Below are 56,436 nucleotides of genomic sequence, written 5' to 3' on the forward strand. Positions count from 1 at the left end.
CGACGATGTCTTCGAGCAGCCCGTGCAGCTCACGGGACTTGGCGCCGTCATCGAGGGAGGCGACGATCTCGAACGGCAGGCTGACCTTTTCCAGGTAGGCCTTCAACTGAGTTTTAAGATTGGCGTCGAGCATGTGTAAATCCCCAGGTGAATAATAGCTGTGCCCGGTTGGGCTTTAAGATGGGGATAACCTTAAACGAGAAAGGGCTATTCTCTAAATTGATAGAAATAGTCGCATTGATGCCCTGAGCCTATCGATCATGCCCTAAAGCAAAACCCCGGCCTACGCCGGGGTTTTGCTGAAAGCAGTCAGAACAACAGGATCAGAAGTCCAGGTTCGAAACTGCCAAGGCGTTGCTTTCGATGAAGTCGCGGCGTGGTTCAACCGCATCACCCATCAGCGTGTTGAAGATCTGGTCCGCTGCAATGGCGTCTTCGATCGTCACCCGCAACATGCGACGGACGCTCGGATCCATGGTGGTTTCCCACAGCTGGTCCGGGTTCATCTCGCCCAGCCCCTTGTAGCGCTGCACGCTGTGACGCTTGGTACCTTCGGTCATGAGCCAATCCAGCGCTTCCTTGAAGGTGGTCACCGCCTTCTTGCGCTCGCCGCGCTGTACATAGGCATCTTCTTCAAGCAGGCTGTTGAGCTTGTCGCCTAGAACCGTCACGGTGCGATAGTCATTACTGCCGAAGAAATCGCGGTTGAAGGTCACGTAGCTCGCCAGGCCGTGGGAAGTCATTTCGACCTCGGGTAGCCACAGGTGGCGCTCCTTGTCTTCACGCAGGCTGACGTTGTAAACCAGCCCGGACTTCTCCATGCTCTTCACCAGCGCGGTATAGCCTTCCAGCCAGCTGCGCATTGCGGCTTCGTCAGCAAGCTGCTCGACCGTGACTCGCGGCAGGTAGATGAAGTGCTCGGTCAGCTCGTGCGGATAGAGGCGCGACAGCCGATTGAGCGTCTTCATCACGGTGCGGTAATCGTTGACCAATCGCTCGAGCGCTTCGCCCGACAGCGCTGGCGCACCACTGGTGACATAGAGGCTGGCATCTTCCAAGGCCGACTGGGTCATGTATTCATCCATGGCCTCGTCGTCCTTGATGTACTGCTCCTGTTTGCCTCGCTTGACCTTGTACAGGGGCGGCTGTGCGATATACACATAGCCGCGCTCGATGAGCTCAGGCAGCTGACGGAAGAAGAAGGTCAGCAACAGGGTACGGATGTGGGAGCCGTCGACATCGGCGTCGGTCATGATGATGATGTTGTGGTAGCGCAGTTTGTCGATGTTGTATTCCTCACGCCCGATACCGCAGCCCAGGGCGGTGATCAGGGTGCCGACTTCTTGCGACGACAACATCTTGTCGAAACGGGCCTTCTCCACGTTGAGGATCTTGCCTTTGAGGGGCAGTATCGCCTGGGTCCTGCGGTTGCGGCCCTGCTTGGCAGAGCCGCCCGCGGAGTCACCCTCCACGATGTACAGTTCGGAGAGCGCTGGATCCTTCTCCTGACAGTCAGCCAATTTTCCAGGCAGACCGGCAATGTCCAGGGCGCCTTTGCGACGCGTCATCTCACGTGCCTTGCGCGCCGCTTCCCGCGCCCGCGCCGCGTCGATCATCTTGCCGACCACCGCCTTGGCTTCGTTCGGGTGCTCGAGCAGGAAGTCGGCAAAATGCTTACCCATTTCCTGTTCGACAGCCGTCTTGACCTCGGACGAAACGAGCTTGTCCTTGGTCTGGGAGCTGAACTTGGGATCTGGAACCTTGACCGAAATAATCGCAGTCAGACCTTCGCGCGCATCGTCGCCTGTGGTGGCGACTTTGAACTTCTTGGCCAGCCCTTCCTGCTCGATATAGCTGTTCAGGTTACGGGTCAATGCCGAGCGGAAGCCTGCCAGGTGGGTGCCGCCGTCGCGCTGAGGGATGTTGTTGGTGAAGCAGAGGATGTTCTCGTTGAAGCTGTCGTTCCACTGCAGCGCCACTTCCACACCCACTCCATCATCGCGTTGCATGCTGAAGTGGAAGACCTGATTGACCGCCGTCTTGTTGGTATTCAGGTATTCGACGAAAGCACGCAGGCCACCTTCATACTTGAACAGCTCTTCTTTGGCGCTGCGCTCATCACGCAAAACGATACCGACACCAGAGTTCAGGAACGACAGTTCGCGCAAGCGCTTGGCCAAGATATCCCAGCTGAAATGGATGTTCTGGAAGGTCTCAGCCGAAGGCTTGAAATGGATTTCGGTGCCCGACCCATCCGTCTCGCCAACGGGGGTAATAGGCGCTTGCGGCACGCCGTGACGGTAGGTCTGCTCCCAAACCTTGCCCTCGCGGCGGATGGTCATCTGCAGCTCTTCGGAGAGTGCGTTAACCACCGAAACACCCACGCCATGAAGGCCACCGGAGACCTTGTAGGAATTGTCGTCGAACTTACCGCCTGCGTGGAGGACGGTCATGATCACTTCCGCAGCCGAGACGCCCTCTTCCTTGTGGATGTCCACCGGAATCCCGCGGCCGTTATCGCGAACGGTAATGGACTCGTCCACGTGAATGGTGATGCTGATTTCGCTGCAGTGACCGGCCAGGGCCTCGTCGATGGAATTGTCGACGACCTCGAAGACCATATGGTGCAGTCCGGTACCGTCATCGGTGTCGCCGATGTACATACCGGGACGCTTGCGTACGGCGTCCAGCCCTTTGAGGACCTTGATGCTATTGGAGTCGTACGTGTGATTTTCGCTCATGCCTTCACTCCCGAGGGGTCCATGACCGGATGAATATGGCCATGTTCCACGTGAAACATCGAGACTGGAGTGTCGTTACCCCAGCCATCTTGCAATACGTTTGAATCTACGCAGGTAATGAAAACCTGGCATTCAAGCTGCTCTAGCAACTTGCACAACGCTGACCGATGCTGCTCATCCAACTCCGATGGCAGGTCATCGACCAGATATATACAGCGCCCGCGCTTGCGATCATTGACCAGATGGCCTTGGGCGATACGCAAAGCGCAGACGACTAGCTTCTGTTGCCCTCGGGACAAAATCTCGGCTGCGTTGTGACTACCGATTCGTAGCCTGAGATCCGCACGTTGCGGACCCGATTGCGTGTGCCCGAGCGCCCTATCCCTTTCGACCGAACCGGCGAGCACTTCGGCCAGTGATCGGTCTTTGTCCCAACCGCGGTAATAACTCAAGGTCAGTCCCTTGAGGTCGACCAGAGCGGCGAGCGTCTTTTCGAAAACCGGCTTCAATGCCTGAATATAAGCGCGGCGGTACTCGTCGATCTCCTCGCTGGCAGCACTCAGCTCACGGTTCCACGCGGCTTCGGACGCAGCGTCAAGTGTACCATGCCGCAACCATGAGTTCCTTTGCCTGAGGGCCAGATGGAGCCTCTGCCACGCCCCCAGGAAGCGATGTTCCACGTGGAACACACCCCAATCAAGAAACTGCCGCCTTAGCTTCGGCGCGCCTTCGAGTAATCGAAAGCTGTCGGGATTTATCAGCTGCAACGGCAAAGTATCAGCGAGTTCGGCCGCGCTGCGGATGTTCTGACCGTCTATTCGAATCCGCACGTCCCCGCTGCGCTCGCGCGCAACGCCCAGGGCAGCGCTCTGCCCATCAGCCAGATCGACCTGGCCAAAGACGGTACAGCTTGCTTGCTCGTGACTAATGACTGGGTTCAGGCGAAGGCTGCGAAACGAACGGGCCAACCCGAGAAGATGGATCGACTCGAGCAGGCTGGTTTTTCCGCTGCCGTTGTCGCCAAAGAGAATGTTGATACGAGGAGAAGGTGCGAGCGTCACCGGGTGCAAATTGCGCACCCCGGTGACGGTGACGCGGCTAAGCGACATTAAGCGAGGAGTTACAGACGCATCGGCATGACCACATACGCCGAATCGTCGTTATCGAACTCTTGAACCAGCGCACTGCTGTTGGAATCGGACAAGATCAGGCGTACCTGATCGGTCGTCATTACACCCAGTACATCCAACAGGTAGCTGACGTTGAAGCCGATTTCCAGTGCATCGCCGTTGTACTCCACGGCCACCTCTTCTTCAGCTTCTTCCTGCTCTGGGTTGTTCGCCTGGATCTTGAGAAGCCCGCTTTGCAACTGCAGGCGAATACCACGGTACTTTTCATTCGACAGAATCGCGGTGCGACTGAACGCTTCACGCAACAGCTGTCGATCACCAACCACTAGCTTGTCGCCACCACGCGGCAGGACGCGCTCGTAGTCCGGAAATTTGCCATCCACCAGCTTGGAGGTAAACGTGAACTCGCCGGTGGTGGCGCGGATGTGATGCTGGCCCAGGACGATGTTGACCTCGGCATCCTGATCGTTGAGCAAGCGCGCCAGCTCGAGAATACCCTTACGCGGTACGATCACCTGATGCCGATCGGCCTGTTCGATGCCGGCCTGCATGGAACACATCGCCAGACGGTGACCATCGGTGGCGACCGCGCGGAGCATGCCACTGGAGACTTCCAGCAACATCCCATTGAGATAGTAACGAACGTCCTGCTGCGCCATGGCGAAGCTGCTGCGCTCGATGAGCTTGCGCATGGTGCTCTGGGATACCGAGAAGTTCAGCGAGCCTGGGCCCTCTTCCACCGTTGGAAAGTCATTGGCAGGCAAGGTCGACAGGGTGAACCGGCTACGCCCGGACTTGACCAGCAGCTTCTGCTCGTCGAAGCGGATATCGATCAGCGCATCGCCCGGAAGGCTCTTGCAGATATCCATCAACTTTCGGGCCGGCACGGTGATTTCACCAGGCTCTGCCGCATCCTCGAGCGTGACTCGCCCAACCAGCTCGACCTCGAGGTCGGTACCGGTCAGCGACAGCTGCTGCCCCTGCACAGACAGCAGGACGTTGGACAGAACCGGCAGGGTCTGGCGTCGTTCGACGACGCCAGCAACCAACTGCAGGGGTTTCAACAAGGCTTCGCGCTGAATAGTGAAATGCATGGTCTGTCCCTTGCCTCTTGAATGGGTGCGCCTGGTCAGGTCGTCAAAGTACGCAACAGATTCTTGTAGTCTTCGCGGATATCCGCATCGGTCTCACGCAACTCGCCGATTTTACGGCATGCATGCAATACCGTGGTGTGGTCGCGTCCGCCAAACGCATCGCCTATCTCTGGCAGACTGTGGTTGGTCAGCTCCTTGGACAAGGCCATGGCCACCTGGCGGGGCCTGGCCACCGAACGCGAGCGACGCTTAGACAATAGATCGGAAATCTTGATCTTGTAGTACTCGGCGACCGTACGCTGGATATTGTCTACGCTGACGAGCTTGTCCTGCAGCGCCAGCAGATCCTTGAGCGACTCGCGAATCAACTCGATGGTGATGTCGCGCCCCATGAAGTGAGCATGAGCGATGACGCGCTTGAGCGCGCCCTCCAACTCACGCACGTTTGATCGGATCCGCTGAGCAATAAAGAATGCCGCGTCGTGCGGCAAATCGACTTTGGCCTGATCGGCCTTCTTCATCAGGATCGCCACGCGGGTTTCGAGCTCGGGCGGCTCGACCGCAACGGTCAAACCCCAGCCAAACCTCGATTTAAGGCGCTCTTCCAGGCCATCGATTTCCTTGGGGTAGCGATCACTGGTAAGGATGACCTGCTGCCCACCTTCAAGCAGGGCATTAAAGGTATGGAAGAATTCCTCCTGCGAGCGCTCTTTCTTGGCAAAAAACTGGATATCGTCGATCAGCAGCGCATCCACCGAGCGGTAGAAGCGCTTGAATTCGTTGATGGCATTGAGCTGAAGCGCCTTGACCATGTCAGCGACGAATCGCTCCGAGTGCAGGTAAACCACCTTGGCGTTGGGGTTCTTCTTCAACAGGTGGTTGCCGACGGCATGCATCAGGTGGGTCTTACCAAGGCCGACCCCACCATAAAGGAACAACGGGTTGTAGCCGTGCTTGGGATTGTCCGCCACCTGCCAGGCGGCAGCACGGGCAAGCTGGTTCGACTTGCCCTCGACGAAGTTTTCGAAGGTAAAGGTGCGATTCAGATAACTGGTGTGCTTGAGCGCACCCTCGACCTGAACCGTACGTTCGCTGCGCGCAAGCGGTGCTTCGACCGTATCGGAAGACGGTTGCGCAATGTCCGGAGCCGATAGCGGCTGCGCAGGCACCGGGGCGACCTTCGCTATCGCAGGCGCCACGGCCGCCTGAGCCCGGGCCGCCTGCGCAGATGGAAGGGCGCCTGCCGAGGTTCGCTTGCTACCGATCAGCAACGAGAGCGCCGGGACGATCCCGGTCGCGCGCTCGCTCAATAATTCCAGCAGTCGCGACAAGTACTTTTCGTTGACCCAATCAAGGACGAATCGATTAGGCGCGTAGACGCGCAGCTCATCGCCGTTGGCTTCAACCTGAAGAGGCCGGATCCAGGTGTTGAATTGCTGCGCTGGCAGCTCGTCGCGCAAAAGGTCTACGCACTGCTGCCAAAGTTCCACCGTCACGGAAGCTCCTATCGGGGCCGAAAAAAACAGTGGCCATTGTAGCTGGCGGCGGCCTGGTTATCCACAACTCAGACACCCAGCCGCCGAAGCTCGCTCCCTTTTTACCTACCGACGAACGCTGTTGATAACCGCGCTTCAAGGCTCTTGAAAAGCCTGTGCAGAACAAGCGCATAACCGTCGCTGTGGATAACACGCCATTCGATCCACAGCTTGCTCCCCGGATGTACACCGTCAGCACACCGCTAACCCGAGCGGTTATACATTCTGCCACGCCGCTCAACATACCGCCTCTAGGCGGTTATCCACAGAAACTCACCGCAGCATTTATAAACACTGATTCAGAAAAGCTTTAAATTCTTCTTATCTTATTCATGCAATGCGGTTTTCCTGCTGGTTGGAAATTGACCTGACCTTTGGGCTTCTCTACAATCGCCGGTCTCTTTGAGCGGGGGCCATTCCGGCCCGCAACAGAACATCCAGGTAACGCACCATGAAACGCACTTTCCAACCCAGCACCATCAAGCGCGCTCGCACCCACGGTTTCCGTGCCCGCATGGCCACCAAGAACGGCCGCGCCGTCCTGTCGCGTCGTCGCGCCAAGGGCCGTAAGCGCCTGACCGTCTGATTGACACGGCACAGGGAGTGAGTCGGGGCTTCGGCCGGGAAAAGCGTTTGCTGACCCCCCGCCAGTTCAAAGCAGTCTTCGACTCACCGTCCGGCAAGGTGCCGGGCAGGCAATTCCTCTTGCTAGCACGCCAGAACGAACTGGATTACCCAAGGCTTGGGCTGGTGATCGGCAAGAAAAGCGTCAAGCTATCGGTCGAGCGCAACCGTGCCAAACGGCAGATGCGCGAATCCTTCAGACACCATCAACACGATCTCGCCGGCTGGGATATCGTGATCGTGGCGCGCAAGGGACTCGGTGATTTGGACAACCCTGAGCTGGCACGTCAGCTGGGCAAAGCCTGGAACAGGCTCGGACGTCTCAAGCCCTCCCCCGAGGTCGCACAGCAAGCGGCCAAGCTTCCCCATGCGTAAACTGGCGCTCGCCTCGATCCAGGTTTATCGCTATGCCATCAGCCCCTTGATGGCCAGCCACTGTCGCTTCTACCCCAGCTGCTCCTGCTACGCCTACGAAGCCATCGAACACCATGGCCTCTTGCGAGGCGGTTGGTTGAGCCTGCGTAGGCTCGGTCGCTGTCATCCCTGGAATGCGGGCGGCTACGACCCGGTTCCCCCAAACACTTCTTCCAATTCTTCTTCGATGGCCGAGTAACCATGGATATCAAACGCTCGATCCTGCTTGTCGCCCTGGCAGTCGTCGCCTACCTGCTGGTGCTCCAGTGGAACCAGGACTACGGCCAGGCGCCGATGCCTGCTGAAACCGTCCAACGCCAGGCCCCTGCTGCCGCGCTGCCGGACACGCCGTCCGTCGCTGAAGGCAGTCACGACGACGTCCCAAGCGTCACCGGTAGCGAACCGGTCAGCGCCCTGCCCGCCGAACAGCCCAGCAATCAGCTGATTCGCGTACGTACCGACGTATTGGAACTGGCCATCGATCCGCGCGGCGGCGACATCGTCGAGCTGATGCTTCCGCAATATCCGCGCCGCCAGGACCGTCCTGACGTGCCCTTCCAGCTGTTCGAACGCAGCGGCGAGCGCACCTATGAAGCGCAGAGCGGCCTCATCGGTGATGGTCCTGACCAAGCCAGCGGTCGTCCGTTGTACCGCAGCGAGCGCAGCGAATATCAGATGAGCGAAGGCCAGAACGAACTGGTGGTCGACCTCAGCTACAGCGCCAACGGCGTCAACTACACCAAGCGCTTCAGCTTCACCCGTGGCGAGTACGACCTGGGCGTGAGCTACCTGATCGACAACCAGAGCGAGCAGCCCTGGACCGGCCATCTGTTTGCCCAGCTCAAGCGCGACAACAGCGGCGATCCTTCCTCGAGCACCGCGACAGGCACCGCGACCTACCTGGGCGCTGCGATGTGGACGGCCGACGAGCCCTATCGCAAGATTTCTCGCGGCAACATGGATGATAAGCGGGTCAAGGAAACCGTGCAGGGCGGCTGGATCGCCTGGCTGCAGCATTACTTCGTTACCGCCTGGGTTCCTGAGCCTGAAAGCACCAACGTGGTGCAGACCCGCAAGGATAGCCAGGGCAATTACATCATCGGTTTCACCGGTCCGGCGATCAGCGTTGCTCCCGGCACCCAGGGCGAAACCAGTGCCCGCCTGTATGCCGGCCCGAAGCTCCAGGACAAGCTCGAGGAGCTCTCCCCTGGCCTGCGTCTGACGGTCGACTACGGCATTCTCTGGTTCCTCGCCCAGCCGATTTTCTGGCTGCTCGAGAATATTCACGCCCTGCTCGGCAACTGGGGTTGGTCGATCATCGTACTGACCGTCATCATCAAGCTCGCCTTCTTCCCCCTTTCTGCGGCCAGCTATCGCTCGATGGCGCGTATGCGGGCGGTGTCGCCGAAGATGCAGGCGCTCAAAGAGCAGTACGGTGACGACCGCCAGAAGATGTCCCAGGCAATGATGGAGCTGTACAAGAAAGAGAAGATCAACCCGCTTGGGGGTTGCTTGCCGATCCTGGTGCAGATGCCGGTGTTCCTGGCGCTCTACTGGACGCTGCTGGAAAGCGTCGAGATGCGCCAGGCGCCCTGGATGTTCTGGATTACCGACCTGTCGATCAAGGATCCGTTCTTCATCCTGCCGATCATCATGGGCGCGACCATGTTCATCCAACAGCAACTCAACCCGACGCCGCCCGATCCGATGCAGGCAAGGGTGATGAAGCTGATGCCGATCATCTTCACCTTCTTCTTCCTTTGGTTCCCGGCGGGTCTGGTGCTGTACTGGGTGGTCAACAACATCCTGTCCATCGCACAGCAGTGGTACATTACCCGCAAGATCGAGGCGGCTGCCAAAACAGCCTGACCGTAGTGACTCGTGACGCAAACGCCCCTTGATTGGGGCGTTTTGCTATTTGCCCGGAGGCGCCATGACCCCTGTACAGGACACCATCGCTGCCATCGCTACCGCTCCTGGCCGAGGCGGCGTCGGTATCGTCCGCGTCTCTGGTGCACGCGCCAAGGCCGTGGCCATCACCCTCACCGGCCGCGAGCCGACACCCCGCCATGCCCATTACGGCCCCTTCCATGCCGATGACGGTGAAGTCATCGACGAGGGGCTGATGCTGTTCTTTCCCGGACCCCATTCGTTCACCGGGGAAGACGTTCTGGAGCTGCAGGGCCACGGCGGTCCGGTGGTCCTCGATCTGCTGCTGCGACGCTGCGTTGAACTCGGGGTACGGCTGGCCCGTCCCGGTGAGTTCAGTGAACGGGCCTTTCTCAACGACAAGCTCGACCTGGCACAGGCCGAGGCTATCGCCGACCTGATCGAAGCCAGCTCCGAGCAGGCGGCACGCAACGCCCTGCGTTCGCTTCAGGGAGACTTTTCGCGGCGGGTGAACCAGCTGACCGAGCAGCTGATCCAGCTGCGCATCTACGTCGAGGCGGCCATCGATTTTCCGGAGGAGGAGATCGATTTCCTCGCCGATGGCAAGGTCTTGCAGCTGCTCGAAGCGGTGCGTCAGGCCTTGGCCGAGGTACAGCGGGAAGCCGGGCAGGGCGCTCTGCTGCGCGAAGGCATGACGGTGGTAATTGCGGGACGACCCAATGCCGGTAAATCCAGCCTGCTCAACGCGCTGGCCGGACGCGAGGCGGCCATCGTCACGGACATCGCCGGCACCACGCGCGATGTGCTGCGCGAACATATCCACATCGACGGCATGCCGCTGCATGTCGTCGACACCGCCGGGCTGCGCGAGGCTCAGGATCAGGTCGAACGAATCGGCGTAGAGCGGGCTCTGAAAGCGATCGGGGAAGCGGACCGGGTGTTGTTGGTGGTGGATGCCACGGCGCCGGAGGCTGCCGATCCGTTCGCCCTCTGGCCGGAGTTTCTCCAGCAAAGACCGGCTCCCGAGCGGATAACCCTGATTCGCAACAAGGCCGACCTTTCCGGCGAACCGGTTCAGCTCGCTACCAGCGCGGATGGTCACGTCACCCTCAGCCTTTCGGCGCGCTCCTGTGCCGGACTGGAACTGTTACGCGACCACCTCAAAGCCTGCATGGGCTACCAGCAGACGGGAGAAGGCGGCTTCAGCGCCCGTCGGAGACACCTGGACGCGTTGCGCCAGGCACAGGACCACCTGGATCACGGTCATGCCCAGCTTACCCAGGCGGGCGCGGGCGAACTGCTAGCCGAAGACCTGCGCATGGCCCAGCAAGCGCTGGGTGAGATTACCGGAGCCTTCGGTTCCGACGACCTGCTGGGCCGCATCTTCTCGAGCTTCTGCATCGGCAAATAGCCGACCTGCAACCTCTTCGCTTCGACCGCCTCCGAACCAGGAGGCTTCCCCTACGTGCGGCCTGAAGCCTGTGGACAAACCTCCCTGTGCTCCTGGGATAACCCTTGGCTGAAGCATGGAATAAATCTGTCTGTGCATAAACACCTGTTTAATCCACAGGTGATCTGCAGCTAATCTACAGAGCCAACCCAGGCAACGCACAGACTCATACAGTGCTCGACGTGACGGATAACTAGGCCTATACGAGGTTATCCACAGAAAAGCGAGCCCTCATATACAATCACATAAATAAAGCTCTTATATTTCTTTTCTATCTTTCTATGCTTGACGTTAATCGCTAGCTGATCATTTTTTGCCCAAGAGTCTTCTTTCGCCTGGGCTAAAACCCTATACTTGCGCGTTTCCCAAAACCATCTGGAACAGGCACGAGGTGCGTGGTGGACTTCCCTTCCCGTTTTGACGTGATCGTCATCGGTGGCGGCCATGCCGGTACCGAAGCTGCGCTGGCGGCTGCACGCATGGGCGTGAAGACCCTGCTGCTGACGCACAATGTGGAAACCCTTGGCCAGATGAGCTGCAATCCCGCAATCGGCGGGATCGGCAAAAGCCATCTGGTCAAGGAAATCGACGCCCTTGGCGGCGCCATGGCCGAGGCGACCGACCGCGGCGGCATCCAGTTTCGTGTGCTCAACAGCCGCAAGGGTCCCGCCGTGCGCGCGACGCGTGCGCAGGCGGATCGCGTGCTGTACAAGGCGGCTATCCGCGAGACGCTGGAAAATCAGGCCAACCTGTGGATATTCCAGCAGGCTGCAGACGATCTGATCGTCGAACAGGATCAGGTCAAAGGCGTCGTCACCCAGATGGGGCTTCGTTTTCTTGCCGAGAACGTGGTGCTGACCACTGGGACTTTCCTCGGCGGACTTATCCACATCGGGCTGGAAAACTATTCCGGCGGCCGTGCCGGCGATCCGCCTTCGATCGCCCTGGCGCGGCGTTTGCGCGAGCTGCCGTTGCGGGTGGGTCGCCTGAAGACCGGCACGCCCCCGCGCATCGATGGCCGTAGCGTGGATTTTTCTCAAATGACTGAGCAGCCGGGCGATACGCCGTTGCCGGTGATGTCCTTCCTTGGCTCGCAACAGCAGCATCCACGTCAGGTCAGCTGCTGGATCACCCACACCAACAGCCGAACCCATGACATCATCTCAGCCAACCTCGATCGCTCGCCGATGTACTCCGGCGTGATCGAGGGCGTAGGCCCGCGTTACTGTCCGTCAATCGAGGACAAGATCCATCGCTTCGTCGACAAGGACAGCCACCAGGTGTTCATAGAGCCTGAAGGCCTGACCACCCATGAGCTGTACCCCAACGGTATCTCCACCTCGTTGCCGTTCGACGTGCAGTTGCAGATCGTCCGAAGCATTCGCGGCATGGAGAATGCCCACATCGTGCGGCCCGGCTATGCCATCGAGTACGACTACTTCGATCCGCGCGACCTGAAGTACAGCCTCGAGACCAAGGTGATCGGTGGGTTGTTCTTCGCCGGGCAGATCAACGGCACCACCGGTTACGAGGAAGCGGGCGCCCAAGGGCTGCTGGCCGGTGCCAATGCGGCGCTGCGTGCCAAGGGACAGGACAGCTGGCACCCGCGCCGTGACGAGGCCTACCTCGGTGTGCTGGTGGACGACCTGATCACGCTCGGCACTCAGGAACCCTACCGCATGTTCACTTCGCGTGCCGAATACCGGCTGATCCTTCGCGAGGACAACGCTGACTTGCGCTTGACCGAGAAAGGCCGTGAGCTCGGTCTGGTCGACGATGCCCGCTGGGCGGCTTTTTCGGCCAAACGCGAGGGCGTCGAACGTGAAGAACAGCGCCTCAAGAGCACCTGGGTTCGTCCTGGAACCGAGCAAGGTGACGCGATTGTCGCGCGTTTCGGTACACCGCTGACTCACGAGTACAACCTGCTCAACCTGCTCAGCCGACCGGAAATCGATTACCTTGGCCTGGCCGAGATTACCGGGCACGGAGGTGTCGACCCGCAGGTCGCCGAGCAGGTCGAGATCAAGACCAAATACGCCGGATACATCGAGCGTCAGCAGGATGAGATTGCGCGGCTGAGGGCCAGCGAGAATACCGTTCTGCCGCAGGATCTGGATTTCGCGACCATTTCCGGGTTGTCCAAGGAAATCCAGCACAAGCTCGCGGCAAGCCGCCCACAGACATTGGGACAGGCTTCGCGTATACCAGGCGTGACCACGGCTGCGATTTCGCTGCTGCTGATTCACCTGAAGAAGCGCGGCGCCGGCCGTCAGCTGGAGCAGAGCGCCTGATGCAAGTCGTTAGCGATCGACATGCCGAGGAATTGCGCGCCGGCGCCGAGCAGCTGCGCATCGAGCTGAGCGACGCGCAGCAGCGACGACTGCTTGGCTACCTCGCGCTACTGGTCAAATGGAACAAGGCCTACAACCTGACTGCGGTGCGAGACCCGGACGAGATGGTTTCTCGGCATCTGCTCGACAGCCTGAGCGTCGTCCCTCACGTCGCGCCATTGGGTGACAGCTGGCTGGATGTGGGAAGCGGTGGCGGTATGCCCGGCATTCCGCTGGCGATCCTATTTCCGGAGCGGCGGTTCACCCTGCTTGACTCAAACGGCAAGAAGACCCGCTTTCTCACCCAGGTCAAACTCGAACTCGGGCTCGATAATCTGGAAGTTATCCACAGTCGGGTCGAAGCCTATTCACCACCCCAGCCCTTTTCCGGCATCTGCTCGCGAGCGTTCAGCTCGTTGCAGGATTTCGCCAACTGGACCCGTCACCTGGGTAACCAGGGCACCCGCTGGCTGGCGATGAAAGGCGTACAGCCTGATGACGAGCTTCAAGCGCTACCGGCGGACTTCCGTCTCGAACGCTGCGAGTTGCTGCGGGTTCCCGGTTGCCAAGGACAGCGCCATCTGCTGATACTGCGGCGCATTTCATGACCCCGGACAGACGCTGATCATGGCTAAAGTATTTGCCATCGCCAACCAGAAGGGTGGTGTCGCCAAGACCACCACCTGCATCAACCTCGCGGCGTCGCTCGTCGCGACGCGGCGGCGGGTGCTGTTGATCGACCTGGATCCACAGGGCAACGCCACGACCGGCAGCGGTGTGGATAAGTTGAACCTGGAACATTCGATCTACGACGTGCTCATCGGCGAATGCAGCCTCGTCGATGCCATGCAGTTCTCCGAACATGGCGGTTACCAGCTGCTGCCCGCCAACCGTGATCTGACCGCCGCCGAAGTCGCGCTGCTCGATCTGCCCGCCAAGGAACATCGCTTGCGCGAGGCGCTGGCGCCGGTGCGCGAAAACTACGATTACATCCTGATCGATTGTCCGCCCTCGCTGTCGATGCTCACCATCAACGCCCTGGTGGCATCCGACGGGGTGATCATCCCGATGCAGTGCGAATACTACGCACTCGAAGGGCTCACCGACCTGGTCAACTCGATCCAGCGCATCGGTCAGGCACTTAATCCGAGCCTGAAGATCGAAGGCCTGCTGCGCACCATGTACGACCCGCGGAGCAGCCTGACCAACGATGTGTCCGAGCAGTTGCAGGCGCATTTCGGCGATCGCCTCTACGAGACGGTGATCCCGCGCAACGTGCGCCTGGCCGAAGCGCCCAGCCACGGTATGCCGGCACTGGTCTACGACAAACAATCACGCGGCGCGCTGGCGTACCTGGCGCTGGCCAGCGAATTGTCCCGGCGTCAGCGTCGGGGCGCTCGCAGCGCCACGGTGCCTGCGTCTAACGCATAAGGAATTCTATGGCGACCAAAAAACGTGGCCTCGGACGCGGTCTGGATGCGCTGCTCGGCGGCGCCACCGTCACCGCCCTGCAGGAAGAGGCGGTGCAGGCCGATAGCCGCGAGCTGCAGCACCTACCGCTGGATCTGATCCAGCGGGGCAAGTATCAGCCCCGCCGCGACATGGACCCGGGCGCATTGGAGGAACTGGCGCAATCGATCAAGGCCCAGGGTGTCATGCAGCCAATCGTGGTGCGCTCGATCGGTGGCGACCGCTTCGAGATCATCGCAGGCGAACGACGCTGGAGGGCCAGCCAGCTGGCGGGTCTGGAAAAGATCCCGGCGATGGTCCGCGAGGTACCGGACGAAGCCGCGATCGCCATGGCGCTGATCGAGAACATTCAGCGCGAGGACCTTAATCCGGTCGAGGAAGCCATCGCCCTGCAGCGTCTGCAGCAGGAATTTCAGCTTACCCAGCAGCAGGTCGCCGATGCGGTGGGCAAATCGCGGGTTACCGTGAGCAATCTGCTGCGCCTGATTGCTCTACCCGAGGAGATCAAGATCCTGTTGTCGCATGGTGATCTGGAGATGGGGCATGCCCGCGCGTTGCTCGGTTTGCCGGCCGACCAGCAGGTCGAAGGCGCGCGGCATGTTGTCGCACGAGGGCTCACGGTTAGGCAGACCGAGGCGCTCGTCAGGCAGTGGCTCAACAGCAAGGAAAAGCCCAAGGCAGAGCCGAAAAGCGATCCGGATATCACTCGGCTCGAGCAGCGGCTGGCAGAGCGTCTAGGCTCTCCGGTGCAGATCAAGCATGGTCAGAAGGGCAAGGGGCAGCTGGTTATCCGTTACAATTCCCTGGATGAGCTGCAGGGTGTGCTTGCACACATTCGTTGAAACAAAATGTTTTGTAGCTGCGGTCGGAAACAGCTCCCCGACGGTTGAACCGCACCGGGTGCGCTCCTATACTCGCCGCGCTTTTTTGATAGCGAGCAACTATTGCGTTGATGCAGACGCATGGGCAAAACGGGTCGCGAGTGAACATACGTAATCGAACTCCGATCCATCGCCTACCGGTTTTTCGCGTGCTGCGTATCCAGGCGCTGGTGGTGGTTGTCTCGGCGGTACTGTGCGGTGTTTTCTTTGGTATTACCGCAGGCTATTCGGGGTTACTCGGAGGGCTCATCGCCCTGCTGGCAAACCTCTATTTCGCCCACAAGGCCTTTCGCTTTTTTGGCGCGCGTTCAACCAGGGCCATCATCCAGTCCTTCTGGTCGGGTGAGATGGGCAAGCAGATTCTGGCAGCAGCGCTTTTTGCGCTGGTGTTCGTGGGGGTGAAACCGCTTGAGCCGATTGCCTTGTTCGCCGGCTATCTGCTGGTACTAGGCACCGGGGCGAGTGCGCTCCTGCTGATGAAAAACAATCCGAAGCATTGAGCACTGAGGCGTTTATGGCGAGTAGTCCAGCTGAATACATCCAGCATCACCTGCAGAATCTGACCTTCGGTAAGCTGCCCGAGGGCTACGTTCGCGCAGACAACACCGTACTCGACCAGTCCACCTGGACCATTGCCCAGACCGCCGTCGAAGCGCGCGACATGGGCTTCATGGCATTGCATCTGGACACCCTGGGCTGGTCGGCCTTCATGGGTCTGATCTTCATCGGCCTGTTCAGCCTCGCGGCCAAGGGCGCCACCGCAGGTGTACCGGGTCGCCTGCAGAACTTGGTGGAGATGTGCGTCGAGTTCGTCGAAGGCGTAGTCAAAGACACCTTCCACGGCCGTAACCCGGTCATCGCGCCGCTGGCCCTGACCATCTTCGTCTGGGTGTTCCTGATGAACAGCCTGAAGTGGATTCCGGTCGACTACATTCCGGGCCTGGCCCATGCGCTGGGGCTGCCCTACTTCAAGATCGTTCCGACCGCCGACCCGAACGGTACCTTCGGTCTGTCGCTGGGCGTATTCGTTCTGATTCTGTTCTACAGCTTCAAGGTCAAGGGTTTTGGCGGTTTCACCAAGGAACTGGCGTTCACCCCGTTCAACCACTGGTCGCTGATTCCGTTCAACCTGTTCCTCGAAATCCTCGGTCTGCTGACCAAGCCGCTGAGCCTCGCTCTGCGTCTGTTCGGCAACATGTACGCCGGTGAGGTGGTATTCATCCTCATCGCGCTGCTGCCGTTCTACGTGCAGTGGACGTTGAATGTACCCTGGGCGATCTTCCATATTTTGGTGATTCCGCTGCAGGCGTTCATTTTCATGGTACTGACCGTGGTGTATCTGAGCTCGGCACACGAAGACCACAGTCACGCCGAACTCACGCCGTAACGGATGACCGGTTCAACAACACGTTAATCACCCCACATAGAAAAAACCTTAACCTTTGATTCAGGAGCTTTACATGGAACTCGTCTACATCGCCGCCTCCATCATGATCGGTCTGGGTGCCCTGGGCACCGGTATCGGCTTCGCTCTGCTGGGTGGCAAACTGCTGGAATCCACCGCTCGTCAACCCGAGCTGGCTCCCCAGCTGCAAACCAAGACCTTCCTGATGGCCGGTCTGCTCGACGCCGTACCGATGATCGGCGTGGGTATCGCGATGTACCTCATCTTCGTTGTCGCTGGCTAAGCCCTTTCCCGGTTTCAGGCGGGGTCCGGCTGACGGGCCCTGCCGCCAAGGAATGACAAACGCGTCGAACGAGATAGCACGAGGTAAATCGCTGTGAACATTAACTTGACGCTGTTCGGTCAGACGTTCGCCTTCGCTATTTTCGTCTGGTTTTGCATGAAGTTCGTATGGCCGCCGATCACCAAGGCCATGCAGGAACGCCAGAAGAAAATCGCCGAAGGTCTGGATGCCGCAGGCCGTGCGCAACAAGACCTGAAACTGGCTCAAGAGAAGGCATCCCATACCCTTCGCGAGACCCGTGACCAGGCTACCCAGATCCTCGAGCAGGCCAACAAGCAAGCCAACGCCATCGTTGAGGAAGCCAAGCAGCAGGCGCGCGCCGAAGGCGAGCGACTGGTCGCCGGTGCCCGCGCCGAGATCGAGCAGGAAGTGAATCGCGCCAAGGATCAACTGCGCAACCAGGTCGCGGCTCTCGCCGTACTGGGCGCCGAGAAGATCCTGGAGTCCCAGGTGGACGCCAAGGTTCATAACGACCTGGTCGAAAAACTGGCCTCCCAACTCTAAGCGAGGCAAGCGATGATCAATAACCAGACGCTTGCCCGGCCTTACGCCAAGGCCGCTTTCGAGCATGCCAGCGCAGCAGGCCAGACCGAGGCTTGGTCCGGCATGTTGAACCTGGCTGCTGTCGCTGTTGAAGTCCCCGAAGTCGCCGAACTGCTGAAGAATCCGCGCCTGACCAGCGAAAGCAAGGTCAAGGCGGTTATCCAGCTGTTCGGTAACGACATTGATGAAGCGTTTCGCAACTTCGTCGCCACCCTGGGCGAGCATGATCGCCTTGCGGTGCTGCCGACGATCCGCGAGCTTTTCGAGGACCTCAAAGCGCAAGCCGAAAAGACACTCGACGTCGAGGTGCAGACTGCTTACGAGCTGAGCACCACACAACTCCAAACTTTGGCTGCCGCCCTGTCGAAGCGGCTAGATCGTACCGTCAACCCCCAGCAGGTCGTGAACCCTGCGCTGATCGGCGGCGTCGTTATCCGCGCCGGTGATGTGGTTGTCGATGGTTCGGTCCGCGGCAAACTGAGCCAGTTGGCCGAATCGTTGAAATCCTGATTTGAGGGTCATGGCATGCAGCAACTGAATCCTTCTGAGATAAGTGAAATCATCAAGCAGCGCATCGAGAAGTCCGATGTCGCTGCCCAAGCCCGTAACGAAGGCACCGTCGTCAGCGTTTCCGACGGCATCGTGCGCATCTACGGCCTGGCCGATGTGATGTACGGCGAGATGATCGAATTCCCCGGCGGCATCTACGGTATGGCGCTGAACCTGGAGCAGGACTCCGTCGGTGCCGTGGTGCTGGGCAGCTACCTGGGCCTGACCGAAGGTATGAGCGCCAAGTGCACCGGCCGCGTACTGGAAGTTCCAGTAGGTCCGGAACTGCTCGGCCGCGTGGTCGACGCTCTGGGCAACCCGATCGATGGCAAGGGTCCGATCAATGCGTCCGCTACTGACGCGGTCGAAAAGGTCGCCCCTGGCGTGATCTGGCGTAAGTCGGTCGACCAGCCGGTGCAGACCGGTTACAAGTCGGTCGATGCGATGATTCCGGTCGGCCGTGGCCAGCGCGAGCTGATCATTGGTGACCGTCAGATCGGCAAGACCGCCCTGGCTGTCGACGCCATCATCAACCAGCGTACCAGTGGCATCCGCTGCGTCTACGTGGCCATCGGTCAGAAGCAGTCGACCATCGCCAACGTGGTACGCAAGCTCGAAGAGCACGGCGCTCTGTCGAACACCATCGTGGTCGCCGCCAGCGCCTCGGAAGCCGCTGCACTGCAGTACCTGGCACCGTACTCCGGCTGCACCATGGGCGAGTACTTCCGTGACCGCGGGGAAGACGCGCTGATCGTGTATGACGATCTCTCCAAGCAGGCCGTGGCCTACCGCCAGATTTCCCTGCTGCTGCGCCGTCCACCGGGCCGCGAAGCCTACCCGGGCGACGTGTTCTATCTCCACAGCCGTCTGCTCGAGCGCGCTTCGCGCGTTTCCGAAGAGTACGTCGAGAAGTTCACCAACGGCGCCGTGACCGGCAAGACCGGTTCGCTGACCGCACTGCCGCTGATCGAAACCCAGGCCGGTGACGTCTCCGCGTTCGTTCCGACCAACGTGATTTCGATCACTGACGGTCAGATCTTCCTCGAGTCGTCGATGTTCAACGCAGGCATCCGTCCGGCGGTTAACGCTGGTATTTCGGTATCCCGCGTTGGTGGCGCCGCGCAGACCAAGATCATCAAGAAGCTGTCGGGGGGTATCCGTACCGCGCTCGCTCAGTACCGTGAACTGGCGGCCTTCGCCCAGTTCGCCTCGGACCTGGACGAAGCCACCCGCAAGCAGCTCGAGCATGGTCAGCGTGTGACCGAGCTGATGAAGCAGAAGCAGTACGCGCCGATGTCGATTGGCGAGATGGCCGTGTCGCTGTACGCCGCAGAGCGCGGTTTCCTCACCGACGTCGAAGTGGCCAAAGTTGGTGCCTTCGAACAAGCGTTGATCTCCTACTTCCAGCGCGAGCATGCCGCGCTGCTGGCGAAGATCAACGAGAAGGGCGACTTCAACGACGAGATCGACGCAGGCATCAAGGCCGGTATCGAGTCGTTCAAGGCTTCTCAAAGCTGGTAAGCCGCAGCGGACGCCTCCGGGCGTCCGCCTGCTAACGCGATAGGTGTCAAATGGCAGGCGCAAAAGAGATTCGCAGCAAGATTGCGAGCATCAAAAGCACGCAGAAGATCACCAGCGCCATGGAAAAGGTGGCGGTCAGCAAAATGCGCAAGGCACAACTGCGCATGGCTGCCAGCCGTCCCTATGCGGAGCGGATCCGGCAGGTGATTGGCCATCTGGCCAATACCAATCCGGAATACCGCCACCCGTTCATGGTGGAGCGCCCGGTCAAGCGGGTTGGCTATATCGTCGTGTCCACCGATCGTGGTCTGTGCGGCGGCCTGAACATCAACCTGTTCAAGGCGCTGATCAAGAACATGAAGCAATGGCACGACAGCAATGTCGAGGCCGACCTCGGTGTGATCGGTAACAAGGGCGCGAGCTTCTTCCGCAGCTACGGCGGCAACGTCATCGCAGCGATCAGCCATCTGGGCGAAGAACCGTCGATCAACGATCTGATCGGTAGTGTGAAGGTCATGCTGGACGCCTTCAATGAAGGCCGTCTGGATCGTCTGTACCTGGTGTCGAACAAGTTCATCAACACCATGACCCAGCAGCCGAGCGTCGAGCAATTGCTGCCGCTGGCCGCAGGCGACGATCAGACCGCACCCAAAGGTCAGTGGGATTACCTGTACGAACCCGACGCCCAGCAACTGCTGGACGCGCTGCTGGTTCGCTACATCGAGTCCCAGGTCTACCAGGCGGTGGTCGAGAACGGTGCAGCCGAACAGGCAGCTCGGATGATCGCCATGAAGAACGCAACCGACAACGCCGGTGAGCTGATTGGCGACCTGCAACTGGTCTACAACAAGGCCCGTCAGGCTGCGATCACTCAGGAAATTTCGGAAATCGTCGGCGGCGCTGCCGCGGTTTAAGAACGGTTCAAATATTCAGAGGAACCAAACATGAGTAGCGGACGTATCGTTCAAATCATCGGCGCCGTCATCGACGTGGAATTTCCGCGCGATCAGGTACCGAACGTGTATGACGCGCTGAAAGTCATCGGCGCCGAAACCACCCTGGAAGTACAGCAGCAGCTGGGCGACGGCATCGTTCGTTCGATCGCCATGGGTTCGACCGAAGGCCTCAAGCGTGGCCTGGACGTCAGCAACACCGGCGCGGCCATCTCCGTACCGGTCGGCAAGGCGACCCTGGGTCGAATCATGGACGTCCTGGGCAACCCCATCGACGAAGCCGGACCGATCGGCGAAGAAGAGCGCTGGGGCATCCACCGCGCGGCGCCGACCTATGCCGAGCAGGCAGGTGGCAACGAGCTGCTGGAAACCGGCATCAAGGTCATCGACCTGGTTTGCCCGTTCGCCAAGGGCGGTAAAGTCGGTCTGTTCGGTGGTGCCGGTGTCGGCAAGACCGTGAACATGATGGAGCTGATCCGCAACATCGCCATCGAGCACAGCGGTTATTCGGTGTTCGCCGGTGTGGGCGAGCGTACCCGTGAAGGGAACGACTTCTACCACGAAATGAAGGACTCCAACGTTCTCGACAAGGTAGCCCTGGTATACGGCCAGATGAACGAGCCGCCGGGCAACCGCTTGCGCGTCGCGCTGACCGGCCTGACCATGGCCGAGAAGTTCCGTGACGAAGGCCGCGACGTTCTGCTGTTCGTCGACAACATCTACCGTTACACCCTGGCCGGTACCGAAGTGTCCGCACTGCTCGGCCGTATGCCGTCCGCGGTGGGTTATCAGCCGACCCTGGCCGAAGAGATGGGCGTTCTGCAGGAGCGCATCACCTCCACCAAGCAGGGTTCGATCACTTCGATCCAGGCCGTCTACGTTCCTGCGGACGACCTGACCGACCCGTCCCCGGCGACCACCTTCGCCCACCTGGACGCCACCGTCGTTCTGTCGCGCGACATCGCCTCGCTGGGTATCTACCCTGCGGTCGACCCGCTCGATTCGACCTCGCGTCAGCTGGACCCGCTGGTCATCGGCCAGGAGCACTACGACACCGCTCGCGGCGTCCAGTACGTACTGCAGCGCTACAAGGAACTGAAGGACATCATCGCCATCCTGGGTATGGACGAGCTGTCCGAAGCGGACAAGCAGCTGGTATCGCGTGCCCGTAAGATCCAGCGCTTCCTGTCGCAGCCGTTCTTCGTGGCCGAGGTCTTCACCGGTGCACCGGGCAAGTACGTTTCGCTGAAGGAAACCATCCGTGGTTTCGCCGGCATCCTCAACGGTGATTACGATCATCTGCCGGAGCAGGCGTTCTACATGGTCGGTACCATCGACGAAGCCATCGAGAAGGCCAAGAAACTGTAACTGGCGCGCCCGGCGACGGGCGCCGATCAGAATCTCGCCGGGGAAGCCTGGCGAGAGTCTGAACACACCGAGGCATAGGTATGGCTATGACAGTCCATTGCGACATCGTCAGCGCGGAAGAAGAGCTGTTCTCGGGGCTGGTGGAAATGGTGGTTGCCCACGGTCACCTGGGCGACATCGGTATCCTGCCAGGCCACGCGGCGCTGCTGACCGATCTCAAGCCGGGTCCGGTTCGCGTGATCAAGCAGGGTGGCGACGAGGAAGTCTTCTACATCTCCGGCGGCTTCATCGAAGTGCAGCCGAACATGGTGAAGGTTCTCGCCGATACCGCGACACGCGCCAAGGATCTGGACGAGGTTGCCGCGCAAGCTGCCGTCAAGGCGGCCGAGAAGGCGCTGCACGAGAAGGGCGCCGAGTTCGACTACGGTTCGGCTGCTGCGCAGCTGGCCGAAGCCGCAGCTCAGCTGCGTACCGTGCAGCAGATGCGCAAGAAGTTCGGTGGCCGCGGCTGATAGCGGACCGCTGCATCGCGTTGAACGAAAAGGGTAGCCTCGGCTACCCTTTTTGTTTTTCCTCTCCACAGAGGCCCTTGCCCACCGTTGAGCAATCGGCGGTGCTGGCCTAGGCTGCTTTCACGTCTGCTTCAGGATCTTCGTTCATGTCCCTCGATATCGTCATCCTCGCCGCCGGCCAGGGCACGCGCATGCGTTCGGCACTGCCGAAGGTGCTGCATCCCGTCGCCGGCACGTCCATGCTCGGCCATGTCATCGAAACCGCGCGCCAGCTTAATCCACAGGGCATTCATGTGGTGATCGGCCATGGCGCCGAGAAAGTACGCGAGCAGTTGCAGGCAGCGGACCTCAACTTCGTGGTGCAGGCCGAGCAGCTCGGCACCGGCCATGCCGTCGCTCAGGCGCTGCCGTCGCTGAGCGCCTCGCAGGTCTTGATTCTTTACGGCGATGTGCCGCTGATCCAAGAGGAGACCCTGCAGCGACTGTTGCAACAGGTGGCTTCCGACCAGCTGGCCCTGCTTACCGTCGAGCTGGCCGACCCTACCGGCTATGGGCGAATCCTGCGCGACGCAGACGGCCAGGTGATCGCCATCGTCGAGCACAAGGACGCGACGGCCGAACAGCGCGCGGTTCGCGAAGGCAACACCGGCATTCTCGCGGTACCGGGCGAGCGCCTGGGCGACTGGCTGGGGAGGCTGTCCAACAGCAACGCCCAGGGTGAGTACTACCTGACCGATGTGATCGCCATGGCGGTTGCCGATGGGCTGCGGGTGGCCACCGAACAGCCGACGGATGCGATGGAAGTGCAGGGCGCCAATGATCGTGCGCAGCTGTCCGAGCTCGAGCGGCATTTCCAGAAACGCGCGGCTCAGCGATTGATGAGTCAGGGAGTGACGCTGCTCGACCCGGCGCGGTTCGATCTGCGCGGCGAGGCCACGGTAGGACGCGATGTGACCATTGATATCAACGTCATTCTTGAAGGCCGTGTGGTCATCGAGGATGGCGTCAGCATTGGCCCCAACTGTGTGATCCGCGACAGCACGCTGCGCAAGGGCGCGGTAATCAAGGCCAACAGCCATCTGGAAGGCGCCGAGGTCGGAGAGGGTGCCGATTGTGGTCCGTTTGCACGCTTGCGTCCGGGCGCGGTGCTGGAGGCCAGGGCCCACGTCGGCAATTTCGTCGAAGTGAAGAATGCCCGACTGGGCGAAGGCGCCAAGGCCGGCCACCTGAGCTATCTGGGCGACGCGGAAATTGGTGCGCGCAGCAATATCGGCGCTGGCACCATCACTTGCAACTACGATGGCGCCAACAAATGGCGCACCGTATTGGGGGAGGACGTCTTTATCGGCTCCAACAGCGCGCTGGTAGCTCCGGTGAACCTCGGGGATGGCGCGACTACCGGCGCCGGCTCGACGATCACCCGCGACGTTCCGGCCCATACCCTGGCACTCGGCCGCGCACGCCAGGCGTTGATCGAAAACTGGAGCCGTCCGCAGAAGCAGAAGAAGGACTGAGTACTCCAGCGCCGCCTGCCACCAAAGTTGAGGGCATGTTCCGAGATTTTTGTCGGCTGGCTTGCGATAGGCGTGACACTATGTTTTGATTCGCTTTCGTTATCTTTCGAATCGAAACTTAGATGTCCAAACGCAACACACCGCAGCGCCGTCACGCCATCCTTGCCTTGCTCACCGAGCAGGGCGAGGTGAGCGTGGAAGCCTTGTCCAAGCGGTTCGAGACGTCCGAAGTGACGATCCGCAAGGACCTCGCGGCCTTGGAGAAGAACGGCTTGCTGCTACGCCGTTACGGTGGCGCAGTGCCGCTTCCCCAGGAGCTGATCGGCGAGAGCGCCCAGCCATTGTCGCCGTGGAAAGTAGCAATCGCCCGTGCCGCGGTCGGCTGCATTCGCGAGCATGCACGAATCATCGTCGACAGCGGCAGCACTACCGCGGCGATGATCGGTGAGCTGGGGCGCAAGCCCGGCCTGGTGGTCATGACCAATTCCCTTAACGTCGCCAACGCGCTGCGCGACCTGGAACACGAGCCGGTGTTGCTGATGACCGGCGGTACCTGGGACCCGCACTCCGAGTCGTTCCAGGGGCAGGTCGCCGAACAGGTTCTGCGCAGCTACGACTTCGATCAGTTGTTCATCGGTGCCGACGGCATTGACCTGCAGCGAGGCACCACCACCTTCAACGAGCTGCTCGGTCTGTCGCGCGTCATGGCTGAAGTCGCCCGCGAGATCATCGTGCTGGCCGAAGCCGACAAGATCGGCCGCAAGATTCCGAACCTGGAGCTGCCCTGGAGCAGTATCCATACCCTCATCACCGACGAGCGCCTAGACGAACAGGCCCGCGTCGCCATCCAGGAGCGGGGCGTAAAGGTCATTTGCGCCAGCTCCGACAATTCATAGGAGAGCCACCTATGTGCGGCATCGTGGGCGCTATCGCCGAGCGCAATATCATCGCCATCCTTCTCGAAGGCCTCAAGCGTCTCGAATACAGGGGTTACGACAGTGCCGGTTTCGCCGTCATCGACGGCGAGGGCCATTTGCAGCGGCTGCGCCGCCTGGGCAAGGTGGCCGAGCTGGAGCAGGCCCAGCGGCAGGAGCCACTGGCCGGCCGGATGGGGATCGCCCACACGCGCTGGGCCACCCATGGCGCGCCGAGCGAACGCAACGCACACCCGCATTTTTCCGGGAGCGAACTGGCGGTGGTGCACAACGGCATCATCGAAAACCATGAGGCCCTGCGCAAGGCGCTCAAGGCCCAGGGCTACGTGTTCACTTCCGAGACCGACACCGAAGTGATCGTCCATCTGCTGGACCACAAGCTCAAAGCGACAGGCGATCTGACCGACGCGCTCAAGGCCGCGGTCAAGGAGCTGCACGGTGCCTACGGGCTGTCGGTGATCAGCGCCGCCCAGCCGGATCGCCTGCTGGCCGCGCGCAGCGGCAGCCCGTTGGTAATCGGGCTGGGGCTGGGAGAAAACTTCCTGGCCTCCGACCAGCTCGCGCTGCGCCAGGTGACCGACCGCTTCATGTACTTGGAGGAGGGCGATATCGCCGAGATTCGCCGGGACAGCGTGCAGGTCTGGGATACGGCCGGGCAGCCGGTCGAGCGCGAGACGGTGCAGTATCACGAGGGCGCCGAGGCTGCCGACAAAGGGGTCTACCGGCATTTTATGCTCAAGGAGATCCACGAGCAGCCCAGCGTCGTGCAGCGCACCCTGGAAGGTCGCCTGGGTGATGCTCAAGTGCTGGTCGAGGCGTTCGGCCCGCAGGCCGGGGAGCTGTTCGCCCGGGTGCGCAACGTGCAGATCGTCGCCTGCGGAACCAGCTACCACGCCGGCATGGTCGCGCGTTACTGGCTCGAAGAGCTGGCCGGGATTCCCTGCCAGGTCGAGGTGGCCAGCGAGTTTCGCTACCGCCGGGTGGTGGTGCAGCCCGATACGCTGTTCGTGACCATTTCCCAGTCCGGTGAAACCGCCGATACCCTGGCGGCCCTGCGTAACGCCAAGGCGCGCAGCGAAGGGGAGGGGCGCTACCTGGCTAGCCTGGCGATCTGCAACGTGGGCATCAGCTCGCTGGTACGCGAGTCGGATCTGACCCTGTTGACCCAGGCCGGCCCGGAAATCGGCGTCGCCTCCACCAAGGCGTTCACCACTCAGCTGGTGGCGCTGATGCTGCTGACACTGTCGCTCGGACGCAGCCGCGGCACCCTGGCGCAAGGAGTCGAGGCCGAGCTTGTGGCCGAGCTCCGGCGCTTGCCGACCCGCCTGGACGAGGCGCTGGCGATGGACCCGAGCGTGCAGACGATCTCGGAGCATTTCGCCGAGAAACACCACACGCTGTTCCTGGGCCGCGGCGCGCAGTATCCGGTGGCGATGGAAGGGGCGCTCAAGCTCAAGGAAATTTCCTACATCCACGCCGAGGCGTATCCGGCCGGCGAGCTCAAGCACGGCCCGTTGGCCCTGGTCGATGCGGACATGCCAGTGGTGACGGTGGCACCAAACAACGAGCTGGTGGAGAAGCTCAAGTCCAATCTGCAGGAAGTGCGCGCCCGCGGTGGCGAACTCATCGTGTTTTCCGACCGAGAGGTGGGTATCGAAACCGGCGAGGGCACCTATGTGGTGGAGATGCCGCACATCCACGATGCCCTGGCACCGATCCTCTATACCCTGCCGCTGCAACTGCTGTCCTACCACGTGGCGGTGCTGCGCGGCACCGATGTGGATCAGCCGCGCAACCTCGCCAAGTCGGTGACGGTTGAGTAGGGTTCGTCAGGAGTAGGGAAGAGTCAGTTGACCTGCCGGCCAGAGGCGGCGTATTGAATGGGGGTCCGCTTGCCTTACCCAGGCAGCACGGCGAGACAGGCCTCTATCGTTCAGTGCCCCGCGTGGCCTCCGACAGCGCCTTCTTGAGCTGGGCCTGGTCGATGGGTTTGGGCAATCTGGTCAGATAGCTCGGGATTTGCACCTGCGTGTAACCCGACGCCAGAATGATCGGAAGCTTGGGCCATTCGAGGTGAATGGCCTCGGCCAGCTCCGCCCCCGTCATGCGGGGCATGGCGTAATCGGTTATCACAACATCGAACGCCGGCTCGCGGGAAAGTATATCCAGGGCGTCGGGGCCGCTGGCGGCTGTCAGTACGGTGTGCCCGAGTTCCTCGATCATGTCGCAGAAACTGGTCAGTACCAGCGCATCGTCATCTACGAGCAGGACTCTGAGCGTTGGGGTAGAGGTCGCGTCGTTCTTTACGGTGGCCGCCGGTTCGGCGATGTTATGTTCTCCTTCTGCCGTCGCTACAGGAATCCAAAGTTCGACAGAGGTCCCTTCGCCCACCACGCTTCGGATCACGACGGTTCCGCCTAGCTGCTCGATGAGTCCACGCACCATCGCCAGTCCTAGCCCGGTACCTTTGCCGACAACCTTTGTCGTGAAGAACGGATCTGTCGCCTTGCTGAGCACGGATTCGTCCATGCCCGTACCCGTGTCCGTGACTGACAAGCAGACGTACTGTCCAGGTTTCAACGTTATGGGGTCACTGTCGTCCGCGTATTCATTCCTGGCGGCCAGAACGATGCGGCCACCGTCAGGCATCGCATCTCGTGCATTGGTCATCAGATTGAGCAAGGCCAGCTCGAGCTGGTGCAGGTCGGCGATGATGCCCTTCAAGCCCAATGGAAAGTGGGTCTCGATCTGGATCATCGGACCAAGGGTCCGCTGCGCCATGCTGGCCATGCCAGAGATCACATCGGGCACCTCGAGTCGCTCGAGGTTAAGCTCTTGGCTTCGAGCGAAAGCCAGCATGCGCTGGGTGAGCGAAGCTCCTCGCTGAGCGCCCTTAATGGCGTTATCGACCAATCCTGAGAGTCTCGGATTGTCGCTGACATGCTTCGAGACGATGCTCAAGCTACTTAGGATGATCGTGAGCAGGTTGTTGAAGTCGTGGGCGATGCCACCGGTCAGCTGTCCCAGCGCATCCATTTTCTGCGACTGGAACAGCGCCTCACGGGTTTTTTCGAGCGCCTTTTGCGATTCCATGGCAGCGGTGATGTCACGGGTGATCTTGGCAAACCCGATCAATTCCCCGTCCTCGCCGCGTATGGCATCAATGACGACATGCGCGAAGAAGTGGGTACCATCCTTTCGAACTCGCCACCCTTCCTTTTCGAAACGCCCCTCCCGCGCTGCGGTGGCAAGGCCGCGGTCCGGCTCGCCCTGAATCCGATCCTTTTCGGTATAGAACTTGGAAAAGTGACTGCCGATGATGTCCTCTGGAAGGTAACCCTTGATGCGCTGTGCGCCCATGTTCCAATTGGTCACCAGTCCGTCTGGGTCAAGCATGTAGATCGCATAGTCAGTTACGCTCTGAACCAGGAGACGGAACTGCTGCTCGCTTTTTCTGAGTGCTTCCTCGGCGCGCTTGCGTTCGGTCAGGTCCCGGGTGACCTTGGCGAAACCTAGCAAGCCCCCAGAGGGAGACCATATCGGATCGATGATGACGTGGGCCCAAAAACGGCTTCCGTCCTTGCGCACTCGCCATCCTTCGTTCTCGAAGCGGCCCTCCGCTTGTGCAATGGCCAAGGCTCGCTGGGGGAGGCCGTCATTCTTGTCCTCCTCCGCATAGAACGTGGAGAAGTGTCGCCCCAGGATATCGGCCTGCCGGTAGCCCTTGAAACGCTCGGCACCGGGATTCCAGCTACTAACGAACCCTGCCGGGTCAAGCATGTAGATGGCATAGTCGATAACCGCGTCGACCAGCAGCCGATAGCGATCTGCTTCCGAGATGGAGGAGCTGGTGTGTTCAGGGGTTGTCATAGAGTCCTACCGCTGCCGTAGGGAACTATTATTGCACGACCTTGGGAAAAGGCGTGCCCACTACGTAGGCTCTGCGTCTAGCCACCATCCAAGCTAATTTCCAGCGCACTGGCAAAGAGTCGAATGCGACTAACAATTCGTCCAGCATAGACACGTGGCAACCGCTGGCCGATGCCTGTTTTCCGTGGTCCAGCAGCAACGCCGGAAATGTCAGTCATAGTTGTTTTTGATGGTTCGGACGCTGTACCTCAGCATGCTATTTGAACTGCTCAGGCAGCGTTGGGCTAGCCAAAACCCCCTTCAGCCCAACCGGACCTGGCCGATATCTTCACCGTACGGGCCGCCGATTCGCACGTTCGGCGTGTCACACGAGCACGGCGATAGGAGGATCGGTGAAACTGGCCGAAGCTGTCGAACGCCACGGCGAACCGCTGCGCTTGGCAGGACTTTCTTGAGGAGACCATTGTGGAAGAAGTAATCGAACAGCTGCGGGAGCTGAACGACCCGGTTCCGGTACCGTTGGAGCTGCCCGACGACGACGTGCTGGTGGAGATCGAGGAGCAGCTGCTGATCAACCTGCCCTTCGAGCTGCGTGAGTTCCTGCTCAAGGTCAGCGACGTGGTGTACGGTCGCCTGGAGCCGGTCACGGCTACCGATCCCCAGTCCCATACCTATCTGCCGGAAGTCGCGGCCAACGCCTGGGACGACGGCGTACCACGCGACCTGGTGCCGATTTGTCAGGACGGGCGTGACTACTATGTGGTCGACATCGAAGGCCAGGTCACCCTCTGGGATGGCGACGAACTGGCACTGACCGACGAAAGCTGGGATTCGGTCTGGCACTGGGCCCGTGACGTCTGGCTGGAGAGCTGAGCGGGCTCAGCCGATGGTTGCCGCTCGCCTGAGTTCGCCCAGGCAGAGTCGGCGCAGCAGCCGCCCCGGCTCGCGCTCGATATCGACGCAGCCGGCCTGCGGGTCGATGTGGTAGGTCAGGTCGTAGAGTTGTACCGGCTGGCTCAGCGGTGAGGCGCGGAAGGTAGCCAGGCAGTCTCCCTGCCAGCGCGCCGACGGATAGAGCACCCCTGGCAAACCTTCATGGGCCAGGCGCTTGCCAATGGACTGCGGCAGCGCATAGTCGTCCCCGATCAGCGCCGGACAAAGCGTCAGCTTTTCGCGCAGATCCATGAACAGCCCGGCCGCCTGAACCTGCCAGACCTTGCGATAGCGCGTCACGACTCGATCCACGCCCTCGATTTGGCGGAGCATCTGGATCTGGTGGTAGCAGGTCTCGGCCAGGGCAGTGTCTTCATCCAGCGCGCCATACCAGACTCGGTTGGTGCCATCGCCGAAACGGCTGGCGACACTGCGATCGGCTTCGAAGGGATAGCCGATCGCCTCGCTGTAGGCCAGACCTCGTTCGACCACCCCCGGCCCCACCATTCTCACCCGCATCTCCGCCGCATTGGCGATGTCCTGGGCGCGCTCGTCACTGATCAGGTCGTCGAACAGGTTGGCCGAGACGCGCAGCGAGACGATGTTGCGGTAGACCGATGCCGAAAAATCGCAGGTGGTATCGAGCAGACTCATCAACGACCCCGCTGGAAATCAACCAGGCGGGCTACCCGTGCGATGCCCAGCAGTCCGTCTCGGACCATGACTTCAAGGGGCGTGGCGCCATCCAAGGCTCCGTTGCGACGGTGCACCCAGGTAAAGCGCAGCGTCTCGTCTTCGGGAAACAGCAGGCGCAACCCCTTGTGGATGCCCAGCAGGTAGCCGGCGCGGTCGAGCACGTCGCGACTGCCGGGCAACGGCTGCTCGCCGGCGCGATAGCGGGGTAACTGCTTGCGGCTTTTAGGGCTCATGCCGAGCAGCTGCATCTGCAAATCGGTATCGAGCTGCCAGCGATCGAAAAGGGCACCGATCACCCGCGCCAGATCGCGGCGGCCTTCTTCACTGGCCAGCTCGACGTCACTCTGATGCAAGGCGGTGGATAACATTGATGTCTCCTTTAAGTTGCTATATCTACATTGTTAGTAGATATAGCAACTTAATGCAACCGTGACCGCCCAGCGGATTATTGACCGACGCCTAAACCGGTTAAGCTGTGGGACTGATTTTCGAGGGGCAAGAGATGCTCACGCTGGGCAACCTGACGCTGTTTCTGCTGCTGCTCGGCGGCGTGGCCTGGCTGTGGCACGCCCATGGCATCCGAGAGCGCGCCCTGCAGGCGGTTCGGCGGCATTGCGAGAAGATGGATGTCGAGCTGCTCGATGGCAATGTCGCGTTCCGCCGACTGTCGCTGGTGCGCGACCGCAGCGGTCGGCGCCGGCTGGCGCGCACTTATGACTTCGAATTCACCGTGACAGGTGATCAGCGCCACCAAGGCAGCATCATGATGTTCGGCATGCGCGCCGGGCCGATTGAAATGGCAGCGCATCCGTTCGAGGCTCGGGCAGAAACCGCCGGCGAGGTGATTCAGCTCGATGAATGGCGTCGCAGCCGCGAGTGAGCAGACGCGCTAACCTTCCAGACGGCAAGCGGCGAGCGCGTCCATCAACTGTGCCTTCGGCTGGGGCCTATCGAAGATCAGCTCGATTCGGGAATCACGACGCCAGGCGCTGGGGCTGAAGGACGGCTCCTGGCCGACGAGCGCATTGGCCGCGTACCAGCCCTGTTCGGCGTGAATGACCAGCTTCGCTCGTCGCCAGCCGAGTTCATGCAGCCAACGCTGCAGGCGCAACAGGTCGAAACGCTGGCTGGGATGCCAGCGCCAACCGATGCTCCAGCCTTCCGGCTGCTCCTGGACCTGGCAGATCGGCGCGTCAGGGCTGGTCCACAGTGTGCCGGGTTGGGCAGCAGGTACGGCAGGCAGTTCGCCGTCGCCCTCCACCTTGTCCGCTCCTGCGCAGGTCGGCAACTGCGACAGCAACAGCGCGCCCTGTTCGCTCCAGTGAAACGGGCGCGCTGGCAGGCGTTCCAGGACAAGTGTGCGTTCGCGCTCGCTCAGCGCGGCGCTTTTGTTCAACACCAGTAACCCGGCTGCTTCGGCGGCCTGCGCCTGTTCGATCGGTAGCGGATCGCCCGCCGCCAGTGCGCGGGCATCGAGCACCATCAGTGCCGGTTGGATATCCAGAACACCTCGCCAAGGCGCCTCGCGCAACTGGCGCAGCAGCTCGAGTGGGTGCCCAAGTCCGGACGGTTCGATCAGCAGGCGATCCGGCCGGGCCTCGCGCAACAGGCGGATGAGGCCGACTTGGAAGGGCAGGCCATTGACACAGCACAAGCAGCCACCTGCGACTTCCGTCAGGCTGACCCCGGCGGCGTCCTGATGCAGGAGGGCAGCATCGAGGCCGATCAGGCCGAACTCGTTGATCAGTATCGCCCAGCGCTCATCGCTCGGCTTCTGTGCCAACAGCGTGCGGATCAGGCTGGTCTTGCCTGCGCCGAGAGGGCCGGCGATCAGGTGGGTAGGGATATTTTTCAGCATGGCGCTATGGTGCGCATTTCCCATGGTTACCGGAAGCCCTTTGCCGAAGGGCTCATGCTAGAGTCGCCGCGTTTCGATGGGGAGAGCTGTCATGCGTCTATTGTTGTTACCCCTGCTGCTGGCGAGCAGCCAGGTCTGGGCTGAAGCCTGCATCATCCACAGCCAGGGCGAGCGGGTGGACGTCAAACTCTGCCAGGAAAATCGCAGCATTCCGGCCGAGCTATTTCGTACCGGGTTCTGCCAGCCCCAAATACCGGACCAGAAGGTGGAGGTCGAATTCGTCGAGCAATGCCCGGCGGGCGCCTTTGGTATCTGCGAAAACGCCCAGGTGTCCAATATCGCTTACCGTCAGGACATCCACTATTACGGCGTTGATAGTGATGCGCGCTTTCTCAAACCGGCCTGTGAGCAAAACAGCCAGGGCCGATGGCAGGACGCACAGCACTGAGCAGTGCTTCGGCCACAGCCAGCATCCATAGGGGTTTCACGTGGAACGAAGCGCCGCGGACGCGGCAAGGACTCAGGGCTGCTCGGCCGCGGAGGCGTCGCAGCTCCAGAGTTCCAGCGCTGGCCGGTCCGCTTGTGGCGGGCCCAGCCATTCACTCAGTGAATGACAGCGCTGGTCAAAACACACTTGGTAGTCGCCGGCTTCGGGCGTACGCCCGACACGCAGCGGTTGCAACGGCGGTAGCGAGCGTTGGTAGTGCCAGCTGCCATTGCGCAGTTCGGCGCCGTCCGGGATCTCCATACCGGCGCCGGAACCCTTGACCCGCGCTTCACCGAGCAGGAGCCCGTCCGGCGTCACGCGGTAATCTTCTTCCCAGCGGATCTTCTCGATGGTGTGATTCCAGGCCAGGGTGAATTCCGGCACGGGCAGCGACGCCCAGACGCTGCCGGCCAGACCCAGGCACAGTCCTATCACGCCGTGACCGCCTTGTTTGGACGGCTGCGCCAGTAGTGCGCACCAAGCACCAGCGCTCCGAGGGCGAAGCCGATTTCATCGGTGACCGGTAGCGCCATGATCAGCGTCGCACCGCCTGCCGCCGCCAGCAAGCGTTCCCACCAGGTCAGCTTGACTCGAAAGTAGCCGATCGAGGCGATTGCCCAGAGCAAGATAGCCAGGCCCGCTTTGACGATCACGTAGAGCGTCGCGGCCCAGCTGTCGCTCTGAAGCATCAGTGCGGGGGAATAAACGGCCATGAATGGCACGACGAAACCGGCCAGCGCAATCCGGACTGCCCAGAAGCTGATTTTCAGTCCGCGTTCCTTTGCGATCGGCGCAGCGGCGAAGCAGGCCAGCGCGACCGGTGGTGTCAGATCCGCGAGGATGCCGAAATAGAACACGAACATGTGCGAGACGATCAGCGGCACACCCAGCTCCAGCAGGGCAGGCGCGGCGATCGAGCTGGTGATGATGTAGTTGGGGATGGTCGGAATGCCCATACCCAGCACCAGGCAGGTCACCATCGTCAGGACCAGCGAGAGGAACAGGTTGTCCTGGCCGATAGCAAGAATGTAGCCCGCAAAGGTCGAGGCCACGCCGGTCAGCGAGACGACACCAATGATCACGCCGACCAGGGTACAGGCGATGCCCACTGGCACCGCATGGCGAGCGCCTTCGACCAAGGCGTGCAGGCACAGCACCAGCGTTTCCCGGCCACCCTTGATAAACCAGCAGACCGCCACCAGCGCCGCGATCACGCCGAAGATCACGCCGATTCCGAGCTGGAAGAAGCCCGCGCACAGTATCCCCAGCGCGACCCAAAAGGCGATGCGCAAGCCCAGTGCGGAGACCCGGAGAATCACCGCCGACCCGAGAATCACGATCGCGGTCAGCGCCAGGCCGACCATGCCGGAGAACAGCGGTGTACGACCGGAGAACAGAAGGAAGATTAGTACGCCCAGCGGAATCAGCAGGAACCAGCGTTCTTTTACCGCTTTCCAGGCGCTCGGGCACTCGTCCTTGGGCAGTCCTTTGAGGTCAGCGCGCTTGGCTTCGAGGTGTACCATCAGGAAGATCGAACCGAAGTACAGCAGGGCGGGTACCAGTGCGGCCTTGGCGACTTCGATGAAGGGTACGTTGATGGTCTCTGCCATGATGAACGCGACGGCGCCCATCACCGGAGGCATCAACTGGCTGCCCATGCTCGCGGTGGACTCGACGCCCCCGGCGAAGGCTGCCTTGTAGCCGAAGCGTTTCATCAGCGGGATGGTGAACTGACCGGTGGTGACCACGTTGGCCACACCCGAGCCGGTGATGGTGCCCATCAGCGCCGAGGAGACCACCGATACCTTGGCCGGCCCGCCGATCTTGTGGCCGAACAGGCCCATGGCGAAGTCGGTGAACAGCTTGATCATCCCGGCCTGCTCGAGAAAAGCGCCGAACAAAATGAACAGGAAGATGTAGGTGGCCGAGACGTAGGTCGGCGTACCGTAGAAGCCCTCGGTGCCGAAGGCCAGTTGATTGATGATCTGGTCCAGGCCGTAACCACGGTGGGCCAGATCGCCCGGCAGGTATTCGCCGAGCAGCCCGTAGGCCAGGAACAGGCCGCAGATGATCGGCAGGGCGATGCCCATCACCCGGCGCGCCGCTTCGAAGATCAGCACGGTGAGGATCACGCCAATGGCGAAATCGGCCGTGGTCAGGTCACCGGAGCGCTGGATAAGGTCGGCTTCGAAATACCACTGGTACAGCGCGGTCGCCGCGCCGGCCAGACCCAACACCCAGGCCAGCGGTTGCCAGGGGCGATCCTTGCCGACTGCGGGGAAACTCAGATAGACCACCAGCAGCAGGAACCCCACGTGTCCGGCGCGCAGCACCTGGGACGAGAACGGGTGGAAGGCCGCGGTGATGATCTGAAAGATGGAGAACAGCAGCGCCACATAGAACAGCGCTTTCGGCCAATCTGCGGGCGTAGCCGCCAGACCCTGGTTTTGCTCGCTCATGGAAGCAATGCCTCAGTACAACATGCAGGTGCGAAGGTGCGCCGAACCGGTCGCTAGCTAGGTTCGGCGCCCGAAGGAAAGGTGCCGGATGCCCGGCACCAGGTGTTCACTTGAGAACGCCAGCTTCCTTGTAGAACCGCTCAGCGCCCGGGTGCAGCGGGATCGGCAGGTTCTCGGCAGCTTTTTCAAGCTTGATGTCCTTGGCAGCGGAATGCGCCGTGCCCAGGCGTTCGAGGTTGTCGAACATCAGCTTGGTCATCTGGTAGGCGACTTCGTCGGACACGCCTTCGTGGGTCACCAGGATGTTGTTGATGGTCACGGTGGGCACGTCGGCGGACTGGCCGTCATAGGTGTCGGCCGGGATGGTGGCGGCCAGATACGCGGCGTTGTCGATCTTGGCGACCACATCCTGGGGAATCGAGACGAAGGTGATCGGCATGGTCGAGGCCAGATCGCGAATCGCCGCCATGCCCAGGCCGGAGGACTGCAACGTGGCGTCGAGCTGACGGTTCTTGATCAGTTCGACCGACTCGGCGTACGGCAGGAACTCGACCGCGCCCATGTCCTTGTAGGTCAGGCCGGCGGCTTTGAAGATCGCACGGGCATTGAGCTCGGTACCGGACTTGGGTGCGCCGACGGAGATGCGCTTGCCCTTGAGGTCTTCCAGGGTCTTGATGCCGGACTCTTGGCTGGCGACGATCTGGATGTAGTTCGGGTAGGTCCCGGCGATGGCGCGCAGCTTCTTCAGCGGCACCTTGAAGCCGGCGTCTTCTACGCCGTTCCAGGCATCGGCGACCGAATCACCCAGTGCGAAAGCCAGCTCCCCACGTCCGGCTTGCAGCAGCGTCAGGTTTTCCACCGAGGCCTTGGTGGCCTGGACCGAAGTCTTGGCACCATCGATCTTGTTGTACTGCTGCGACAGGGCGACGCCGATCGGGTAGTACACACCGCTGGTGCCGCCGGTGAGGATGTTGATGAAGGTCGGTGCGGCGACTGCCGCAGTGCTGGCGCTGAAGGCCGCGGCGGCGGCGAGCAGGGTAAAGCGCTTGCTCAGTTTCATGGAAGATCTCCGTTTCATTGTTATTAGTAACGCTGATTTCACGATAGACGATGCGGACTCGCCCCCTAGGAGGAGCGAATGAGCAAGAACACGTGGACGTTATCGAAGAGCGCTTCACAGGGAAGGCTGGGGCGATGGCGGCATGCATTCTTGTCATTGGTCGTCGCATCGAACACGAAACAGATAGCATGCGCCGTGCCAGTCCCGCAATGAGCGGGCAATACGGGCTGAAAACGCCTTCAGCCTGATGGTAAGAGGCGTTATTCCGCTCATTCACGAGCTTTATAGGCGGAAATCCGCCCAATCATTGGCGTTCTGGTGGGCTCAACAGCTTCTGTTACGTATTCCGAACCGCCAATAGATAGCGACCTATGCCTGACTGGCACTGATTTGGTAGAGTTTCCCGTTGATGAGAATCATTCCAATGGCGAGGGTGCCATTGTCCCCACGACGAGGATCGGTATGTTCATTACCTCTACCAAACAGCGCTTTGGCCTGCTGCGGACTTTTTCAATCGCCGCTGCACTTCTTGCCAGCCTGTGCGCAGGCCTTGCCAGCGCGCAAACGCGGACGCTGGAAACAGCCAAAGGCCCTGTGAAGATCGATTCGACGCCCCAGCGGGTCGTGACCCTGGACGAAGGCGCTCTCGATCTGGTCCTGGCGCTCGGCGTCCAGCCGGTCGGAACCGTAGCCACACGAGGCGCGGAGGGCGTGAGCGAGTACCTCAAGGACAAGGCGGGGTCCGTCACCATCGTCGGTTCGACCCGGGAGCCGAACCTCGAAGCCATTCTCCGAACGAAGCCGGATCTGATCCTCGCTTCGGAATTCGTCAGCGATCAGACTTATGCATTGCTCAGCCGCGTCGCACCGACGGTCATCCCCAGCACCAGCTCGATGAGCGACTGGCGTGAGCGTGCGCGCGAATATGCCAGGGCGTTGGACAAGTCGGACCAGGCCGAACAGCTGATCGCCCAGTTCGATGAGCGCGCCGCTTCGCTCGAGCAGCGACTGCCCGAGGCACTGACTGTCTCCCTGCTGCGCTGGAACCCCCAGGGGCCGATTCTGATGTCGGACAAGGTGTTTGCCGGGCAGATTCTGCGTCAGCTCGGCCTGGAAACCCCCGAGCTGGCGGGCCAATTGGGCAAAAAGCCCCACAGCGATACGCTGAGTCTGGAAAATCTCAGCCGCGCTGACGCTGACTGGCTGCTGGTCGCGACCCTCAACCCGCAAGGGGAGGAAACCCTGCAACAGGCTTCCAAGCAGCCGGCATTCAGCCGCCTCGAAGCCGTGAAGAATGGACACATGGCAACCGTGGACGGCCAGCTCTGGACCAGCGGCTCGGGCCTGCTCGCCGCACAGCGGCTGCTCGACGACGTGGAGCGGATTCTGTTGGCCCAATGAGTCCTACGCACCGGTCGCTCGGCAGGATGCTTCTGCTGGCCGTTGCGGCGTTACTGCTCCTGAGTCTGGCGAGCCTGCTGTTTGGTGCCGGGCAGGTCAGCCCCTGGCGCAGCCTGATGACGCTGGGGGGCGTTGCGGACCCCGATGCCCGTTTCGTGATCAGCGAACTGCGCCTGCCGCGTACGCTGCTGGGAATACTGGTGGGCGTTGCCCTGGGTGCGGCCGGCACCGTGCTGCAGTCCGCCACCCGCAATCCTTTGGCCGAGCCCGGGCTGCTCGGGGTCAGCGCCGGCGCCTCGTTCGCGGTGGTGCTGGCCGTCAGCCTGGGCACCAGCTCCAGCAGCGCCAACCTCGCGGTAGCCATCAGCGGCGCGCTGATCGGTTGCGCGCTGGTGTTGCTGGTCACTCGTGTCCGGGGCCTCGGAGACGACCCGGTCCGGCTGGTCCTGGCCGGTGCCGCCTTCAGCAGCATTCTCTTCGCCGCCAGCACCCTGATCATGCTGCACGACCAGCGCACCGCCGACGACATTCGCTTCTGGATCATCGGGGCGCTGGCGGGGCGTTCCAACGATGTCCTGATCTGGACGCTGCCAGGGCTGCTGCTGGGTTTGCTGGTGCTGTTGCCGATCATCCGTCCGCTGGCCGCCCTGGCGCTGGGCGAGACGATGGCCAGCGGCCTGGGCCATCACCCGCGGGTGACCCGTATCGTGGCCCTGTTCAGCGTGGCGATACTCGTCGGTACCGCGGTGTCGGCCGCAGGCCCGATCAGTTTCGTTGGCCTTGTCGTGCCGTTCATCGCGCGGCGTCTGGCCGGGCCCGACGTGCGTCGTGCGCTGCTGCTGGCACTGCTCATCGGCCCGTCGATCATGCTCATGGCTGATATTTTTTCCCGTCTGCTGGTCAAGCCGTACGAGCTTCCGATCGGCGTGGTAACGGCTTTCATCGGTGCGCCGGTGTTGATCGCCGTGGTGCGCAGCCACCGAATCCCGAGGCTTTGAAAGATGAGTGCTTCGCATGTGCCGCCAGGCTACTGGTTGATCGAGGCAGGGCCGGTGGCGCTTCTGGTGCACCGACGGGGGTTGATGGCCGCAATGTCGACCAGCGTGGCGCTGCTGATCGCCAGCGCGTTGTTTCTGGCCTCCGGAAGCGCCGATCTCGCCCCGGCCGATGCCCTTGCCGCGGCGTTCGGCCTTGGCGATCCCATGGACGTGTTCCTTGTGCGCGAGCTGCGCTTGCAGCGGCTTGTGGCAGCCGTGTCCACGGGGGCAGCGCTCGGCGTCGGCGGCTGCCTGTTGCAGACACTGGCGCGCAATCGACTCGCGACGCCCGGCATCATCGGCATCGACAACGGCGCGACTGCATTCGCCGTGGCCTCCATCGTCGCCGTCTCGACGACCCTCGCGCCCTCGGCGCTGGCGCTGGTGGGTGCGAGCACCTCCGCTGCCCTGGCCTTCGGCCTGAGTGCCGGGGCCGGTGCCCGGGGCTACCGATTCATCGTGATCGGCATCGCCGTGGGTGCGCTGTTCGGCGCGCTGACCAACCTGATGCTAGCCCGCGCCGACATGGACAGCGCCAACCTGGCGTTCGCCTGGACGGTGGGCAGCCTGTCTGCGCGTCCGGCACAGAGCGTCTGGCTGTTGGTGGGTGGGTTGCTGCTTTGCTTGCCGCTCGCCAAGTACTTGGGCGGTCAGCTCAGCTTGATGCGCTTCGCCGATGCGGTCGCGCTGGGCCTGGGCGTTCGTCTGCAGCGGATGCGGGTCTTCACCCTGGCCATCACCGTGGTGCTTACGGCCCTGGCGGTTGCGGTCGTCGGGCCGGTCGGCCTGGTAGCGCTGGCGGCACCGGAGATGGCACGGTACCTGGCCGGTCACCAGGGCGTGCCGGTTTGGGGAACCGCGCTGGCCGGCGCGCTGATGATGGTGCTGGCCGATCTGGTCGGACGCACCGTGCTGTCTCCGATAGAAGTGCCGGTAGGGGTGGTGACGGCGATCATCGGCGGCCCTTACCTGTTGTGGATTTTGCTGCGCCAGTCGCGCGGGAGAGGACTATGAGTCGTTCAGCTTCACCTCTGCTCACGGCGGCGAGCACAGGAGCCACTCTGGAAGCCCAGGGGTTGGGACTCGCTTATGGCGACCGGCAGATCGTCAGGGATCTCTCGCTGCGCATCCCCGAAGGGCAGGTGACGGCCATCGTCGGCCCCAACGGTTGCGGCAAGTCGACCCTGCTGGCCGGCTTGTCGCGCCTGCACGCGCCGACCGAGGGCGCGGTGCTGCTCAACGGCCAGCCGATCGACACGCAGCGCTCCCGGGACGTTGCCCGCCAACTCGCCCTGCTGCCGCAGCAGGCGACCGCGCCCGAAGGTCTCACCGTCTACGAGCTGATCCAGTTCGGCCGCCAGCCGCACCAGGGGCTGCTGCGCCAGTGGTCGGCGCAGGATCATGCCATCGTCGAGGCGGCGATGGCGGCGGCCGACCTCACCGAATTGGCCCACCGGCCGCTGGAATCGATGTCCGGTGGCCAACGCCAGCGGGCCTGGATAGCCATGGCGATCGCCCAGGCGACGCCGCTGCTGCTGCTCGACGAGCCCACCTCGGCGCTCGACCTGGGCCACCAGATCGAGGTCTTCGAGCTGATTCGCGAACTCTCGGCGGCCGGCAAGACGGTGGTGATGGTGGTCCATGACCTGTCCAGCGCCTGCCGTTATGCCGACTACCTGGTGGCGATGAACGAGGGGCGCATCATCGCCGAAGGTCCGCCGCGGGAAATCGTCACGCCCGCACTGGTGGAACAGCTGTACGGCGTGCGTTGCGTGCTGCTCGAGGATCCGCTCACTGGGACCCCGCTGATTGCGGGCGTCAGCAAGTGTTGAATTCGATTCCGCCCCGGCGCGCCTGATCGCTGCTTTGGCGGATCTGCGCGGCGGGGCATCAGGCGGTTCCAAAGGCTTCAACCTGGTAGCGGATCGAGGCGGTCGGGCTCATGGATAGGGCAGCCGTTGTGGCTGGCGCGAAAACCCGCCGACATCTCGTAGGCTGGCTTGCGGCAGCGCATGATTCCCCCCAGAGGCTGGTGCGCGGCTAGGCCATGCCAGGGACTGAAGGCCATCGCGTCATCGATCCGTAAGGAACGAGCGTCGCTCCAGGCTGACTGCGGTGCTACTTCAAGGCGTGCCACCGTTACGTACGGACTTTCGTCCTCAGGCCAGACGACAGTGGCGTCCTCGATGGGCATCTTGTCCAGATCGGTCGCCAGCTGCACTCGCAGCTCCCAGGCACCGCCATTTTGAGCGAAGAACGAGACGATCGCTTCGCGTAGTGCATCTGTCGAGCTGTCCAGATCGATCGACTGATCGTTCAGGCCCCGGAGCTCCGGTGTGACCGGTGCCACGCTGAGCTTGCCGTAATAGGGGCCATGGCGCAGGGGCACCACCGTGTAATAGGTCTCGCCAAGCGGGTGCGTTGGCGGATGGCCACCCATGCTTTTGAGCGTGGCGCTTTCTCGCCCAACTTTTTCCAGCAGCGATTCGGCGCTGCGAAGTACAGCAGAAAGCGCCTGCTTGGCTGCGGGTGCGCGGTCCGTGGTTTTGGCCAATAGCTTGAGCGATTTGAGAAAAGCCTTCGGAGTGGGCGCGACAAAGACCGGTGCGTTGACCATCACGAAATCCTGGGTCGTCTGGCCTTCGCTGCCGGGCAGTCGATCCCCCTCGAGGCCAATGATCTTGATGGCCAGTCCACGGGGAGTCGACACCTTGTCGCTGAGGATATCGCCGGGATTGGTGGAAAAGCGCATCACCAGCGGATGCCGCCCCGGTGTGGCAAATACACCTTGGGCCAGCGCTGGCGGCAATCCCTCGGGTACCACCAGTTCGCCCTCGAGCAGGCCGTGACTCTTAGCATGGACGCTGCGGATAGCGTGGCCACCATCGGCATAGGTCTTTTCGATGATCGAGCGCATCGTTTCCACCAGTTCGCGCGTCGTCTCGTCTTCATCCTTCGGGATCTGTTCGAAAGAGGGGTCGAAGGGAAGCGGCGTGGTACTCAGGCGCTCTGTCATGGAAGCTCTCCATCTGCAGTCGTCGATGAAGAGTCGACTGGTATTGCACGGCGACGTTCAGAGAACCGGCTGACCGGTTGGTCTAACGATGACGCGGTGGGAAGAGCTTTTCCAGATTCCTGGTGGTACCGCCATCGGAGTTGCCGGGCCCGATACCCGGGCGAGCGCCCGCTGCTGATCAGCAGGCGCGGGTGCGCTGTTACGCTGGGCGGCCCTCCGGTACGGGCACGTCGACAGGCAACAGGTTCTCTTCCTTCAGCGATTGCCAGAACTCGGCCGCAATTGCTGCCTCGAACTGCTGCACATACTGCGCCGGACGCTTCGGATTGCTGGTGCCGGGAATCGCGGCCAGAACCGCCGGATGCGCCAGGCAGAACTGCAACGCCGCCGCGCGCATGTCGACGCCAAAGCGCTGGCAGACGGCTTCGATCTCGGCCGTCTTGCGGCGGATCTCCTCCGGCGCCTCGGCATAGTCGTAGTTCTGCCCGCCAGCCAACACGCCGGAGTTGAACGGCCCGCCGACGACAATGCCGACGCCGCGCTCGACGCACTGTGGAAACAGGGTGTCCAGGGCCTCGCGGTGATCCAGTAGCGAGTAGCGGCCGGCCAGCAGGAAGACGTCCGGATCCGATTGCTCCAGGGCCATGCGGCAGGGCTCGACCAGATTCACGCCCAGGCCCCAGCCGCGGATCGTGCCTTCCTCGCGCATCTGGATCAGTGCCTTGGCCGCACCCTTCATGGCCTGCTCGAAGTATTCGGTCCATTGCGGGCCATGCTGGTCTTCGGATACGTCATGGATGTAGACCACGTCGATGCGATCGACGCCGAGCCGCTCCAGGCTCGCTTCGATGGAGCGGCGCGCGCCGTCGGCGGAGTAATCGAGGATGCGGTGATTGGGCAGCTCGTCGACGAACGGTGGTGCGTTGTCGGGCTTGTCGGCGGGCTGCAGCAGACGGCCAACCTTGGTGCTGAGCACGTAGTCGTCGCGGCGCTTGTCGGCCAGCAGTCGGCCGAAGCGTTGTTCGGACAGGCCCGCGCCATAGTGCGGCGAAGTGTCGTAGTAGCGGATGCCGGCCTCCCAGGCGGCCGCCAGCGTGGCGTCCGCGGTGGGCTCGTCGAGGGGTTTGAACATGTTGCCCAGCGGCGCACCGCCGAAACCGAGGCGTGGAAGCGTGATACGCATAGATCCTCCTGATTCGTATGAATGGTTCGCCGCATAGCCGGCGTTCTTCATCCGAACAGGCCCGATGGACGATCGTTCCGGGCAGTGGTCGAGACGTTGGCAGGTATGACGGCGCGGCATCGGAGGGCTTTGCGTTGACGCTAGGCGATCGTCAATCGAGGCGATTGATAGCGAGAGCGTGTTTTTTGCGCATTTTCATGGTGCCATCCGTCGACACGGATGCTGGACCTCGGCTGCTTGGCAGGCGCTTCTGCAAAGCAGAATCGGCTCTGCAAAGGTCTCATGGCTGTGAGATCGGCGGCCCTCGGACTTGCATCTTTCATTTCGCCGACTGCGCTAGGACTACCATGGCAAACCTTTCGGACTACACCACCTTCCGCGCCGCCTGGCTGGCGCAAGCCCAAGCTCGCCCGCGACTCGCGCTGGGCTTCGGCGGCGTCGGGCTGATCGTCCTCGGCCTGCTCATGGCGAGCCTCTACAACGCCTTTCAGGGCGACAACCAGTCGAACGTGGGTTACGCCCTGCTAGGTGGCAGTGCGGGTTTTGCCGCGACGACGCTCGGCGCGTTGCTGGCGGTGGGCTTTCGAGACATATCCGGCCGTACCCAGGACAGCATGCTCGGCTTCGCTGCCGGCATGATGCTCGCCGCCAGCTCGTTTTCGCTGATTCTGCCGGGCATGGAGGCCGCCGAAGCGATCTTCGGCAACGGCCCGGCGGCGGCACTGACCGTGGCCGTGGGGCTCGGGCTGGGTGCCTTGCTGATGCTCGGCCTCGATTACTTCACCCCGCACGAACACGAGAGCGTCGGCCGCTGTGGCCCGAATGCCGCCCGGATCAACCGGGTCTGGCTGTTCGTCCTGGCGATCACGCTGCACAACCTGCCCGAGGGCATGGCCATCGGCGTCAGCTTTGCCAGCGGTGATCTGAAGGTCGGCCTGCCGCTGACGACGGCGATTTCCATCCAGGATATTCCCGAGGGGCTGGCGGTGGCTCTGGCGTTGCGCACGACCGGGCTGTCGGCCTGGAAGTCCGCGTTGGTTGCCATGGCTTCGGGTCTGATGGAGCCGCTCGGGGCATTGGTCGGGCTGGGCATTTCGAGCGGGTTCGCCGTGGCCTACCCGATGAGCATGGGTCTGGCAGCCGGGGCGATGATCTTCGTGGTATCCCATGAGGTGATTCCGGAAACCCACCGCAACGGCCACCAGACACCGGCCACCATCGGCCTGATGGTGGGCTTCGGCGTCATGATGTTCCTCGACATGGCCCTCGGCTGAGTGCCGAGCTGGCGCTTCAGCCGAGCGCGAAGCGTCCGGGTATCTGGCCCAGCCGAATGGCCAGTGGGCTGGGCGGCCGGCTGGGTAACGGGCGACAATGGGCCTGGCATTCGCGTGTGAGTGACCAGGTGCACCGAGTGGCGTCCTGATGCACGCCCCGCAGGCCCAGGACCGTTCAACCTGCGCGGTGCCGCTGCGGCGTAACGCCGTCTTTCGCGGTTCCGGCCTTGGCCCCTCAAGCTGGGCCTGGGGCGTCCGGATTGCCGCTCGACCGGGTCCTGGCCGATCTGCTGTGGTGACGCAACCGGCGCCTGGCGCTTTTTTCGACGACAAGGATCATTCATGGCAACGCAGGCGTTATTGCTGGTCAACCTCGGGTCTCCGGCATCCACCGAAGTGGCCGATGTGCGGCGCTACCTCAACCAGTTCCTGATGGACCCCTACGTGGTCGACCTGCCCTGGCCGCTGCGCCGGTTGCTGGTTTCGCTGATCCTGGTCAAGCGGCCGGCCCAGTCTGCCCATGCCTATGCCTCGATCTGGTGGCCTGAGGGCTCGCCGCTGGTCGTGCTGAGCCGTCAGCTCCAGGAAGCTGTAGCGCCTCACTGGACCCAGGGTCCGGTGGAATTGGCGATGCGCTATGGCGAGCCGTCGATCGAGCAGGCCCTGCTGCGCCTGGCCGGGCAGGGGACCACCCAGGTGACCTTCGCACCGCTGTATCCGCAGTTCGCCGACAGCACCACCACCACGGCGATCGAGGAGGCTCGGCGGGTCATCGCCGCGCATCGGTTGAATTTGCAGATGTCGGTGCTGCAGCCGTTCTACGACCAGCCCGAGTACCTCGATGCCCTGGTCGCAAGCGCCAGGCCCTATCTGGATGACGGCTTCGATCATTTGCTGCTGAGCTTCCATGGCTTGCCCGAGCGCCATCTGCACAAGCGCGATCCGAGCGGCAATCACTGCCTCAAGGAGGCCGACTGCTGCCAGCGCGCCGAGGGCGACGTGCTCGCAACCTGCTACCGCGCCCAGTGCTTCAAGGCCGCTGAGGGGTTCGCCGAGCGGGCGGGGCTGCAGCCGCAGCAGTGGTCGTTGGCGTTTCAGTCACGTCTGGGCCGTGCCAAATGGATCGAGCCCTACACCGAGGCGCGGCTGGACGCGCTGGCGCAGCAGGGGGTTCGCAAGTTGCTGGTGATGTGCCCGGCCTTCGTTGCCGATTGCATCGAGACGCTGGAAGAAATCGGCGATCGCGGCCGCGAACAGTTCATCGCCGCGGGCGGCGAAGACCTGCAGCTGGTGCCCTGCCTGAACGCCCATCCGGACTGGGTTCAGGCGCTGGTGACGCTGTGCCGCCGCGCACCGCTGCAGCTGTGAGCCTCACTGACTGGGTCTGCGAAAAGGTACGGTCAGTCGTTCGAGAAGCGGGGAATGTGTAGATCCGGCAGCTACGCCGCTCTCAGGCGGCGGGCTGCGGTTGCAAGCGGATCTGCGTTGGCTGCCGGGTCGGTTCCAGGACGATGGCGATGGCTTTGGAGGTCGGCGTATGGCTGCCTTCGCCGACGCTTTGCAGCGGCACCAGCGGGTTGGTTTCCGGGTAATACGCGGCGGCCTGGCCGGGCGGCGTGTCATAGGCCAGCACGGTAAACCCTTCCACGCGGCGCTCGAGGCCGTCGTCCCACAGCGAGACCAAATCGACCTGTTGGCCCGCCGCCAGACCCAGTCGCGCGATGTCCTGCGGATTGACGAATACCACTTCGCGCATGCCGCGCACGCCACGGTAGCGGTCGTCGAGCCCATAAAGCGTGGTGTTGTATTGATCGTGTGAGCGCAACGTCTGCAGCGTGAGGTCCGGCGTCCGACCGCTGCGGCGAACCTGCTGCGGCAGCAAATCCTGTGGCAGCGCACAGGCCGAGAAGCATGCGCGGCCGCTCGGTGTGGCCCAGTGGCGCTCCGCGGCACTGTTGCCCAGGTAGAAGCCGCCGGGGTGGCGCAGGCGCTCATTGAAGTCGGCGAACCCGGGGATGGTCGCCGCGATCAGGCTGCGGATACGCGAATAGTCCTCTACCAGGTGCAGCCAGTCGACCGGTTGCGCCCCGAGCGTTGCCGCGGCGATGCCGGCGATGATGGCCGGCTCCGAACGCATCTGCGGCGACAGCGGTTCGAGCTGGCCGAAGGAGGCATGCACCATGCTGAACGAATCCTCGACCGTGACCGCCTGCGGGCCGCAGGCCTGGCGGTCGATGTCGGTGCGTCCCAGGCACGGCAGGATCAGCGCTTCCCGACCGCAGAGCAGGTGGCTGCGGTTGAGCTTGGTGCTGATCTGCACCGTGAGTTCGCAGCGCGTCAGGGCTTGGTGGGTCAGCTGCGAATCCGGCGTCGCCTGGGCGAAGTTGCCGCCCAGGCCGATGAACACGCGGCCATCGCCCCTGTGCATGGCGGCGATGGCCTCGACGGTGTTGTGACCCTGCCTGCGCGGCACGGCGAAGCCGAACTGGCGCTCAAGGGCGTCGAGCAGCGCTGCCGGTGGGCGTTCGTTGATACCCATGGTGCGGTCACCCTGCACGTTGCTATGGCCCCGCACCGGGCAGGCGCCGGCACCGGGTTTGCCGATGTTGCCGCGCAACAGCAGTAGGTTGGCGATTTCGCGGATGGTCGCCACCGAGTGGCGGTGCTGGGTGATGCCCATCGCCCAGCAGACGATGCTGCGCTCGGCGCGGCGGTAATGCAGCGCTGCCTGCTCAATTTCAGCCAGCGCGAGCCCCGACTGCGCCTCGATCTGCCCCCAGGGCGTGGCGTCCACTTCGGCGAGATAGGCCTGCAGCCCTTCGGTGTGTCCGGCGATGAAGGCCTGGTCGAACACCGTTCCGGGCGCCTCGCGCTCCCATTGCAGGAGAAACTTGGCCATCCCGCGCAGGGCCGCCATGTCGCCGCCCAGGCGCGGCCGAAAATAAGCGCTGGTGACCGGTGCGTCCCGGTTGCCGAGCATCTCCAGCGGCTTCTGCGGATGCTGGAAGCGCTCCAGGCCGCGTTCGCGCAGGGGATTGAAGCAGATGACCTGGGCGCCGCGGGCCACCGCCTCGCGCAACGGCTCGAGCATCCGCGGGTGGTTGGTGCCAGGGTTCTGCCCGAGCACGAAGATCGCATCGGCGTGCTCGAAATCCCCGAAGGTCACCGTGCCCTTGCCGACACCGATGCTCTGGCCGAGCGCGACGCCGCTGGCTTCGTGGCACATGTTCGAGCAGTCGGGAAAGTTGTTGGTGCCAAAGGTGCGACCGAACAGCTGATAGAGGAAGGCCGCCTCGTTGCTGGCGCGGCCGGAGGTATAGAACTCGGCCTGATCCGGGCTCTCGAGGGTCTGGAGATGGCGTGCGATCAGGGCGAAGGCGTCGTCCCAACCGATTGGCACGTAATGGTCGCTGGCACGGTCGTAGCGCATCGGTTCGGTGAGGCGGCCCTGGTATTCGAGCCAATAGTCACTCTGCGCGGCGAGCTGGCTGACGCTGTAGCGCGCAAAGAAGGCGGCATCGACTCGGCGCCGCGTGGCTTCCCAGTTCACTGCCTTGGCGCCGTTCTCGCAGAACTTCACCACATGCCCTTCGGGCGACTCGCCCCAGGCGCAGCCCGGGCAGTCGAAGCCGCCGTTCTGGTTGGTCTTGAGCAGGGTGCGGATGTTCTTCAGCGCGTTGTCGCTACCGAGCCAGGCGCGGGTGACGCTGCGCAAGGCGCCCCAGCCGCCGGCGGCGCCGGGGTAAGGACGGTAGCGAGCTTCTGATTGGGGAGGGAGGGACATGATGACGACCTCGGCTGCACGCAGGGCGGGTCACGCTGGCGTTGAGGCGACCTCGATGCCATCAGCCTAGGGCGCCGTTCCGGCGTGCGTCCAATCGCCAGTACCGATGCGCTGATCGATGCGGTCGATCATCGGCCGACGTTTGATCAGCCTGGGGCCTGCGCCTGTAACAGCACGCCGGCCTCGGCGAAGCAGGCTTCGGCCAGCGCCGAACGGGGCGCCGCACGACGCAGGATCAGCCCCAGTGGCGCCAGCGTGCGGGCCTCGGCGATGGGTGTCAGGGTCAGGTGTTCGGCCAGGGCGTCGAGGCCGCTGTCGAGCGGCATGATCGAACAGCACAGTCCGAGGCTGACCGCCTGCAGAAGATGATGCACCGCATCGGTCTGCACGCGTGGCTGCAGCACCAGCCCGCGGCTGCGTAGCGCATGGTCGATCGATTGGCGAAAGTGCATGCCACCGGTCAACAGGCCGAGCGGCAGGCTGGCGACCTGCTCCCAGGCCAGTGATTCGTCGGTAAAGGTGAAATGGCGAAGGTCGTGGAGCAATCCCATGCGCGTATGTCCCAGCGGCAGCGCACTGAAATGCTCCGGATCGAGGCGGTCGAGGTAGGAAAGCCCGAGATCCAGCGCGTTGCGCGCCAGGCGTTCGAGGATTTCTTCGCTGCTCAGCGCCACCAGCTGGAAGCGCAGCTCCGGATGCGCCTCGGCGAACTGCTGCACCAGGCGCAGCGGATCGCAGCCGGCGAGCGGCACCACACCCAGGCGCAAGGTGCCCACCAGCTGCCCGCGACAGGCCGCCGCTTCGGCGAGCAGCCCCTCTTGCGCAGCGAGCAGCGTGCGGGCCCAGGCCAGGATGCGCTCGCCCTCGGCGGTGAACCCCTCGAAACGTTGTCCGCGCCGCACCAGCTGCAGGCCCAGTTCCTCTTCCAGGCTGCGCAGCCGCATCGACAGGGTCGGTTGGGTGACATGGCAGCGCTGGGCCGCCTCGCGGAAATGACCGGTTTCGTCGAGAGCGATGAGGAACCGCAGTTGCTTGATGTCCATCGATGCGCTGGCTGCTGTTGTGTCGGTCACCCAGCCTACTGCGAATGGCCGTGACGCGCCTGTGCAGAGGTGCTGCAATCAACGCCGGCAGCTTGTCAGAAGGCCTGCCGAGTGCCGGTTTGCCGGCGTGTAGAAGGCCTAGTTAGTAACGCCTGGAGCCTTGTCGGAGCAGGCACCGAACTTATGGCAAAAAATTTTATCGAACGGGGGGCTACCCCCGCTGTCAGCGGTCATCCGACTGGATAAGATACGCCCCGCTGACTAAGGACCAGGCCGGTTTCAAGACCCGCTACTCGGTCGATCCGCTGGATGCAATGAGCCCGGCGGCAACAAGAACAAATCGTTTTCTTCGTATCGATGCTGTCTGGCCAACCTGGCTTCATTCCGGGGTCCGGTCGAGCGACGAATTCCTGTGCGAACTAAGGGGCAAGATGTGTTAGTGAAAAGGTTGTCGATGTCAGCAAAACCGCGCAACAGGATGGCCGTCTGGCTGCTGTCCTGCCTGTTGACCAGCGTGGCGACCAGCGCCTGGGCGTTCAGCCTGGATGACGTTGAGGTCAAGGCGAAGGAACTGGCCGGTCGCCCCTACGTGGCGCCGCAAAGCAATCTGCCCGCCGTGTTCCGCGAAATGAAATTTGCCGATTATCAGCAGATCCGCTTCCGCACCGAGAAAGGCCGCTGGGCCGACGAGAAAACCCCTTTTCAGCTGTTCTTCTATCACCAGGGCATGCATTTCGACGTGCCGGTGAAGATCCACGAGATCACCGCCACGGGCGTCGACGAGATCGATTACTCACCGGATTACTTCGACTTCGGCAACCTGCAGCTCGATCCCGTTTCGCTCGAACACCTGGGTTTTGCAGGTTTCAAGGTCATGTACCCGCTCAACGCCGCCGACAAGCGCGACGACGAGCTGATGACCTTGCTGGGCGCGAGCTACTTCCGTGTGATTGGCAAGGGACAGATCTATGGCTTGTCGGCGCGTGGTCTTGCGATCGACACCGCCTTGCCGTCGGGTGAGGAATTTCCCCGTTTCAGTGAGTTCTGGATCGAGCATCCGGCGCCAGATCGCCGCAACCTGGTGATCTATGCGCTGCTCGACTCGCCCCGCGCCACTGGTGCCTATCGCATGGTCGTCACGCCCGGCAAGGACAGCACGCTCGACGTCGAGGCCAAGGTCTTCCTGCGCGAGAACGTCGCCAAGCTGGGTATCGCCCCGCTGACCAGCATGTACCTGTTCGGCCCGAACCAGCCGAGCAACCAGCCGAACTTCCGCCCGGCGATCCACGATTCCAACGGCCTGGCCATTCACGCCGGCAACGATGAACGCATCTGGCGTCCGCTGAACAACCCCAGGCGCCTGGCGGTAAGCACCTTCGCGGTCGAGAACCCGCGAGGATTCGGCCTGATGCAGCGCGGCCACGACTTCAGCCAGTACGAAGACCTCGACGACCGCTACGACCTGCGCCCGAGCGGCTGGGTGGAAACCCGCGGCGACTGGGGCAAGGGCAAGGTCGAGCTGGTGGAGATCCCGACGCCGGACGAGACCAACGACAATATCGTTGCCTTCTGGACGCCCGATGAGCTGCCCGCACAGGGCCAGCCGCTGGAGCTGGCCTATCGGCTGCACTTCACCATGGACGAGCCGGCGCTGCACGACCCGCAGCTCGCCTGGGTCAAGCAGACTCGCCTGTCGATCGGCGACGTCAAGCAGCCGAACCTGATCCGCCAGCCCGACGGCAGCACGGCCTACATCGTCGATTTCGAAGGCCCCGTGCTGGCGAACCTGCCTGCCGATACGCCGGTAACCGCGCAAGTCAGCGTCAATGCCAACGGCGAACTGGTGGAAAACAATGTCCGCTACAACCCGGTGACCGAGGGTTGGCGCCTGACCGTGCGGTTGAAGATCAAGGATCCCGCGCAGCCGGTCGAACTCCGCGCCGCGCTGATGCAGGAAGACAAGCCGCTCTCGGAAACCTGGAGCTACCAGATACCCGTCCATGACTAGTTCAATCGAACCGGATAATGCGCGCCTCTACCTCGCCCAGGTCGCGTTGAACGACGACCAGCGCCAAGCGCTGGCCAGCCGGGTTGCCGCCGAGGGCGGCGACCTGCAGGCGCTGCACCGTGCCCTGGCTGGCGCCGAGACGCATCCCGGCGAGGCTGCTGAGGACGCCGTACTGGGCTCGACAGTGGCGCGTCTACAGGACGACTGGGGCGACGCCCTGGACCAGGGGCAGCTGCTCATGACTGACCACCAGGGGCGCGTCTTCATCAAGAGCACGCCCCCCATCGTGCGCTCGCCGATGGTGCCCGATCCTTGGCAGACCAACCCACTGGTACGCGGTTGGCGCAAGCTGTTCGGTCACAAGCGTCCCGAGGAAATACCTGCAGGCGAAGCCGACGCGAAAGCGCATTGGCGTACCGTCGCGGCGTACCGGCGTTTCGTCCTGGTGGCGCTGATGCTCATCCAGACTGGCGTGGCGACCTGGTACATGAAGGCGGTGCTGCCCTACCAGGGCTGGGCGCTGATGGACCTGAACCTGGATGAGATTCGCCAGCAGGGGGCCCTGACGACCGTCATGCAAGTGCTGCCTTATGCGGTGCAGACCAGCATTCTGCTGCTGTTCGCTCTGTTGTTCTGCTGGGTGTCGGTCGGCTTCTGGACCGCGTTGATGGGTTTTCTTCAACTGTTGCGCGGGCGTGATCGCTACAGCATCTCGGCCAATACCGTCGGCGACGAGCCCATCGATCCGCAGGCGCGCACCGCGTTGGTGATGCCCATCGCCAACGAAGACGTGGCCCGGGTGTTCGCCGGCCTGCGTGCCACCTACGAGTCGCTGGCGGCCACCGGCCAGCTCGAGCATTTCGACGTGTTCGTGCTCAGCGACAGCAACGATCCGGACAAGTGCGTCGCCGAGCAGAAGGCCTGGCTGGACCTGTGTCGCGAGGTGAATGGGTTCGGGCACATCTTCTATCGGCGCCGCCGCCGCCGGGTCAAGCGCAAGAGCGGCAACATCGACGACTTCTGCCGCCGCTGGGGCGCCGAGTACCGCTATATGGTCGTGCTCGACGCCGACAGCGTGATGAGCGGCGAATGCCTGACCCGTTTGGTCCAGCTGATGGAAGCCAACCCGAACGCCGGGATCATCCAGACCGCGCCGAAGGCCTCGGGCATGGACACGCTCTATGCGCGCATGCAGCAGTTCGCGACGCGCGTCTACGGTCCGCTGTTCACTGCAGGCCTGCATTACTGGCAACTCGGCGAATCCCATTACTGGGGCCACAACGCGATCATCCGGGTCAAACCCTTCATCGAGCACTGCGCCCTGGCGCCGTTGCCCGGCAAGGGCTCGTTCGCCGGTGCGATCCTCTCCCACGACTTCGTCGAGGCCGCGCTGATGCGCCGTGCCGGCTGGGGCGTGTGGATCGCCTACGACCTGCCGGGCAGCTACGAGGAACTGCCGCCGAACCTGCTCGATGAGCTCAAGCGCGATCGCCGCTGGTGCCACGGCAACCTGATGAACTTCCGCCTGTTCCTGGTCAAGGGCATGCATCCGGTGCACCGCGCGGTGTTTCTCACCGGCGTGATGTCCTACCTGTCGGCGCCGCTGTGGTTTCTCTTCCTGATCCTTTCCACCGCGCTGCTGGCGATCCACACGCTGATGGAGCCGCAGTACTTCTTCCAGCCAGGGCAGCTGTTCCCGGTGTGGCCGCGCTGGAATCCGCAACAGGCCATCGCGCTGTTCTCCACCACCCTGACCCTGCTGTTCCTGCCCAAGCTGCTCAGCGTGGTGCTGATCTGGGCCAAGGGTGCACGAGAATATGGTGGTGGTATCCGCCTGCTGCTGTCGATGCTGCTCGAAACCCTGTTCTCGGTTCTGCTTGCGCCGGTGCGGATGCTCTTCCACACGGTGTTCGTCACCGCCGCGTTCCTGGGTTGGTCGGTGCAGTGGAATTCGCCCAAGCGCGACGACGATGCAACGCCCTGGAGCGAGGCGCTGGCCCGTCACGGCTGGCAGATGCTGCTCGGTGTGGTCTGGACGGCTGGCGTCGCCTGGCTCGATCCGCTGTTCCTTTGGTGGCTGGCGCCGATCGTAGTGTCGCTGATGCTCTCGGCGCCGGTGTCGGTGTTCTCCAGCCGCACCCGTCCAGGGCTCTCCAGCCGGCGCGCCAAGCTGTTCCTGATCCCGGAGGAATACGCACCGCCACGCGAACTCGAGGCTACCGATCGTTACCTGCAGCTGAACAACCGCAACGCGCTGAGCCATGGCTTCCTGCGCGCGGTGGTCGAGCCACGGATCAACGCCCTGGCCAGCGCGATGGCCCGTGGTCGACATGGCAAGTCGGTGCCAGCGGCAGAAGCGTTGCGGGCGAAGCGCCTGGCCAAGGTGCTGGCGACCGGACCGAACGGTACCGATGAGGCGCGCTGGAAGCTGCTCGACGATCCCCAGGGCCTGGCGCGTCTGCATTATCTGGTCTGGAGCGACGAAGCTCATCGGGCCTGGCGCGAAGCTTATCTCGCCTTGGCCCGGATACCGAGGCCGGATACCGAAGGTCAGCTCGGCGCAATGCCGCTAGGCCTGGCCAACCCGCCGGGTTGATCCGCATCGAGCGCGGCCGAAGCTCCGGGGGAGCAGGCCGCGCGGTGATGCATTCGGCGCCGCGAGCGGCGCTCCGACAGCTTCGCGGTCTTGACGATCCCTTGGCAGCACAAAAGGATGTGCATGCCTATGCGGACCGAACGCTGGTCACAGCGCTTCGAGCTCTTCGAGTGTCACCACCCTGGCCACGGTGTCGAGCAGACGTATCGAGTCTCGATGATCGGCCTCGCTGGCAGCCGCGCAGGCTTCCTCGAGAATCAGGACTTCGTAGTCGCGATCATGGGCATCACGGGCCGCGCTCTGGATCGCCATCGCCGTGCTGACGCCGGCCAGCACCACCCGCTCGACCCGCCGCGCGCGTAATGCCGGCTCCAGCCCCGTGCCGTAGAAGGCGTTGACCCTTGGCTTGACGATCACCATGTCGGCCAGTTCCGCATCGAGTTCGGGGTGGAACGCCATGCCGGCGCTGCCGGCCTCGAGCAATCCCGCCTCGCGCGCCTTGCCGAAAAGGCGGGAATGGGCTGGGTGGTTGGGATAACCCTGTTCGAAGCCGACCTTCACCAGCACTGAAAGCCAGCCTTTGTTTCGTGCGATTGTCAGGGCCCGGTTGGCCTTTTCGATGACGCTCCGCTCGCGCACCTGGTCGGCGGCCGCTGCCATTTTGCCGTCCGGGTGAGTGATCTCGACGATGTAATCCAGGCCGATGAATGCCGTGTTCATAGGTTCTCCTGCAACAGGGGCGCCGCGTAAGGCGGCGCCTGTTCAGCATTGGATGCTACGGACGTCGATGATTCCGTGCAGCGGCACGACAGCTCGTCGGGCAGGGACGGCAGCGCTTGTATTTGCTGATCATGAGTTTAATAATCAATCGCATTAGCGCGGACCTATCTATAGACGCGGACTCGCGTAGCTAACGCATTCATCCACTGGCGCGCCATGCGCCCAGGAGATTGATCATGCAGCACTGGAAACGCACCATCGAGCTGGCCAACCGTTATTTCGCCCAAGGCGACTATGTCGACGCCCGCGAGCATTACCTGCAGGCACTGGCCCTCGCTCAAGTGCTGTTCGACCGCTGGCCTGATCCGGACGAGGCGGTGGCCGCCTATGTGATCTCCCATCACAACCTTGCCGACGTCCACCTGCGTTTGAATCAACCTGAAGAAAGCGCCGAATACCTCTGCGCCATCCATGAGCGGCTGCTCGAGAGCCTTGTCGACGAGCGCCTGTCACCGGCGTTGCGTCAGGCGGTGCTGCGCCATAGCGGGCACAGCTATCGAGAGCTGCTGGGTTTCATCGCACGCCACGGTCATTACCCACGGACCCTACGTCTGCTCAAGGGCAGTCGCCACCCACTGGCGCAGCTGTTGCAGCGCCAGGTGTTGATGCAGAACGGTCCCTTTCACGGAGTCCACTGACATGCCCCACACCTTGCCCGCTTTGCCCTACGCCTACGATGCGCTGGAGCCGCACATCGACGCGCAGACCATGGAGATCCACCACACCAAGCACCACCAGACCTATATCAACAACCTCAACGCGGCGCTGGAGGGCAGCGAGTGGGCCGAAGTGCCCATCGAGCAGTTGCTGACGATGCTCGATCAGCTGCCCGAATCGTTGCATCCGGCGGTGATCAACCAGGGCGGCGGCCATGCCAATCATTCGCTATTCTGGACCGTCATGGCAGTCAATCCGCCCGCTGTGCCCGAGGCCGAGCTGGCCGAGGCGATCGATCGACAGCTCGGCGGTTTCGAGGCGTTCAAGGAAGCCTTCACCAAGGCGGCGGTGTCCCGTTTCGGCAGCGGCTGGGCATGGCTGAGTGTGACGCCGGAAAAGACCCTGGTGGTGGAAAGCACCGGCAACCAGGACAGCCCGCTGATGCATGGCAATACCCCGATCCTCGGTCTGGATGTCTGGGAGCATGCCTACTACCTGCGCTATCAGAACCGGCGTCCGGAATACATCGGCGCCTTCTACAAGGTGATCAATTGGCCCGAGGTGCAACGCCGCTATCAGGCTGCGATGGCCTGAATGGCGCAGGCGGTTCCATCCTGCCACGGATAGGCGCCGAGCAGCCGGACGACGGCCGACGCGTTCGGCTGCGCCCGGCAAAGGCCTTTCGTTATGCGCTAGGCGTGCTGCTGACGCTTGGCGGCGGCGTTCTGCTGATCGTCGAAATCATCGACTGGTTGGGGCGCTAGGCCTCCTTTACAACAGTTGCGGCAGCACCAGCGCTACGGCTACCAGCACCACGGCGCCTGCCAGCACCATGGGCCAGCGCCGGCTGACCGCGCGAGCCGCCACGGTGGGCTCGACGTCTCTCTGTGTGGTCCCCTGGGCGGCGGCACGTAGCGGATTGGGCGTATGGGCGCGTGGCGGTGCCTTCGGTTTCTCAGGCTTCTCCAGCTTGGGCAGGTCGACCGCCTGCATGAATACCGTCGCGTCTTCATCGATCGCCTGCGGCAGCTGCACCTTCGGGCCGATCACCAGCAGGATGACCGAGCCGAGCTGAATCTGGTCGCCCGGTTG

Annotated in this window: 52 protein-coding genes (1 of these 52 only partly in view); 34 read left to right on the forward strand and 18 right to left on the reverse strand. The window is 62.5% G+C overall.

The window, feature by feature from the left end:
• The 5 genes from G7026_RS22710 to dnaA form a co-directional block, all read right to left on the reverse strand.
• A partial coding sequence (locus G7026_RS22710) for a hypothetical protein (protein WP_258190402.1) occupies positions 1-133 on the reverse strand: 133 nt, incomplete at its 3' end.
• A gap of 190 nt (positions 134-323) precedes the next feature.
• Entirely contained in the window at positions 324-2,741 is a 2,418-nt protein-coding gene (gene gyrB / locus G7026_RS21460) for a DNA topoisomerase (ATP-hydrolyzing) subunit B (protein WP_181073097.1), read from the reverse strand.
• The gene (gene recF / locus G7026_RS21465; protein WP_181073098.1) at positions 2,738-3,850 is read right to left on the reverse strand and encodes a DNA replication/repair protein RecF; all 1,113 of its coding nucleotides are present in this window, start codon (positions 3,848-3,850) and stop codon (positions 2,738-2,740) included. Before recF ends, gyrB begins: the two co-directional genes overlap by 4 nt.
• Positions 3,851-3,861: 11 nt before the next feature.
• Positions 3,862-4,965 carry a DNA polymerase III subunit beta gene (dnaN, locus tag G7026_RS21470; protein ID WP_181073099.1) on the reverse strand — a complete coding sequence of 368 codons (1,104 nt, stop codon included), beginning with the start codon at positions 4,963-4,965 and terminating at the stop codon, positions 3,862-3,864.
• Between the two features lie 35 nt (positions 4,966-5,000).
• A complete protein-coding gene (gene dnaA, locus G7026_RS21475) occupies positions 5,001-6,461 on the reverse strand; it encodes a chromosomal replication initiator protein DnaA (RefSeq protein ID WP_181073100.1) in 1,461 nt (486 codons plus the stop codon).
• Positions 6,462-6,951: 490 nt separating this feature from the next.
• Between dnaA and rpmH the strand changes: the two genes are divergently transcribed.
• From rpmH to glmS, 21 genes are all read left to right on the forward strand, one after another.
• Positions 6,952-7,086 (forward strand): 50S ribosomal protein L34, encoded by a 135-nt coding sequence (gene rpmH, locus G7026_RS21480; RefSeq protein WP_003246698.1) that lies wholly within the window; start codon positions 6,952-6,954, stop codon positions 7,084-7,086.
• Between the two features lie 17 nt (positions 7,087-7,103).
• A complete protein-coding gene (gene rnpA / locus G7026_RS21485) occupies positions 7,104-7,499 on the forward strand; it encodes a ribonuclease P protein component (protein WP_181073101.1) in 396 nt (131 codons plus the stop codon).
• A complete protein-coding gene (gene yidD, locus G7026_RS21490) occupies positions 7,492-7,737 on the forward strand; it encodes a membrane protein insertion efficiency factor YidD (protein WP_181073102.1) in 246 nt (81 codons plus the stop codon). Before rnpA ends, yidD begins: the two co-directional genes overlap by 8 nt.
• Positions 7,738-7,739: 2 nt before the next feature.
• Positions 7,740-9,407, forward strand: a complete 1,668-nt coding sequence (gene yidC / locus G7026_RS21495) for a membrane protein insertase YidC (RefSeq protein WP_181073103.1) — start codon at positions 7,740-7,742, stop codon at positions 9,405-9,407.
• Between the two features lie 64 nt (positions 9,408-9,471).
• Positions 9,472-10,839 carry a tRNA uridine-5-carboxymethylaminomethyl(34) synthesis GTPase MnmE gene (mnmE, locus tag G7026_RS21500; protein WP_181073104.1) on the forward strand — a complete coding sequence of 456 codons (1,368 nt, stop codon included), beginning with the start codon at positions 9,472-9,474 and terminating at the stop codon, positions 10,837-10,839.
• A 437-nt stretch (positions 10,840-11,276) separates the two neighbouring features.
• A complete protein-coding gene (mnmG, locus tag G7026_RS21505) occupies positions 11,277-13,169 on the forward strand; it encodes a tRNA uridine-5-carboxymethylaminomethyl(34) synthesis enzyme MnmG (protein WP_181073105.1) in 1,893 nt (630 codons plus the stop codon).
• Positions 13,169-13,816 carry a 16S rRNA (guanine(527)-N(7))-methyltransferase RsmG gene (gene rsmG, locus G7026_RS21510; RefSeq protein ID WP_181073106.1) on the forward strand — a complete coding sequence of 216 codons (648 nt, stop codon included), beginning with the start codon at positions 13,169-13,171 and terminating at the stop codon, positions 13,814-13,816. Before mnmG ends, rsmG begins: the two co-directional genes overlap by 1 nt.
• 19 nt (positions 13,817-13,835) lie before the next feature.
• Positions 13,836-14,639, forward strand: a complete 804-nt coding sequence (locus G7026_RS21515) for a ParA family protein (RefSeq protein ID WP_181073107.1) — start codon at positions 13,836-13,838, stop codon at positions 14,637-14,639.
• Between the two features lie 8 nt (positions 14,640-14,647).
• Positions 14,648-15,520, forward strand: coding sequence for a ParB/RepB/Spo0J family partition protein (locus G7026_RS21520; RefSeq protein ID WP_181073108.1), 873 nt, complete (start codon positions 14,648-14,650; stop codon positions 15,518-15,520).
• A 140-nt stretch (positions 15,521-15,660) separates the two neighbouring features.
• On the forward strand, positions 15,661-16,059 hold the full coding sequence (locus G7026_RS21525) for a F0F1 ATP synthase subunit I (protein ID WP_308811825.1): 399 nt from the start codon (positions 15,661-15,663) through the stop codon (positions 16,057-16,059).
• Between the two features lie 14 nt (positions 16,060-16,073).
• On the forward strand, positions 16,074-16,946 hold the full coding sequence (gene atpB / locus G7026_RS21530; protein WP_181073109.1) for a F0F1 ATP synthase subunit A: 873 nt from the start codon (positions 16,074-16,076) through the stop codon (positions 16,944-16,946).
• Between the two features lie 73 nt (positions 16,947-17,019).
• Complete coding sequence (gene atpE / locus G7026_RS21535) at positions 17,020-17,247, forward strand: F0F1 ATP synthase subunit C (RefSeq protein WP_003290909.1); 228 nt, start codon at positions 17,020-17,022, stop codon at positions 17,245-17,247.
• A gap of 93 nt (positions 17,248-17,340) precedes the next feature.
• Positions 17,341-17,811, forward strand: coding sequence for a F0F1 ATP synthase subunit B (locus G7026_RS21540; protein ID WP_181073110.1), 471 nt, complete (start codon positions 17,341-17,343; stop codon positions 17,809-17,811).
• Positions 17,812-17,823: 12 nt separating this feature from the next.
• Complete coding sequence (locus G7026_RS21545; RefSeq protein WP_181073111.1) at positions 17,824-18,360, forward strand: F0F1 ATP synthase subunit delta; 537 nt, start codon at positions 17,824-17,826, stop codon at positions 18,358-18,360.
• A gap of 15 nt (positions 18,361-18,375) precedes the next feature.
• Positions 18,376-19,920 (forward strand): F0F1 ATP synthase subunit alpha, encoded by a 1,545-nt coding sequence (gene atpA, locus G7026_RS21550; protein ID WP_181073112.1) that lies wholly within the window; start codon positions 18,376-18,378, stop codon positions 19,918-19,920.
• A gap of 50 nt (positions 19,921-19,970) precedes the next feature.
• Complete coding sequence (gene atpG / locus G7026_RS21555) at positions 19,971-20,834, forward strand: F0F1 ATP synthase subunit gamma (RefSeq protein WP_181073113.1); 864 nt, start codon at positions 19,971-19,973, stop codon at positions 20,832-20,834.
• A gap of 30 nt (positions 20,835-20,864) precedes the next feature.
• Complete coding sequence (gene atpD / locus G7026_RS21560) at positions 20,865-22,241, forward strand: F0F1 ATP synthase subunit beta (RefSeq protein ID WP_181073114.1); 1,377 nt, start codon at positions 20,865-20,867, stop codon at positions 22,239-22,241.
• A gap of 80 nt (positions 22,242-22,321) precedes the next feature.
• Entirely contained in the window at positions 22,322-22,753 is a 432-nt protein-coding gene (locus G7026_RS21565; RefSeq protein ID WP_181073115.1) for a F0F1 ATP synthase subunit epsilon, read from the forward strand.
• Positions 22,754-22,899: 146 nt separating this feature from the next.
• Positions 22,900-24,267 carry a bifunctional UDP-N-acetylglucosamine diphosphorylase/glucosamine-1-phosphate N-acetyltransferase GlmU gene (gene glmU / locus G7026_RS21570; RefSeq protein ID WP_181073116.1) on the forward strand — a complete coding sequence of 456 codons (1,368 nt, stop codon included), beginning with the start codon at positions 22,900-22,902 and terminating at the stop codon, positions 24,265-24,267.
• Between the two features lie 122 nt (positions 24,268-24,389).
• Positions 24,390-25,163 carry a DeoR/GlpR family DNA-binding transcription regulator gene (locus G7026_RS21575; protein WP_181073117.1) on the forward strand — a complete coding sequence of 258 codons (774 nt, stop codon included), beginning with the start codon at positions 24,390-24,392 and terminating at the stop codon, positions 25,161-25,163.
• Between the two features lie 11 nt (positions 25,164-25,174).
• Entirely contained in the window at positions 25,175-27,025 is a 1,851-nt protein-coding gene (glmS, locus tag G7026_RS21580) for a glutamine--fructose-6-phosphate transaminase (isomerizing) (RefSeq protein ID WP_181073118.1), read from the forward strand.
• Positions 27,026-27,128: 103 nt separating this feature from the next.
• On the opposite strand, the gene G7026_RS21585 is transcribed toward glmS, so the two are convergent.
• Entirely contained in the window at positions 27,129-29,072 is a 1,944-nt protein-coding gene (locus tag G7026_RS21585; protein WP_181073119.1) for a hybrid sensor histidine kinase/response regulator, read from the reverse strand.
• Between the two features lie 465 nt (positions 29,073-29,537).
• Between G7026_RS21585 and G7026_RS21590 the strand changes: the two genes are divergently transcribed.
• Positions 29,538-29,945 (forward strand): SMI1/KNR4 family protein, encoded by a 408-nt coding sequence (locus G7026_RS21590; protein WP_181073120.1) that lies wholly within the window; start codon positions 29,538-29,540, stop codon positions 29,943-29,945.
• Positions 29,946-29,951: 6 nt separating this feature from the next.
• On the opposite strand, the gene G7026_RS21595 is transcribed toward G7026_RS21590, so the two are convergent.
• Both G7026_RS21595 and G7026_RS21600 read right to left on the reverse strand, forming a co-directional pair.
• Positions 29,952-30,659: an RES family NAD+ phosphorylase gene (locus G7026_RS21595; RefSeq protein WP_181073121.1), complete on the reverse strand. Its 708-nt coding sequence runs from the start codon at positions 30,657-30,659 to the stop codon at positions 29,952-29,954.
• Positions 30,659-31,069 carry an antitoxin Xre/MbcA/ParS toxin-binding domain-containing protein gene (locus G7026_RS21600; RefSeq protein ID WP_181073122.1) on the reverse strand — a complete coding sequence of 137 codons (411 nt, stop codon included), beginning with the start codon at positions 31,067-31,069 and terminating at the stop codon, positions 30,659-30,661. Before G7026_RS21600 ends, G7026_RS21595 begins: the two co-directional genes overlap by 1 nt.
• A 134-nt stretch (positions 31,070-31,203) precedes the next feature.
• On the opposite strand from G7026_RS21600, the gene G7026_RS21605 reads away from it, so the two are divergent.
• Positions 31,204-31,581 (forward strand): DUF3301 domain-containing protein, encoded by a 378-nt coding sequence (locus tag G7026_RS21605; protein WP_181073147.1) that lies wholly within the window; start codon positions 31,204-31,206, stop codon positions 31,579-31,581.
• Positions 31,582-31,590: 9 nt separating this feature from the next.
• Here G7026_RS21605 and G7026_RS21610 read toward each other — a convergent pair whose 3' ends face one another.
• Positions 31,591-32,559: a CobW family GTP-binding protein gene (locus tag G7026_RS21610; RefSeq protein ID WP_181073123.1), complete on the reverse strand. Its 969-nt coding sequence runs from the start codon at positions 32,557-32,559 to the stop codon at positions 31,591-31,593.
• A 91-nt stretch (positions 32,560-32,650) separates the two neighbouring features.
• Between G7026_RS21610 and G7026_RS21615 the strand changes: the two genes are divergently transcribed.
• On the forward strand, positions 32,651-33,007 hold the full coding sequence (locus tag G7026_RS21615) for an NADH:ubiquinone oxidoreductase (RefSeq protein WP_181073124.1): 357 nt from the start codon (positions 32,651-32,653) through the stop codon (positions 33,005-33,007).
• A 72-nt stretch (positions 33,008-33,079) separates the two neighbouring features.
• Here the strand turns inward: G7026_RS21615 and G7026_RS21620 are convergent, their stop codons facing one another.
• From G7026_RS21620 to G7026_RS21630, 3 genes are all read right to left on the reverse strand, one after another.
• Positions 33,080-33,481: a DUF1850 domain-containing protein gene (locus G7026_RS21620; RefSeq protein WP_181073125.1), complete on the reverse strand. Its 402-nt coding sequence runs from the start codon at positions 33,479-33,481 to the stop codon at positions 33,080-33,082.
• Positions 33,478-35,505: a TRAP transporter permease gene (locus tag G7026_RS21625; RefSeq protein WP_181073126.1), complete on the reverse strand. Its 2,028-nt coding sequence runs from the start codon at positions 35,503-35,505 to the stop codon at positions 33,478-33,480. The genes G7026_RS21620 and G7026_RS21625 overlap by 4 nt, the downstream gene beginning before the upstream one ends.
• 106 nt (positions 35,506-35,611) lie before the next feature.
• The gene (locus G7026_RS21630; RefSeq protein WP_181073127.1) at positions 35,612-36,565 is read right to left on the reverse strand and encodes a TAXI family TRAP transporter solute-binding subunit; all 954 of its coding nucleotides are present in this window, start codon (positions 36,563-36,565) and stop codon (positions 35,612-35,614) included.
• 462 nt (positions 36,566-37,027) lie between these two features.
• On the opposite strand from G7026_RS21630, the gene G7026_RS21635 reads away from it, so the two are divergent.
• Genes G7026_RS21635 through G7026_RS21650 form a run of 4 tightly spaced genes read left to right on the forward strand, consistent with a single transcriptional unit; the run spans position 37,028 to position 40,835 of the window.
• Entirely contained in the window at positions 37,028-37,966 is a 939-nt protein-coding gene (locus G7026_RS21635; protein WP_181073128.1) for an ABC transporter substrate-binding protein, read from the forward strand.
• A complete protein-coding gene (locus tag G7026_RS21640) occupies positions 37,963-38,964 on the forward strand; it encodes a FecCD family ABC transporter permease (RefSeq protein ID WP_181073129.1) in 1,002 nt (333 codons plus the stop codon). The genes G7026_RS21635 and G7026_RS21640 overlap by 4 nt, the downstream gene beginning before the upstream one ends.
• Before the next feature lie 3 nt (positions 38,965-38,967).
• Positions 38,968-40,017 carry a FecCD family ABC transporter permease gene (locus G7026_RS21645; RefSeq protein WP_181073130.1) on the forward strand — a complete coding sequence of 350 codons (1,050 nt, stop codon included), beginning with the start codon at positions 38,968-38,970 and terminating at the stop codon, positions 40,015-40,017.
• Entirely contained in the window at positions 40,014-40,835 is an 822-nt protein-coding gene (locus G7026_RS21650) for an ABC transporter ATP-binding protein (protein ID WP_181073131.1), read from the forward strand. Before G7026_RS21645 ends, G7026_RS21650 begins: the two co-directional genes overlap by 4 nt.
• Before the next feature lie 77 nt (positions 40,836-40,912).
• Here the strand turns inward: G7026_RS21650 and G7026_RS21655 are convergent, their stop codons facing one another.
• Together G7026_RS21655 and G7026_RS21660 are read right to left on the reverse strand one after the other, a co-directional pair.
• Complete coding sequence (locus G7026_RS21655) at positions 40,913-42,019, reverse strand: catalase family protein (protein ID WP_181073132.1); 1,107 nt, start codon at positions 42,017-42,019, stop codon at positions 40,913-40,915.
• A gap of 199 nt (positions 42,020-42,218) precedes the next feature.
• Complete coding sequence (locus G7026_RS21660; RefSeq protein ID WP_181073133.1) at positions 42,219-43,202, reverse strand: aldo/keto reductase; 984 nt, start codon at positions 43,200-43,202, stop codon at positions 42,219-42,221.
• 347 nt (positions 43,203-43,549) lie between these two features.
• Between G7026_RS21660 and G7026_RS21665 the strand changes: the two genes are divergently transcribed.
• Positions 43,550-44,476 (forward strand): ZIP family metal transporter, encoded by a 927-nt coding sequence (locus G7026_RS21665; RefSeq protein WP_181073134.1) that lies wholly within the window; start codon positions 43,550-43,552, stop codon positions 44,474-44,476.
• Between the two features lie 342 nt (positions 44,477-44,818).
• Positions 44,819-45,844: a ferrochelatase gene (gene hemH / locus G7026_RS21670; protein WP_181073135.1), complete on the forward strand. Its 1,026-nt coding sequence runs from the start codon at positions 44,819-44,821 to the stop codon at positions 45,842-45,844.
• 82 nt (positions 45,845-45,926) lie between these two features.
• Here hemH and G7026_RS21675 read toward each other — a convergent pair whose 3' ends face one another.
• Positions 45,927-48,260 carry an FdhF/YdeP family oxidoreductase gene (locus tag G7026_RS21675; RefSeq protein WP_181073136.1) on the reverse strand — a complete coding sequence of 778 codons (2,334 nt, stop codon included), beginning with the start codon at positions 48,258-48,260 and terminating at the stop codon, positions 45,927-45,929.
• 146 nt (positions 48,261-48,406) lie between these two features.
• A complete protein-coding gene (locus G7026_RS21680) occupies positions 48,407-49,303 on the reverse strand; it encodes a LysR family transcriptional regulator (protein ID WP_181073148.1) in 897 nt (298 codons plus the stop codon).
• Positions 49,304-49,781: 478 nt separating this feature from the next.
• Here G7026_RS21680 and G7026_RS21685 point away from each other — a divergent pair, with 478 nt between their 5' ends.
• Both G7026_RS21685 and mdoH read left to right on the forward strand, forming a co-directional pair.
• A complete protein-coding gene (locus tag G7026_RS21685; RefSeq protein ID WP_181073149.1) occupies positions 49,782-51,311 on the forward strand; it encodes a glucan biosynthesis protein G in 1,530 nt (509 codons plus the stop codon).
• Positions 51,304-53,907, forward strand: coding sequence for a glucans biosynthesis glucosyltransferase MdoH (gene mdoH / locus G7026_RS21690; protein WP_181073137.1), 2,604 nt, complete (start codon positions 51,304-51,306; stop codon positions 53,905-53,907). Before G7026_RS21685 ends, mdoH begins: the two co-directional genes overlap by 8 nt.
• A gap of 147 nt (positions 53,908-54,054) precedes the next feature.
• On the opposite strand, the gene G7026_RS21695 is transcribed toward mdoH, so the two are convergent.
• Entirely contained in the window at positions 54,055-54,627 is a 573-nt protein-coding gene (locus G7026_RS21695; RefSeq protein WP_181073138.1) for an isochorismatase family cysteine hydrolase, read from the reverse strand.
• Positions 54,628-54,863: 236 nt separating this feature from the next.
• Between G7026_RS21695 and G7026_RS21700 the strand changes: the two genes are divergently transcribed.
• Together G7026_RS21700 and G7026_RS21705 are read left to right on the forward strand one after the other, a co-directional pair.
• A complete protein-coding gene (locus G7026_RS21700) occupies positions 54,864-55,325 on the forward strand; it encodes a tetratricopeptide repeat protein (RefSeq protein ID WP_181073139.1) in 462 nt (153 codons plus the stop codon).
• 1 nt (position 55,326) lies between these two features.
• Positions 55,327-55,938 carry a superoxide dismutase gene (locus tag G7026_RS21705; protein WP_181073140.1) on the forward strand — a complete coding sequence of 204 codons (612 nt, stop codon included), beginning with the start codon at positions 55,327-55,329 and terminating at the stop codon, positions 55,936-55,938.
• Positions 55,939-56,115: 177 nt separating this feature from the next.
• On the opposite strand, the gene G7026_RS21710 is transcribed toward G7026_RS21705, so the two are convergent.
• Positions 56,116-56,436, reverse strand: the end of a protein-coding gene (locus tag G7026_RS21710; RefSeq protein ID WP_181073141.1) for an FHA domain-containing protein. Its footprint extends 543 nt past the window's final position; only the last 321 of its 864 coding nucleotides appear in the window; the start codon falls outside the window, past its right edge — the gene reads right to left on this strand; it ends in the stop codon at positions 56,116-56,118.

Source organism: Stutzerimonas azotifigens, assembly GCF_013522725.1.
GTDB lineage: Bacteria > Pseudomonadota > Gammaproteobacteria > Pseudomonadales > Pseudomonadaceae > Stutzerimonas > Stutzerimonas azotifigens_A.

What these genes read in the sequence shown, in the direction of transcription:
- gyrB (WP_181073097.1), bottom strand. Translation starts at nt 2,741, where the DNA reads ATGAGCGAAAATCACACGTACGACTCCAATAGCATCAAGGTCCTCAAA.
- recF (WP_181073098.1), bottom strand. Translation starts at nt 3,850, where the DNA reads ATGTCGCTTAGCCGCGTCACCGTCACCGGGGTGCGCAATTTGCACCCG.
- dnaN (WP_181073099.1), bottom strand. Translation starts at nt 4,965, where the DNA reads ATGCATTTCACTATTCAGCGCGAAGCCTTGTTGAAACCCCTGCAGTTG.
- rpmH (WP_003246698.1), top strand. Translation starts at nt 6,952, where the DNA reads ATGAAACGCACTTTCCAACCCAGCACCATCAAGCGCGCTCGCACCCAC.
- yidD (WP_181073102.1), top strand. Translation starts at nt 7,492, where the DNA reads ATGCGTAAACTGGCGCTCGCCTCGATCCAGGTTTATCGCTATGCCATC.
- yidC (WP_181073103.1), top strand. Translation starts at nt 7,740, where the DNA reads ATGGATATCAAACGCTCGATCCTGCTTGTCGCCCTGGCAGTCGTCGCC.
- mnmE (WP_181073104.1), top strand. Translation starts at nt 9,472, where the DNA reads ATGACCCCTGTACAGGACACCATCGCTGCCATCGCTACCGCTCCTGGC.
- rsmG (WP_181073106.1), top strand. Translation starts at nt 13,169, where the DNA reads ATGCAAGTCGTTAGCGATCGACATGCCGAGGAATTGCGCGCCGGCGCC.
- G7026_RS21515 (WP_181073107.1), top strand. Translation starts at nt 13,836, where the DNA reads ATGGCTAAAGTATTTGCCATCGCCAACCAGAAGGGTGGTGTCGCCAAG.
- G7026_RS21520 (WP_181073108.1), top strand. Translation starts at nt 14,648, where the DNA reads ATGGCGACCAAAAAACGTGGCCTCGGACGCGGTCTGGATGCGCTGCTC.
- atpB (WP_181073109.1), top strand. Translation starts at nt 16,074, where the DNA reads ATGGCGAGTAGTCCAGCTGAATACATCCAGCATCACCTGCAGAATCTG.
- atpE (WP_003290909.1), top strand. Translation starts at nt 17,020, where the DNA reads ATGGAACTCGTCTACATCGCCGCCTCCATCATGATCGGTCTGGGTGCC.
- G7026_RS21545 (WP_181073111.1), top strand. Translation starts at nt 17,824, where the DNA reads ATGATCAATAACCAGACGCTTGCCCGGCCTTACGCCAAGGCCGCTTTC.
- atpA (WP_181073112.1), top strand. Translation starts at nt 18,376, where the DNA reads ATGCAGCAACTGAATCCTTCTGAGATAAGTGAAATCATCAAGCAGCGC.
- atpG (WP_181073113.1), top strand. Translation starts at nt 19,971, where the DNA reads ATGGCAGGCGCAAAAGAGATTCGCAGCAAGATTGCGAGCATCAAAAGC.
- atpD (WP_181073114.1), top strand. Translation starts at nt 20,865, where the DNA reads ATGAGTAGCGGACGTATCGTTCAAATCATCGGCGCCGTCATCGACGTG.
- G7026_RS21565 (WP_181073115.1), top strand. Translation starts at nt 22,322, where the DNA reads ATGGCTATGACAGTCCATTGCGACATCGTCAGCGCGGAAGAAGAGCTG.
- glmU (WP_181073116.1), top strand. Translation starts at nt 22,900, where the DNA reads ATGTCCCTCGATATCGTCATCCTCGCCGCCGGCCAGGGCACGCGCATG.
- G7026_RS21575 (WP_181073117.1), top strand. Translation starts at nt 24,390, where the DNA reads ATGTCCAAACGCAACACACCGCAGCGCCGTCACGCCATCCTTGCCTTG.
- glmS (WP_181073118.1), top strand. Translation starts at nt 25,175, where the DNA reads ATGTGCGGCATCGTGGGCGCTATCGCCGAGCGCAATATCATCGCCATC.
- G7026_RS21585 (WP_181073119.1), bottom strand. Translation starts at nt 29,072, where the DNA reads ATGACAACCCCTGAACACACCAGCTCCTCCATCTCGGAAGCAGATCGC.
- G7026_RS21595 (WP_181073121.1), bottom strand. Translation starts at nt 30,659, where the DNA reads ATGAGTCTGCTCGATACCACCTGCGATTTTTCGGCATCGGTCTACCGC.
- G7026_RS21600 (WP_181073122.1), bottom strand. Translation starts at nt 31,069, where the DNA reads ATGTTATCCACCGCCTTGCATCAGAGTGACGTCGAGCTGGCCAGTGAA.
- G7026_RS21605 (WP_181073147.1), top strand. Translation starts at nt 31,204, where the DNA reads ATGCTCACGCTGGGCAACCTGACGCTGTTTCTGCTGCTGCTCGGCGGC.
- G7026_RS21610 (WP_181073123.1), bottom strand. Translation starts at nt 32,559, where the DNA reads ATGCTGAAAAATATCCCTACCCACCTGATCGCCGGCCCTCTCGGCGCA.
- G7026_RS21615 (WP_181073124.1), top strand. Translation starts at nt 32,651, where the DNA reads ATGCGTCTATTGTTGTTACCCCTGCTGCTGGCGAGCAGCCAGGTCTGG.
- G7026_RS21625 (WP_181073126.1), bottom strand. Translation starts at nt 35,505, where the DNA reads ATGAGCGAGCAAAACCAGGGTCTGGCGGCTACGCCCGCAGATTGGCCG.
- G7026_RS21630 (WP_181073127.1), bottom strand. Translation starts at nt 36,565, where the DNA reads ATGAAACTGAGCAAGCGCTTTACCCTGCTCGCCGCCGCCGCGGCCTTC.
- G7026_RS21635 (WP_181073128.1), top strand. Translation starts at nt 37,028, where the DNA reads ATGTTCATTACCTCTACCAAACAGCGCTTTGGCCTGCTGCGGACTTTT.
- G7026_RS21640 (WP_181073129.1), top strand. Translation starts at nt 37,963, where the DNA reads ATGAGTCCTACGCACCGGTCGCTCGGCAGGATGCTTCTGCTGGCCGTT.
- G7026_RS21645 (WP_181073130.1), top strand. Translation starts at nt 38,968, where the DNA reads ATGAGTGCTTCGCATGTGCCGCCAGGCTACTGGTTGATCGAGGCAGGG.
- G7026_RS21650 (WP_181073131.1), top strand. Translation starts at nt 40,014, where the DNA reads ATGAGTCGTTCAGCTTCACCTCTGCTCACGGCGGCGAGCACAGGAGCC.
- G7026_RS21655 (WP_181073132.1), bottom strand. Translation starts at nt 42,019, where the DNA reads ATGACAGAGCGCCTGAGTACCACGCCGCTTCCCTTCGACCCCTCTTTC.
- G7026_RS21660 (WP_181073133.1), bottom strand. Translation starts at nt 43,202, where the DNA reads ATGCGTATCACGCTTCCACGCCTCGGTTTCGGCGGTGCGCCGCTGGGC.
- G7026_RS21665 (WP_181073134.1), top strand. Translation starts at nt 43,550, where the DNA reads ATGGCAAACCTTTCGGACTACACCACCTTCCGCGCCGCCTGGCTGGCG.
- hemH (WP_181073135.1), top strand. Translation starts at nt 44,819, where the DNA reads ATGGCAACGCAGGCGTTATTGCTGGTCAACCTCGGGTCTCCGGCATCC.
- G7026_RS21675 (WP_181073136.1), bottom strand. Translation starts at nt 48,260, where the DNA reads ATGTCCCTCCCTCCCCAATCAGAAGCTCGCTACCGTCCTTACCCCGGC.
- G7026_RS21680 (WP_181073148.1), bottom strand. Translation starts at nt 49,303, where the DNA reads ATGGACATCAAGCAACTGCGGTTCCTCATCGCTCTCGACGAAACCGGT.
- G7026_RS21685 (WP_181073149.1), top strand. Translation starts at nt 49,782, where the DNA reads ATGGCCGTCTGGCTGCTGTCCTGCCTGTTGACCAGCGTGGCGACCAGC.
- mdoH (WP_181073137.1), top strand. Translation starts at nt 51,304, where the DNA reads ATGACTAGTTCAATCGAACCGGATAATGCGCGCCTCTACCTCGCCCAG.
- G7026_RS21695 (WP_181073138.1), bottom strand. Translation starts at nt 54,627, where the DNA reads ATGAACACGGCATTCATCGGCCTGGATTACATCGTCGAGATCACTCAC.
- G7026_RS21700 (WP_181073139.1), top strand. Translation starts at nt 54,864, where the DNA reads ATGCAGCACTGGAAACGCACCATCGAGCTGGCCAACCGTTATTTCGCC.
- G7026_RS21705 (WP_181073140.1), top strand. Translation starts at nt 55,327, where the DNA reads ATGCCCCACACCTTGCCCGCTTTGCCCTACGCCTACGATGCGCTGGAG.